Source organism: Stenotrophomonas sp. 01N47 (assembly GCF_056399165.1).
Genome location: NZ_JBFTQU010000005.1, coordinates 172,339 through 227,379, shown reverse-complemented (window position 1 = coordinate 227,379; position 55,041 = coordinate 172,339). Strand labels below are relative to the sequence as shown.

The window sequence follows — 55,041 nt, the reverse complement described above, 5'->3', positions numbered from 1 at the left end:
CGATTTCCTGGCCGTTGGCGGTAAAGCGGGCGGCGACGGTGCCGCCGGGGTGGCGGTCGCCGGTGGTGTCCTCGGCCCACCAGGCGGCGATACCTTCGGGGGTGGCCAGGGCCTGGTAGACCTGGGCCGATGGGGCGTTGATGCCGACTCTGTGTGCGATATCCACCATGACTGCGGCTCCACGGTGGGCGGCGGGGTGCCGTCCCTGGGGCCACAATAGGCAGGTAAATGCCTGCATGTCAACTCCACCGCCGTGGAGCCTTGGCCGGTGGATGCGGCGCCATGGATTTTCGCCGTGGTAGTGCCGGCCGCTGGCCGGCAACCAGGGTGGGGTTGGGTGATTGCAGCTGCCGGCCAGCGGCCGGCACTACCGGTTAGCGGCGCGCAATGGACTTTTGGCCGTGGTGATGCCTGGTGCGCGGCGGCATTCTGGGCGGAGCCGGGTGATTGCAGCCGTTCGGGTTCGTTGAATGAAAGGAGTACTACGCGTGAGTGATGCTGGAAAAGAGGCGCTGACGATTCGTCGCGCCAGCGTGGCCGATGCGACTGCGGTGCTGGAGCTGTTCGATGAAGTGATTGCGTGGTTCGTGGCCATCGGCAATCCACAGCAGTGGGGTACCGAGGCGTGGTCGTCCATTCCGCGGCGCATTACCCAGGTGACCGATGCCTGCGCACTGCCCGGTGCGTGGGTGGCGGAGACCGCGCAGGGCAAGGTGCGTGCGTTCCTGGCGTTGGGCGAGGCCATGCCCTATGTGCCTGCGGCGATCGAGCCGGAGCTGTATGTACGCGTGTTGATTGCTTCGCGCGATGCGCGGGTGCGTGGCATCGGCCGGCGTTTGATGGCATTTGCCGACGAGCAGGCACGCGCAGCGGGATTGGATTACCTGCGCGTGGATTGCTATGGCGGTGGCAGTGGCGAGCTGGTGCGCTTCTACGAATCGTGCGGTTACGAACGGCTGTCGAGCTTCAACGTGGATGGCTGGCCGGGGCAGGTATTGGGCCGTCGCCTGTGAGCTGACGGCGTCTCAGTTCTCTGCGTCCTGCAGTGCTGCATGCAGTTTGTCGGTGATCTGCTGCAGTGCGGCCAGGTCATCGGCTGAGAGATGGTCGAGGAAATTCCGGCGGACGCTGGCGACGTGTACCGGCCGTGCTGCGCTCAGCTGGGTGCGGCCTTCTGCAGTCATGCGGATCACCACCACGTTGTCACTGTCGGTGTCGCGCTCGATCAGGCCACGGCCGGCCATGCGGGTGAGCTGGTGCGAGAGCCGGGTCTTGTCCCATTCCAGGTAGTCCAGCAGTTCGCGCTGGCGGCGGCAGCGGTCCTTGGCCTTGCTCAGTTCCATCAGCACGACAAAGTCGGCACTGGAAAGCCCGGTGCTGCGGGTGATGTCGTGGACGATGCGGCCGGAAGTGATCTCGGCCATGCGCCGGAAGCCGCGCCAGGCGGCCCACTGGTCGGGAGTGATGGTGGGTGAGGTCATGCGCTCACGTTGCCCGCGATTGGTTGACGTGTCAACTCGAACATTCTACGGTTGATATATCAACCGACCAACAGGCCGCCTCATGCCGCACCCTCCACGTATTGCCATCATCGGCGCGGGCCCCGCCGGCCTGACCGCTGCGCTCACCCTGCATCGTGGCGGCCATCGCGTGAGCGTGTACGAGGGCGAGTCGTCCGGGCAGCAGCGCACCCAGGGCGGCACGCTGGACCTGCACGAGGATTCCGGCCAGGTGGCGTTGCAGCGCGCCGGTCTGCTGGAGGCGTTCCGGGCGGTGGCGCGCCATGAAGGCCAGGAGGAGCGGATGGGTGATCCGTGGTCCGGGGCGATTACCGCAGGTGGGTTCGGGCCGAAGGGAAGCATGGACAAGCCGGAGATCGACCGTGGCGACCTGCGCCAGCTGCTGCTGGATGCGTTGCCGGCCGACGCGGTGCAGTGGGGCCATTGCTTGAGCGAGGTGGAACCTGCAGATGCCGGCCGCCACAGCCTGAGCTTCGCCAATGGCGTGCAGGCCGAGGCGGACATCGTGATTGGTGCCGATGGTGCGTGGTCGAAAGTCCGCGCTGCGTTGAGTGCGTGCCAGCCGCTGCCGACCGGCATTACGTTCTTTGAAGGATGGATCGCGCAGCCTGCGGCGGATATCGCGGGCATGGTGGGGCAGGGCAGCCTGTTCTGCTTTGGCGGCGAGGAAGGGCTGTTCGTTCAGCGCAACAGCGGCGATCGATTCTGCGTGTATGCGGCGCTGAAGCGGCCTTCTGATTGGCTTGATGCGCAGATCGCGCAACAAGGCATGCGCGCGCTGGTGACAGGCAGCTACACCGGCTGGGCACCGAACCTGCGGCGGCTGCTGGAGGCGTGCACCGACTTCGTGCGGCGGCCGATCTACAGCCTGCCGGCGGATTTCCGTTGGACACCGCGCAACGGCGTGACGCTGATCGGCGATGCTGCCCATCTGATGCCGCCGGTGGGCGTGGGCGTGAACCTGGCGATGCTGGACGCGTCGGATGTGGCGATGGCATTGTGCGCGCAGCCGGATGCAGTGAGTGCCATTCGCCACGCCGAGTCTATTGTGCGTGAGCGCGCCAGCGCGCTGATGCCGGACGCCATTGACGGGTTCCAGCGCTGGTTCACTACCGAGGCGACGGCTGACGGCGGTTGAGGCCGCTTGCAACGCGGGGACGGGAAGCACCTGCGTCACTGCGTCGCAGCCTCTCTGCAGGATGCGGTACATCGGTTCAGCGCTAGAGTGGGCTCACCCCATCCAGGAAGGAGACGCGCATGTACTACAGCAGTGGCAACTACGAGGCCTTCGCGCGCCCGCGCTAGCCGGCGGGCTTGGACAACAAGACGGCCTGGTTCGTGGGTTCGGGCCTCGCTTCGCTGGCCGGTGCGGCGTTCCTGGTGCGCGATGGGCGCATGCCCGGCGAGCGCATCACCATCCTGGAACAGCAGCAGATTGCCGGTGGCGCGCTGGATGGCCTGAAGGTGCCGGAGAAGGGTTTCGTGATCCGCGGCGGCCGCGAGATGGAAGACCATTTCGAGTGCCTGTGGGATCTGTTCCGTTCGATTCCGTCGCTGGAAATCGACGATGCCAGTGTGTTGGACGAGTTCTACTGGTTGAACAAGGACGACCCGAACTATTCGCTGCAGCGTGCCACCGTCAACCGGGGCGAGGACGCGCATACCGATGGCCTGTTCACCCTGAGCGAGCAGGCGCAGAAGGACATCATCGCGCTGTTCCTGGCCACCCGGCAGGAGATGGAGAACAAGCGCATCAACGAGGTGCTGGGCCGCGATTTCCTCGACAGCAATTTCTGGCTGTACTGGCGCACGATGTTCGCGTTCGAGGAATGGCACTCGGCGCTGGAGATGAAGCTGTACCTGCATCGCTTCATCCACCATATCGGCGGGCTGCCGGACTTCTCTGCGCTGAAGTTCACCAAGTACAACCAGTACGAATCGCTGGTGCTGCCGCTGGTGAAGTGGCTGCAGGAGCGCGGTGTGCAGTTCCAGTACGGCACCGAGGTGACCGACGTGGACTTCGCGCTGCAGGAAGGGCGCAAGCAGGCCACGCGCATCCACTGGACGCGGGATGGCGAGGCCGGCGGCATGGATCTGGGTGCGGACGATCTGCTGTTCATGACGATCGGCTCGCTCACCGAGAATTCCGACAACGGCGACCACCACACCGCTGCGCGCTTGAATGAAGGCCCGGCACCGGCGTGGGACCTGTGGCGGCGCATCGCGGCCAAGGATGCGGCGTTCGGGCGCCCGGATGTGTTCGGCGCGCATATTCCGGAAACCAAGTGGGAATCGGCAACGGTGACCACGCTGGACGCGCGTATTCCGGCGTACATCGAGAAGATCGCCAAGCGCGATCCGTTCAGTGGCAAGGTGGTGACCGGCGGCATCGTGAGCGTGCGCGATTCGCGCTGGCTGATGAGCTGGACAGTGAACCGCCAGCCGCACTTCAAGAACCAGCCGAAGGACCAGATCGTGGTGTGGGTGTATTCGCTGTTCGTGGATACGCCGGGCGATTACGTGAACAAGCCGATGCAGGACTGCACGGGCGAGGAGATCACCCGCGAATGGCTGTACCACCTGGGTGTGCCGGTGGAGGAGATCGACGCGCTGGCGGCGACCGGGGCGAAGACGGTGCCGGTGATGATGCCGTACATCACCGCGTTCTTCATGCCGCGCCAGGCCGGTGATCGCCCGGACGTGGTGCCGGAGGGCGCGGTGAACTTCGCTTTCATCGGCCAGTTCGCCGAATCGAAGCAGCGCGACTGCATCTTCACCACCGAGTATTCGGTGCGCACGCCGATGGAAGCGGTGTACACGCTGCTGGGCATCGAGCGCGGCGTGCCGGAGGTGTTCAATTCCACCTACGACGTGCGCACGCTGCTGGCAGCGACCGGGCGTCTTCGCGATGGCAAGGAACTGGACATCCCGGGGCCGGCGTTCCTGCGCAACCTGCTGATGAACAAGCTGGACAAGACCCAGATTGGCGGGCTGCTGCGCGAGTTCGGGCTGGTGCAGGACGACTGAGGGAGCGGGGCGCAGGTAGCGCCGCGTTGTCGGTGGAGCGGCTGAGGTTCTCCCAGGCATCGATGCGTTCTGTCATGGCAGCCAGCTTGCCGCGTACCAGGTGCAGGGCGTCGCTGCCCAACAGCAGATGGGTGGGTGGGTTGGGAGTGTCGATCACCTGCAGCATGGCTTGCGCGGCCTTGATCGGGTCGCCCAGCTGATGGCCGCTCTTTTCCTCGCGTGCGCTGCGGATCGGGTCGAACAGCGCGTCGTAGTCGCCGATGCTGCGCGAGGCCCGCACCATCGAACGGCCGGCCCAATCGGTGCGGAACGAGCCCGGTGCGATCGCGGTCACGTGGATGCCGAACGGCGCCACTTCCTTGCCCAGCACCTCGCTGATGCCTTCCAGCGCAAACTTGCTGCCGCAGTACCAGGCGATGCCCGGCAAGGTGATGAAGCCGCCCATGGAGGTGATGTTGAGGATGTGGCCGCGGCGGCGCGCGCGCATGTGCGGCAGCACGGCTTTGATCAGCGCGGCGGGACCGAACACGTTCACTTCGAACTGATGGCGCAGTTCGTCCAGCGTGGATTCTTCGAGGATGCCTTCGTGGCCGTAGCCGGCGTTGTTGACCAGCACGTCGATGGCGCCGATGTCGGCTTCGACGGTGGCCACCAGTGCATCGATGGCTGCGGCGTCGGTGACGTCCAGCAGGCGGCCGAAGGCGCGACCGGGTGCGAGGGCTGCAAATTGCTGGCGGGCCGATTCGCTGCGCACGGTGCCGACCACGCGATGGCCGGCCAGCAGGGCCTGCTGGGCCAGGGCCCGGCCGAAGCCGCTGCTGACGCCGGTGATGAGGAGGAGGCGGGATTCGGTCATGGCTGAGGGCTCGTGGCTGGGGAGTTGCACGTTAGTGATTGAGTGCGCGGCCGCCCAGGCCTAAGCTTCGGGCTTTCTTGCCTATTCCTCTGGGGCGCCCGATGCGGTCGGCCGATGATCCGCTGCAACATCCCGCACAGGCGCGCATGGTCGGCCTGCTGCAGGCGCTGGCCGTGGACGAGGGCTACACGCTGACGGCAGTGCCCGGGGTGCGGCTGCTGCGCTCCAACCGGCCACTGGCGCGCACGCCGGTGCTGTACGACCCGGGCATCGTGATCGTCTGCCAGGGCGTGAAGCGTGGCTATCTGGGCGGGAAGGTCTACCAGTACGACGCGCAGCACTACCTGGCGGTGTCGGTGCCGGTGCCCTTCACCATGGAAACCGAGGCCACGGCCGAGGCGCCGCTGCTGGCGATCTACCTGCATCTGGATCTGCAGCTGGCCGCAGATCTGCTGATAGAACTGGGCGAGCGCACTGCCAGCACCGAAGCGCCGGCAAGAAGCATGATGTCCAGTCCGATGCAGCCTGCGATGCAGGCCACGGTGCTGCGATTGCTGGAAGCGCTGGCCGATCCATTGGAGGCCGACGTGCTGGGGCCCTCACTGGTGCGCGAGCTGTATTTCCGGGTGCTGACCGGCGCACAGGGTGGGGCGCTGCGCGAGGCGCTGGCGATGCGCGGGCGCTTCGGCCGCATCGGCAAGGTGCTGCGGCATATCCACGCGGCCTATTCGACGGCGCTGGATGTGGATGCGCTGGCAGCGCAGGCGGAGATGAGCGTGGCCACGTTCCATGATCACTTCCGCAGCATTACCGGTACTTCGCCGATGCAGTATGTGAAGTCCACGCGGCTGCACCAGGCGCGGCTGTTGATGCTGCGGCAGGGCATGACGGCCGAGGCGGCGTCGTTGGCGGTGGGGTACGCCAGCCCGTCGCAGTTCAATCGGGAATTCAAGCGCTTGTTCGGGTTGCCGCCGGCGGCCGAGGTGGCGCGCATGCGGCGAAGTTTTGCGCTGCCGCCGGCGCCGGCCGATGCGCTGTATGTGTCTTCGCACTGACCGCTGCGCTCGCCGGGCATGGCCCGGCGCTACCAGGGAAGCCCGTGTCAGGTAGCGCCGGGCCATGCCCGGCGAGCGCAGCGGAGGGTGGTTGACAAGGAGTCTACCTACTAGTAGGTTTGCATCCATGAAAGAGTCACTGTCCCCCAAGGCCCACGAGATCCTGGCCCACGCCCGTTCGCTGCTGGAAGCTGGTGGCTACAACGGTTTCAGCTATGCCGACGTGTCCGCGCGGGTGAACATCAGCAAGGCCAGCATCCACCACCATTTCCCCAGCAAGGCGGATCTGGTGCGGACGGTGGTGGAGCTGTACCGGGCAGAGGCACGGGAAGGCCTGGGGCTGCTGGACCGGCAGCTGGGCGATCCTTTGTTGGCGCTCAACGCCTACGTGGATTACTGGTCCAGCTGCATTGCCGGTGGCACCTCGTCGTTCTGCATCTGCGCGATGCTGGCGGCCGAAGCGCCGATGATCCCCGACGAGATTGCCGATGAAGTGCGCGGGCATTTCGAGGATCTGAGCGGCTGGCTGACGATCACGCTGGAAAAGGGTGCGGCGCAGGGGCGGCTGAGGCTGCAGGGCACGCCTGCGGATGAGGCCAAGGCGTTCATGGCCTCGGTGCACGGCGCGATGCTGGCCGCGCGTGGGTTTGGTGATGCGGCGACGTTCGCGGCGCTCGCACGGTTGTCGATTGCCCGGCTGGTGCCGGCGGTCTGAATGTTTCGACGAAGGCCTGCGTGGAGCGAGCCTTCTTTCTTTTTGTCCATGAAGCCTACCTACTAGTAGGTTAAAAACTCCAGCAGAGGTCGCCATGAGTCATCCGCTTTCTTCCTTGGGCATCGTGCACACCGCGATCAGCCTGGTTCCCATCGCTGCCGGCCTGTTCGGTTTCATCCGGTATCGGGCCATTGATCCGGCTACGCGCGCCGGCAAGCTCTATCTGCTGGGGTTGGTGCTGTCGGTGGTGACCTCGTTCACCGTCTCCAGCACCGGGGGCCTCAATCCTGGCCACGCGTTTGGTGTGGTGATTCTGCTGATTGCGTTCGGTGGGGTGTTGGCGGCTCGGTTGCGGTTCCTTGGGCGATTGGCACCCTATCTGTCCACGTTCGCGCTGTCTTTCAGCTTCCTGCTGTCGCTGGTGCCAGGCGTGAATGAAACGCTGACACGCTTGCCGGTGGCGCACCCGATTGCGCCTGCACCGTTGGCGCCGGTGATCCTGCAGACGTTGCTGGGGTGCGCGGTGGTGTTTGCGGTTGGATTCGTGGCGCAGTGCTGGCGGATACATGCGGGCAACGCACGCGCACGCGTCTGACGCTGCAAGGGACAGTCCGGATGATCAGTCCGCCAGCGGCGCTGGTGCGTCTTCGCCGTAAGTGGCGTAGGCGCTGCCACACGTCGCGTGTGCCGCCGCATTGGCAGGCAGGCCGGTGGCCTTGATGCCACGCCGGGAATTGCCCGCGAGCACTTCCACGTAACGCTCTGCTGCCATCGTGCCGTCGGGCAGAACATAGAGCAGCACGCGCTGCAGGGTGGATTGGCCATCCAGTGGCTGTGGCTGGCGGAATGCAGGGACCTGCACGCGTGCGCGATGCCATACCTGCGGTGCGGCGGCAGTCTGCCAGCGAACCTGCAACGGCTGGTCGAGATTCAGCAGCGCGACGCCGGTGGTGTGGTTGGACGCCGTGCACGCCGCGGGGGGCGCAGGAATGGGCGCGATGGCGTCGTCGCCGATGTCCAGCGTCGCGCCATTGATTTCCAGGCGCACGATCGGCGCGGCGCCGTAGTTGTGCGTCTTGAACTGCACCAGCCCTTCCACGCGGCTGCGCTCGAGCTCGTATTCGGTAGCGCCGGCCAGACGCGCCAGCGCGGGGGCAACCTCGACGTGGTCGGCATAGTGGTAGTAGAGGTGCACGATGCCTGGCCCCCCCGATGTGCCCCACACGCGGGTGAGGGCTGTGGTATCCGGATAGGACTGGCGACGCAGGGGCAGGGTGCTTGCAGTGCCTTCGGAAGGCGCGCCATAGCGGTAGCGCTCGATCCCGGGCTTCAGTCGTGCGTTGTCGTAGGGGAAAGCGCTGTCTGCATCGGACTGCGCGTTCGGGTAGCGGTGGAAGGCAACGAAGCGCTGGGGGGTGTCGCCTTGCATGGGCAGGTCCGGTCCCGCGCCGGAGTAGGTGGAGGCATAGGGTGAGGTGTCCAGCCACAGTGCATGGCCACTGAGGTTGATGTGCGTTTCTGCGATGGCCGCACGTGAGCCACCCGTGGCGGTATCCAAGCGCCCGCGCAGCGAATCACCCAGCGGATAGATGAGCAGGGCGAGGACAGTGGGCACGAACATCAGGGCATGCACCCGGCCCGGCACGTGCCCGCGCTCGCGCACCATGTAGCGGCCCCAGGCCAGCAGGAGCAGCACCAGCAGCGGCACCCCAATCCACAGCGCGAGGGTGATCAACGCCACCACGCCCCAGCCGAGATTCGGGGTGCAGACCGCGATCAGGCCGAGCGCGGCGAGAAGGCTGGCCAGGACCAGCGAGACGCCGATACCGAAGCGGTAGTTCCTGTACGGGGTAGCAGTCATCACCGTTCCATCGGCAGGCCAGGGCGTGCCTGCATCTTGCCGGTTGGGTGGCTGTGTGGAAAGACGGAGGTGCTGTCAGCAGCCCACCAGCCGGTCGGCGCTGAGGCCACTGCGGTGCTGGTTGCGGTATTCGATGGGGCTGGCGTCGACCATGCCGCGGAAGTGCCGGCGGAACGATTCCTGCGATCCGAACCCCGCCTGTTCGGCCACCCATTGCAGCGGACGGTCGGTGGTTTCCAGCAGTTCGCGTGCGTAGGCCACGCGTTCGCGGATGAGCCAATCGATGGGCGACAGGCCGGTGGCTTCCAGGAACTGCCGCTGCAGGGTGCGCTGGCTGAGTGCGGCCTGTTCGGCCAGGCTGCTCAACGAATGCGGCTCGCGCAGGTTGCGGCGCATCCATTCCATCAGTTTCGCCAGCCGCGTGGGCTCGCCCAGCGGGATCGCGCGGCTGACCCGCTGGCTGCGTTCGGCATCACGCCAGGGTGCCAGCACCAGCCGTTCGGCCACCAGATTGGCCACGCGTGCGCCGTAATCCTTGCGCACCATGTGCAGCATCATGTCCATGCCGGTAGCCGAGCCGGCCGAGGTGATGATGCTGCCGGCGTCCACGTACAGCACATCGTCGCGCACGTGGATACGTGGGAACTCGCGGGCGAGTGTGTCGGTGAGCCGCCAGTGGGTGGTGGCCTGGCGACCATCGAGCAGGCCAGCCCAGGCGAGCACGAATGCACCGGAGCAGATGGACGTGATGCGTGCGCCGCGCGCGTGGGCGCGGGTGAGGGCATCAAGCAACGCCTGCGGTGGGCGCTCGCTGGGTTCGCGCCAACCGGGAATGACGATGATGTCGGCGTCGTCGACGGCGCTCAGATCGTAGGGCAGCTGCACCTGTGCGCTGCCGAGCATGCGCAGTGCACCGGGCTCGCCAGCGCAGAGCTGGGTGCGGTACCAGGCCACGCCCAGTTCAGGGCGGATGGGCGCGAACAGGCCGACCGCGCAGCCGAATTCGAACAGGCCCTGGCCGTGGCAGGCCACGATGGCGACGGTGGGCGCGGTCGGATCGGCAGGCAGGGTGGGCATGGCTTGATGCTACCGACGCAGGCACGTGCCGCTGAGTGGCGCGCGGGCATGAGGTGATGCCCGCAGGGTATATGGAGGCCTGGGTCAGATCCTTTCCGCAGGAAGGGCTCTGACCCTGCGGATTCGCGTGTATGGGGTCAGAGCCCTTTCCTTTGGAAAGGGATCCGACCCGGTGTGTGCAGGCTGCGTAAGGTCATTACCAGCAGTCATGTGGCTGGCGCGATGTGACGGTCACATGACGCGATATCCGCTGTTGCGTGTTGGGCGTGGGCTCTTGAATGGAGGCGTGTCTCCGGCCCACCCCCACGAGCCCCCATGCCTGCTGCCCACATTCCTGCGCTGTCCACGCTCTCCCTTCTGATTGCGGCCGCCCTGGCCGCTGCCCCGGCGTATGCGGCTGAGGCCGATGCACCGTCGGCGACCACCGCCACCTCCGCCAACCTTGCCGCGTCCACGCTGGATGCGGTGGTGGTGACCGGTTCACGCACCAGCACGCGCACGGTGAAGAACAGCTCGACACCGATCGACGTGATCTCCGCCGAGGACCTGGCCGCGACCGGCCAGGCCAACCTGCTGGAAGCGCTGCAGCGCAGCCTGCCATCGCTGAGCCAGATCGGCGGTTACCAGAGCGACCAGGAAAGCCTGATCCGCGGTTACCAGCTGCGCAACCTGTCGCCGGGTTACACGCTGGTGCTGGTGAACGGCAAGCGCCGCAACGCCAGCGCGTATGTCAGTGGCGCCAACGGTGGCGGCTACCCCGGCCATGCCTGGGCCGATCTGGCGCTGATTCCGGTGTCGGCCATCGACCATGTGGAGGTGCTGCGTGATGGTGCTTCGGCCATCTACGGTTCGGACGCGATCACCGGAGTGATCAACGTGATCCTGAAATCGCAGGCGCACGGTGGCGATGTGTCGGTGGAGAGCGGGCAGAGCACCGATGGCGACGGCAGCCGCACCAGCGTGCGCGCCAACATCGGCCTGCCGTGGGGTGAGGACGGCTTCATCAACCTGTCCGGCGAGAGCACGCGCCAGCACCATGCGATCCGCACGCGGCGCTACATCGACGGCTACCTGAGTTATCCCGCCGTGGATGGCAACGGCAACCTGGTGGCGCTGCGTCCAAACAACCGCTTGCCGGCTGGAGCGACGCCGAACCCGGCCGAGGCCGGGCGCGATGCCGAGGCCAACATCATTCTCAGCTCGCCGTCGTATGCGCTGAAGGCCTTCGCGGTGAACGTGGGCCATGGCTTGGGCGAGAACGCCCAGTTCTACGCCAATGCGACCGCCAGCGACCGCACCGCGCAGGCGATCCAGAACTTCCGCCTGCCGGCAACGATCTTCACCACCTACAAGGCACCGGGCGTGCTGAGCGTGTTTCCCGATGGCTTCCTGCCAGTGCTGGAAACCAAGGAGAAGCAGTACACCGGCACGGCCGGGGTGAAGGGCCAGGTTGCGGGGTGGGACTACGACTTCAGCCTGACCGGCAACCGCAACACGGTGCGCACCTACACCCGCAATTCGGTGAACTACTCGCTGCCGTACCCGGGCTCGCCGACCGACTTCTATGACGGCAAGCTGGATTACCAGCAGGGCATCGCCAACCTTGATCTGCGTCGCGGCTTCGAGGTGGCGGCCTTCGCATCGCCACTGGAAGTGAGTGCCGGTGCCGAGTACCAGCACGAACAGTACGAACGCGGGGCAGGGCAGTGGGAGTCGTACACTGGCTTTGGTGCGGCTGCCTTTGTTGGCTACTCCACTGCCGATGCGGTGAAGGCCACCCGCAACAGCAAGGCGGTGTACGCCGGTGCAGCGACCAACATCACCTCGCGCTGGTACCTGGATGCCGCCGCGCGCTGGGAAGACCACTCGGACTTCGGCACGGTGTCGACCGGTCGGTTGACCACGCGCTTCGACTTCACCGATGCGCTGGGCGTACGTGCCACGGTCAGCAATGGCTTCCACGCGCCGAGCCTGGGCGCGCAGTTCTACCAGGCCACCGGCAGCTGCCCGTGCGGTACCACGCTGGTGGCGCAGGTCGCTTCTCCGGCAGCAGTGGCGCTGGGCGCTACGCCACTGAAGCCGGAGAAGGCCACCAACTACAGCCTCGGCGTGACCTGGGACCCGAGCCCGGCATTCCACCTGGCGGTGGATGCGTACCAGATCGACATCCGTGGCCAGCTGGGCCAGTCCAGCCAGATCGGCTACAACGCGCAGGACCCGGCGCGGGTGACCGACAACAGTGGCACCGTGCTGACCGCCGCGCAGAAGAACACCATCGACGCGCTGCTGGGCACGGCCGGCATCAGCATCCTGCCCGGTGATGCGTTCTATGCCAGCTACTTCACCAACGTGGGCGACACCCGCACGCGCGGTGTGGAGCTGACCCTGGAAGCGAACCAGGAAACACAGTGGGGCAAGCTGCGCTGGACCTACGCGGCCAACGTGGGCCGCACCACCATCCAGAAGGTGAGCGCGATTCCGCAGGCACTGCAGGGGTTGCCGAACATCAACCTGCTGACCAAATCCAGTGAGTACGCGCTGCGCTTCCGCACGCCGTCGTACACGCAGGTGGCGGGGCTGGGTTGGCAGAACGGGCGCTGGCGTTCGAACGTGGACTTCACTTACTACGGCCCGATCAAGCGCCTGAACAACGGCGTGGAGTACAAGCAGCCGCCGGTGCTGGTGACCAACCTGTCCGGTGGCGTCGAGCTGGGTGCCGGTTGGAGTGCGGCGCTGGGCATCAACAACGTGTTCGACAAGCGCACCCGCAAGGTGCCTGCGTACGCACGCAGCGCCACCGATGTGGCCAGCATCGAGACCACCTGGGACAGCGGTGATGTGCTGAGCAACGTCGGGACGTTCTGGTACGGGCGTGTCAATTACCGGTTCTGAGGTTCATGTGAAACGTCGCCGGGCATGGCCCGGCGCTACCGAGGAGGGGGTCATGTCTTCTGCATTGAATGTGGTTGCGTTGATTGGTTCGCCGACGGCGTCGGCCAACTCGCGCACGTTGCTGCTGGTGCGGCATCTGCTGGAAGAACTGCGCGAGCGGGTCAACATCAGCGTGGAGCTGGTCGAGCTGGCACCGATCGCGCGCTCGCTGGGGCAGGCGCTGCAGCGTAGTGAAGTGGAGCCGCAGGTGGAGCGCGCGCTGGCCACGATAGAATCGGCGCAGCTGCTGGTGGCGGCCACGCCGGTGTATCGCGGGTCCTATCCGGGCCTGTTCAAGCACCTGATCGACTTCATCGGGCTGGACGCTCTGGTGGATACGCCAGTGCTGCTGGCGGCTACCGGTGGCAGTGAGCGCCACGCGTTGGTGATCGATCATCAGCTGCGTCCACTCTTCAGCTTCCTGCAGGCGCATACGTTGCCGATCGGGGTGTATGCCACGCCGGCCGACTTCGACGGCGACCAGATCAACAGTGCTGCACTGCAGGCGCGTATCCAACTGGCTGCCGAGCGTGCAGCGGGGCACGTGGCGCCACTGGCGGCGGCGCTGCCGGCGCCGCTGCGCAGGATCGCCTAGGACGTGGCGGTGCAGCTGCGGCACCTGGCGTTCCTCACGCCGGGAAGCTATCTGCCGGAACAACCGCGCGCAGGCCTGGACGCGACGTTGGCGCTGATCGCGTTTGCCGAACAGCTGGGCTATGACGGCGCGTGGGTACGCCATCGCCACCTGGAGCCAGGCATCAGTTCGGCAGCGGTGTTCCTGGCGGCGGCCAGCCAGCACACAACGCGCGTCGAACTGGGCAGTGCGGTGATCCAGCTGGGCTATGAAACACCATTCCGCCTGGCTGAGGATCTGTCGTTGCTGGACGCGCTGGCCGGTGGCCGGCTGCAGGTAGGTGTCAGTACCGGCGCGCCGCCACACGGCGGGCTGGTAGGGCCCTTGCTGTACGACAGCGACCCTGCGCGCATCGACTTTTCCCATGGCCGGGTGGCGCGGTTGCTGGAAGCGCTGCGGGGTGAGCCGTTGGGTGACGCGGATGCCGAGGTTGGCAATGCCGCCACGCGCTATCGTCCGCGACTGCAGCCACACGCGCCGGGGCTGGTGGACCGGGTCTGGTATGGCGCTGGCTCTCTGCAGTCGGCGCGTTCGGCGGGTGAGCAGGGGCTGCATCTGCTGCTGGGCAACGTCAACCGTGCCGAGCTGAGTGATGACTTCTTTGGCGCGCAGTTGCAGCACCTGCAGGCCTATCGTGCGGCATTGCCGGTGGGCAGCGCACGCCGCGTGGCGGTGGGGCGGGTGCTGGTGCCCACCGAGGGTGTGGATGCGGCCGCGCGGCAGCGGATCGAGGCCTTCAGTGCCCAGCGGCATGCGCGCACCCTGGCCCCGCAAGGGCCGCGACGCACGATGTTCGCACCCGACGTGGTCGGCAGCACGGCGCAGATCATCGCGCGGTTGCAGGCCGATCCGCTGCTGCGGCAGGTGGACGAGCTTCGCGTGGAGCTGCCCTATGAGCTGCCCGAGCAGGACTACCGGCGCATCCTCACCACGGTGATCGAGGACATCGCGCCGGCACTGGGCTGGCGCGCACCTGCGCAAGCGGCGTGATGCAGCCCGTGCCCATAACGGCCGGCAGTCTGCTTATTGCCAACCTGCATCTGCATGGCCGGATCCGACCGTGGATTGTCGAGTTCCGGCGCTGGCATCGGGCCGTCCTTCTCTAGCATCGATATCGAAGCGGCAGTGCATTGCCGGCCCCAACGAGGACGATCCCGTGGCTGTAGACGCAACCCACAAACCCATCCTGTTCCTGCTGGACCGCGAGTTCGAGGACGGCCAGCTGCCCGGCCAACGCTTCTTCTGCCGGCACAGCCTGCTGCTGGAAGGTGCGCTGTCGAGCATCGATGGCCTGGACGCACAGCTGGATGTGCGCCGCATCGGCTTCAGCCGGCCGCGCCGCGAGGTGATCGCCGAGATCGGCGAGCAGGACCAGTCGCTGCCGAAGCTGGTGCTGCCACAGGGCGTGGTCAATGAGCACGCCAGTGGCGAGTACCAGCAACGCCAGTACATCTCCGGTGCCGAGCCGATCCTGGCGGCACTGAATGGCCTGCTCGGCATTCCCGTGGCCCATCCCTGAGCGAGGACGTGACGATGAGCTACCTCACCAGCGTGTTGGACAAGAGCCCGGTGGCCGACGGCAGCACGCCGGAACAGGCGCTGCGCAACAGCCTGCAACTGGCGCAGCGCGCCGAGCAGCTGGGCTATCACCGTTACTGGTTTGCCGAGCACCACGCGGCGCCGACGCTGGCCAGCCCGGCACCGGAAGTGCTGGCGGCGTGGGTGCTGGCGCAGACCCGGCGCATCCGCATCGGCAGTGGCGGGGTGATGCTGCGCCACTACGCACCGTACAAGGTGGCCGAGAACTTCAATCTGCTGGCCGCACTGGCGCCAGGACGCGTGGATCTGGGCGTGGGCAAGGCACCGGGCGGTCTGCCGGCATCGACTGCCGCACTGGCCGCGGGTCGCCCGGCATTCGCCGATTTCGACCAGCAGCTGCGTGACCTGGAAGGCTATCTGTCCGATGCGCAGGCTGATGCGCAGGCGCGGCCGATTCCGCAGACGGCGCCGGAGCGCTTCCTGCTGGGCGCAAGCCCGCAGAGCGCGCGGCAGGCGGCCGAACTGGGCTGGCGCTTCGTGTATGCCGCGCACTTCGACGGCGACCCGAAGCACATCGAGGCCGCCTTCGAGGCGTATCGCGCGGTGTCCGCGCACGCCCCGTTGCTGGCAACGGTGGCCTTCGCCGCGCCCACCAGCGAGGCTGCTGCGCGCCATATCGGCGCGTTGCGGGTCTACAAGCTGCACCTCGGCCCCGGACAAACGGTGAACCTGCCCAGCCCCGAGGCCGCTGCCGAGTACGCACGGCAGGTGGGTGTCACTGATTTCCGCGTCGAAGAAACACGCCCCAGCGTGCTCTCTGGCGACGCGCAGCACGTACGCAGCGAGCTGGATGCGCTGCACCGGCGCTTCGGCGTGGGTGAATTCATCCTCGACGCGCCGGTGGCCGACCTCGACGCACGCCTGACGTCCCTTGAACTGCTGTCGCCCGCACCCCGCGCGGCGGTGGCCTGACTGCTGGAGCGACCCCATGAGCACGACCCCGCGTCCCATCCCCTTCGGCATCATGCTGCAGGGCCCCGGCAGCCACATGCATGCCTGGAAGCATCCGTCCAACGCGCCCGATGCGAGCGTCAACCTGGGCTATTACATCGACATCGCGCGTACCGCCGAGGATAACGGCATTGCCTTTGGCTTCGTTGCCGATGGGCTGTACATCAACGAGAAGTCGATTCCGCATTTCCTCAACCGCTTCGAACCGATCTCGCTGCTGTCGGCGCTGGCGACGGCAACCAAGAAGATCGGCCTGGCCGGCACGCTTTCCACCTCGTACAGCGATCCGTTCACCGTAGCCCGCCAGTTCGCCTCGCTGGACCTGCTCAGCGGTGGCCGCGCCGGTTGGAACGTGGTGACTTCGCCGCTGGAAGGTTCGGGCCGCAACTACGGCCGCCCGCATCCGGAACACGCACTGCGTTACCAGATTGCCGATGAGTACCTTGAAGTGGTGCAGGGCCTGTGGGATTCGTGGGACGACGATGCATTCGTGCGCGACCGCGACAGCGGCACGTTCTTCGCACCGGAGAAGTTCCGGCGCCTCGACCACAAGGGCCGCTTCTTCCAGGTGGAGGGGCCGCTCAACATCCAGCGCTCGCCGCAGGGGCAGCCGGTGATCTTCCAGGCCGGTTCGTCCGACGATGGCATTGCGCTGGCCGGCAAGTACGCCGATGCGGTGTTCACCCACGCGCCATCGCTGGAGGAGACCCGTGCGTTCACCCAGAAGGTGAAGAACTCGGCGATCGCTCATGGCCGCAGTGCCGGTGACGTCAAGATCTTCCCGGGCATCGGCCCGATCGTCGGACGTACGGCGGAAGAAGCCGAAGCCAAGTACCAGGCGATTGCCGCGCTGGCCGGGCTGGACGATGCATTGGCGTATCTCGGCCGCTTCTTCGACCACCACGACTTCAGCCAGTACGACCCGGATGCGCCGTTCCCGGAGCTGGGCGATATCGGTGCAAATTCCTTCCGCTCCACCACCGACCGCATCAAGCAGGACGCGCGCGAGCAGGGCCTGAGCCTGCGCCAGGTGGCACTGGAGGCGGTCAGCCCGCGGCCGAACTTCATTGGCACGCCGGAGCATGTGGCCGAAGAACTGATCCGCTGGTTCGACGCTGGCGCCAGCGATGGCTTCATCCTCGGCTTCGCCGCGCAGCGCGAAGGCCTGGATGATTTCGTGACCCTGGTGCTGCCGCTGCTGGAAGCGCGCGGCTACCACCGCAGTGTGCTGGAAGGAGAGACCCTGCGCGACCACCTGGGCCTGCCACGCAAGGCGAGCCGTTATGCGACCGACGCCGAGCCGGCGCGGAAGGTGGGATAAGGCGATGAGCGGAGACACTTCGGTAGCGCCGGGCCATGCCCAGCGGAATTCGCCGACAACGGGCGTACTGCCCGAGATCGCGGCACGTGTCGACGACGCCATCGCGATCCGCCATGACCTGCACCAGCACCCGGAACTGGCCTTCGAAGAACACCGCACCAGTGCCCGCGTGGCCGAACTGCTGCAGCAATGGGGCTACGCGGTCAGCACCGGCATCGGTGGCACCGGCGTGGTCGGTACGCTGCAGCGCGGGCAGGGCAGTCGCCGGTTGGGCCTGCGCGCCGACATCGATGCGCTGCCGATCCATGAAGAATCCGGGCTGGCCTATGCCAGCCAGCGCGAAGGCCTGATGCACGCCTGCGGCCACGATGGCCACACCGCCATCCTGCTCTCGGCTGCCCACTACCTTGCGCACCACGGGCGTTTCGATGGGACGTTGCAGCTGGTGTTCCAGCCGGCCGAGGAAACCGGCTCGGGCGCTTCGAAGATGATCGCCGATGGCCTGTTCGAACGCTTCCCGGTCGATGCCATCTATGGCCTGCACAACTGGCCGGGCGTGCCGGTGGGGCACTTCGGCTTCGTCGACGGACCGGCGATGGCATCGGTGGACTGGGCGCGTCTGCGGGTGATCGGCAAGGGCGGCCACGGCGCCGAGCCGCAGGGCAGCGTCGATCCGATCCTGGCTGCCGCGCACATCATCACCGCGCTGCAGAGCGTGGTGTCGCGCAATGTCGATCCGCGGCAGATGGGCGTGGTCACCGTCGGCTCGATCCACGGTGGGCAGGCGGCCAATGTCATCCCCGATGTGGTGGAGCTGAAGCTGACCGTGCGCGCGTACCTGCCGGAGGTGCGCGATACGCTGCGCCGACGGGTGACCGACATTGCCGAGCAGACCGCCGCTGCCTTCGGTGCGCGTGCCGAGATCGAATTCCCGCGCGGCTTCCCCAGCGTGATCAACCACCCCGAGCAGACGGCCTACGTCCGCGAGGTGGCGGTACAGGGGTTCGGTGCAGGGCAGGTGGTGGAGGCCTTCGCACCGCGTACCGCCAGCGAGGACTTCGCCTTCCTGCTGCAGGCGCGGCCGGGCAGTTTCGTGTTCGTCGGCAACGGTGACAGCGCGCCGCTGCACAGCCCGCGCTATGTGTTCAACGACGCGGCCATCGCCCCGGCGGCCAGCCTGTGGGCGCGTCTGGCCGAGCACTATCTGGTGGAGGACGTGGCATGAGCGTGCGGTACGACAACGATCGGTTCCTGTACACCTCGGTGGACGACCCGCTGGCGCGTCCGTTGTTCGACGGCCTGGAGCAGGAGTACGACAACCGCTATGCGGACGTGCGCCGGCGTATCGGTGGCAGTGCCCGCGAGGAACTGCAGCGCTATCCGGCCGAAGCCTTCGCTGCCCCGGTCGGTGCGTTCGTGCTGCTGCTGCGCGACGGCGTGGCGATTTCCGGTGGCGCGTTCATGCCGCATCGCGATGAGGACACCGCTGAGTTCAAACGCATCTGGACGCTGCCTGGCCTGCGTCGGCAGGGCATCGCCCGGCGCGTGCTGCAGGAACTGGAAGACCAGGCTGCGCGTCAGGGCTATCGGCGCGTGTTCCTGACCACCGGCTTCCGCCAGCCCGAGGCGGTCGGCCTGTATCTCAGCCACGGCTACACCGCGTTGTTCGATCTGGATGCGGACCCGGAAACCATCGCGCATCTGCCGTTCGAGAAACATCTGGTGCCACAGTCACAGGCGGGCGACGCAGCTACCCTCGCACTGCATGGAGCGGCGGCATGAGTACGCCTTCCACTGCCATCGAGGGCATTGTCCGCCAGCCGGCTACGGCGCTGAAGATCGTGCCGGCGCGGCATCCGTTGCAGGTGATCGGCACGGTGTTGGCACTCGCGCTGATCCTGATCGGCCTGCAGTCGGTGCTGGGCAATCCGCGCTGGGGCTGGGGCACGTTCGCCGAGTGGTTCTTTGCCCGGCCGGTACTGGAAGGGTTGGGGCGAACGCTGCTGCTGACCGCACTCGGTACCGGCCTCGGCTTCGCGCTGGGCACCTTGCTGGCCTTGGCCCGGGTCTCCGGTTCACCGCTGTTGTCGGCGGTGTCGTGGGGCTACGTGTGGCTGTTCCGTTCGATTCCGCTGCTGGTGTTGTTGCTGCTGCTGAACAACCTGGGTTACCTGTACAGCACCATCGAACTGGGCGTTCCCTTCACCGGCATCAGCCTGTTCTCGTACCCGACCACGCAGCTGATCGGCGTGTTCACTGCCGCCGTGCTCGGCCTCACCTTGAACCAGGCGGCGTTCTCGGCCGAGGTGATCCGTGGTGGCATTCTGTCGGTCGACCACGGCCAGTACGAGGCGGCCGCAGCGTTGGGCCTGCCGCGTGGGCGCCAGGTGCGCCGCATCATCCTGCCGCAGGCGATGCGTTCGATCCTGCCCGCAGCGTTCAATGATGTGATCGGCCTGGCCAAGAGCACGTCGGTGGTCTACGTGCTGGCGTTGCCGGAGCTGTTCTACACCGTGCAGGTGATCTACCGGCGCAACCTGGAGGTGGTGCCGCTGCTGATGGTGGCTACCGTCTGGTACCTGGTGATCCTGACGGTGCTGTCGCTGCTGCAACGGCGGGTGGAGCAGCGCTTTGCCCGCGGCCAGCTGCAGCACGAGCGCAACGTGTCGCGGGTATCGTCTGCGGCACCGCGGCCGGCGGCGACCGCTGCACGCGTGCCCAGCCGTGCGGCATTTGCCGTGCCGATCGAGGCCGGAACGGGCGCGGCTGTGTCCCTGCAGGGAGTGGGCAAGGCCTTCGGCGAGCAGGCGGTGCTTGATGACGTGCATCTGGAACTGAGGGCCGGCAGCGTGACGGTGCTGATTGGTCCGTCCGGTGCGGGCAAGTCCACGCTGCTGCGGCTGATCAATCATCTTGAACGCGCTGACAGCGGCTTCGTCACCGTGGGCGGCCAGCTGATCGGTTACCGCCGCGACGGCGACACCCTGTACGAGCTGCCGGAAGGCGAGATCCGCCGTCGCCGCGCGGAAGTCGGCATGGTGTTCCAGGGCTTCAACCTGTTCCCGCACATGACCGCACTGGAGAACATCATTGAAGCGCCGATCGCGGTGCGCGGCATTTCGCGCGCCCAGGCCGAGCAGCAGGCACGCACCCTGCTGGAGCGGGTGGGGCTGGCCGACAAGGCCGATGCTTTCCCGCGCCAGCTGTCTGGAGGCCAGCAGCAGCGTGTGGCCATCGCCCGGGCGCTGGCCCTGCAGCCGAAGGTACTGCTGTTCGACGAGCCGACCTCCGCGTTGGACCCGGAGCTGGTGTCGGAGGTGCTGAGCGTGATCGAGGAACTGGCCAGTTCCGGCACCACGCTGGTGATCGTCACCCACGAACTGGGCTTCGCCCGCCGCGTGGCCGACCACGTGGTGATGATGGACCAGGGCCGGGTGATCGAGCAGGGCACGCCAGACGCGCTGTTTGAACATCCGCGCCAGCAACGCACCGCCGATTTCCTGGCCAAGACCCTGTAACCCCTTTCGAGAAGCGCCATGAGCCCAGCATCGCAGCGACGTCCCGCCCGCAGCACCCTGTTGATCGTCGTTGTGCTGGTCATCGGCATTGCCGGCATCGTCTATTCGCGCGTGCGCCAGGGCCCCGACGGCGTGCCCGTTGCGGCGACCTCGCTGGCGGCCAGCAACGCGCAGATACTGAAGGGCACGCCCGATCCGAAGGCGCAGGCGCTGATTCCGGCCGGCTATCGCTTCGTCACCCCGGGCGCGTTCACCATCGCCACCCATCCCGGCCAGCTGCCGTTGGCCGACTACGGTGCCGACAGCAAGGAAGTGGTGGGCGTGGAGCCGGACATCGCAAGATTGATCGCCGATGGCCTGGGCCTGAAGCTGGTGGTGGTGCCGGTGGCCTGGGCCGACTGGCCGCTGGGGCTGGAATCGGGCAAGTACGATGCGGTGCTGTCGAACGTGACGGTCACTGAAGAACGCAAGAAGAAGTTCGATTTCTCCAGCTATCGTTTCGACCTGCTGGGCATCTATACCCGCACCGATGGACCGATCCAGAAGATCGCCACACCGGCCGACGTTGCAGGGCTGAAAGTGGTGGTGGGGGCCAGCACCAACCAGGACCAGATCCTGCGCCAATGGGACAAGCAGAACATCGCCGCAGGCCTGAAACCGGTGGAGTACCAGTACTTCGATGATGCGGTGATCGGGCGGTTGGCAGTGATCACCGGCCGCGCCGACGTGTCGTTCGAGCCGAATGCCACCGGCGCCTATTCGGCGCATGATGGCAAGGTGCGCCGGGTCGGCCTGTTCCCGGGTGGCTGGCCGGACGCAGCGGCGATTTCGGTGACCACCCGCAAGGGCAGTGGCCTGGCCGATGCGGTGACCCAGGCATTGAACACCCAGATCAGCAGCGGTACCTACGCGAAGGTGCTGGCGCGCTGGAACGTAGCCGAGGAAGCGGTGCCGCAGTCGCAGACCAATCCGCCGGGGGTGCCGGGGTTCTGAAGCAGGCGTGCCAACCAACGGTTGGCACCCACCGGAATGCGAGGCGGGGCATGCCGACCAAGGTCGGCATCTACCGGAGGGCAGCCACCGGAATGCGAGGCGGGGCATGCCGACCAAGGTCGGCCTCTACCGGGGTCAGGGCTGCCAATCGATGTGTTCCAGGCGGGCGCCTCCATTGCCGTGAAAGAAACTGATCGCGGCGAAGCACGCCTCGATGCCGATGCACCACGCCAGGGGATAGCCATCCACCTGGCCATTGTCGAGGCGGAAGTAGGCGTTGCCGGCGCGGTGTTCGTTTCCACAGGAATGGAAGCCGTCGTCGCCGGGCTCGCGCAGGTACATCAGCCATGCATGCTCCGCATTGCGCAGCATGCACAGCGATGGGCCGTCGGGCACCGATGCCCACAGCTCGAACTGGGGCATGGATGCGGCCAGCGCCAGTGCGCTGGCCAGCTGATCGTCGGTAGCGGCGGCGACAGGGCTGCCATCGAGTAGAAGTTCGATCACTTCGGTTCCTGCATCGGCATTACTGCCAACGTGCCTCCAGGGTGCGGAACGGGCCATCGAGCAGCACGCCGTCCTTGTCGAAGTTCCGTACCGATCGCCCATCCACGCGTACGTCCTTGGGCAGGGTACGGCTGGGCCACCATACGCGTACCGGCGTGCCCTTGCGCAGCCCCTTGCCGAGCGACACGGTCAGGTTGCCGTCGCGCTGCCGCGCCTGCATCTGCAGTGTGCCATAGGCGGTGGGCAGGCGGTCCACGGCCAGGCCCTCGCCAGCGACCCACGAAGGGGGCGTACCCGGCAGCAGCGACAACGCGTCGTCGTCCTCGCGCATCAGCATGCCGAACAGGGTGCGGCCGTATTCGGCGCCGATCCAGGTGTGCGGCATGTCGCCCAGGTAGCGCGGGAAGCGCAACCGCGAGTGCACGACCTCGGCCAGCACCTGCCATTCCAGCGGCCTGCGATCGTGCAGCAGGCCCTGCAGCAGTTCGTCGGCCGCTTCGGGCTGGCCCAGGTGCACGTAGCTCAGCACGTTGCGGATTTCATACGGCGTGTAGGCATACAGCGCACCGGGCTGGTTGCGCTTGCGCACATCGTCCAGGTAGCGGGCGAAGGTGGTGCGCAAGGCCTCGGCGGGCAGCACCCTCTGCGCACCGGTGGGGTCCAGCGCGATCGATACACCGGTTGGATCGCCATCGCCGAGGTCGGCCGATGACGGAATGAAGTCGATACCCTTCCATGCCATCGTTGCGCGGATCGAGGCATGCAGTGCGTCATACAGCGCCTTGTACTGTTCGCGCGCCCACGTGGCGGTTTCGTGGTCGCCCAGCGATTCGGCCAGCCACGCGCCGTCATGCCAACCCTTCAGGCCCCAGTAGTCGTCCCAGTAGCTGTGGGTGGGTGAGGGATAGCCCTCGTGGCTGATCGACGGCGCAAGGATGCCGGCGAAGCGCTCCGGCGATGGCTGGTCGGCCATGTAGCCCGGCACCAGCGTGCGTTCGCGCAGTTCCTGCAGGAAGCGCAGCGCGGCCTTCACCTTGGGCAGGTAGGCACGCACGCTTTCCGGCCCGCCATCGAGCCGGGCGACGTCGGCAACGAGTGTGACGTACTGGCCCTGGCTGTCGTACTCGATGTCCGAGCCGAAGCCGGTATTGACGCTGCCATCGTCGTTGAGGATGGGCGACACCAGGCCATTGCCGTGCACGCCGTGTTCGCTGTACCAGGCCAGGTAGTCGCGTGCCACTTTGGCTTCGCCCATGCGCAGCAGCACGGCCGAGGTGGCCATGCCATCGCGGATGAAGGAGCGGTTGTAGTTGCGCGGGCCGGGCTGCATGGCCGGGCCGGTCTGGTTGATCAGCATGTAGGCGGCCTGTGCGCGCAGCATGTCCACCAGTGAAGGGTCGGGCAGGCGCAGGCCGACCTGGCCCAGCCGCGCCTGCCAATCGGCGGAGGCGCGGCTGGCCAGCGTGTCGAACGCCTTGTCGCCGTCGCGCGGCAGCGACGCGAGGTTGAGGGCCGGCGCTTCCGGCAGCACGCCATTGGCATCGGCAGTGGCGGTACCGAGCGGGAAGGCCATCACCACCGCGTCGCTGGCACCAGGGGCCAGGGTGACGCGGTAGCTCAACGCCGCCGCTGCCAGGCCTGCGGCATCGCTGGACTGCTGTGCGGCAGGCAGTTGTCCGCTGGCGATGGCCGTGGTGATCTCGGTGTCGCCTTCGTTGCCGAAGGGGGCGGTGCCAGCGGCATCCACGGCGCTGAGGGACTGCAGCAGCGTGCGGCCATTGACGCGCACGCTGTTGCCTTCGACGGCCACCTGGCGGATCGGCGACAGGCCACCGTTCTGCCACGGCGGATTCATCTGCATCGGTCGCACTGCGAGGGTCAGCGTGCCTTCGATGGCCGAACTGCCGGTGTTGCGCAGGCGATGGCGCACGAAGGTGACCGGTTGCCCGTCGCGCTCGATGGCAAAGGCTTCGCTGCGCAGTTCCAGCCCGGGCTGCGGTGACCACGTGGCAGACGGCATCGGCTTCCAGCCATCGCGCAGTGCGTGCTGCACCGGTTGTTCGGCGGCACCGGTCGCGCGGCCATCGGCACTGCGCCAGATCGGCTGCACCAGCGGTGCGCCCTTGTAGGCTTCGATGTTGCCGTATTCGTCGAAGATCGATTTCTGCCGGCCCGCATGCACGCCGACCGCGGTCCAGTAGGTCTGCTGCATGTGCAGCGAGGCCGGGAACAACGCGCGCTGCGCGCCACTGGCGGCGATCTGGTAGCGCTTCATCGGCGTCATCACCGCCTTCGGGCCGAGCAGGCGGATGCGTTTGACCTGGGGGGCATCGCCTTCCACGGTCAGCCGCAATGCCTTGATGTCCAGTGGCGCGTCGGCCGCCAGCCAGCTCTGCTGCCGGGTCGCCGCCTGCGCGTCGCGCGCCAGTTCGTGCCAGCGGCCCTGTGCGTCCTGCGCCTGCAGGCGTGCAGCGCCGTGCACGTTGGCCCAGTCCACTGCCAGCCCGGTGCTGGGCTGGGTGCGGGGCAGGGTGATATCGAGCGTGTGGATGCCGCCTTTGCCTGCGGGGATGGCAACCGTGCCGCCGCCCTGCCACAGCGCAGCGGACTGGGGGGCGTCCAGCCCGGTCACCCGTGCGCTGAGCGTGGTGTCGAGCGGCTCCATCTCGAAGATGGATACGCCCCAGTCGGAGGTGCGCTGCGGGCTGGCCAGACGCAGGTAGCGGGCCTGTCGCGGCGCGAAGTACAGGGTCTCGATGCCGCCCAGCGAATCGCCCATGACGTAGGCGCTCTGCCACTGCTTGCCGTCGAGCGAGGTCTGCAGCGAATAGCCCTCGGGGTTGGAGACATCCCAGGTGAGGCGTGCACCGGCCAGCATCGCAGGCTTGCCGAGATCGACCTGGAACCAGTGGCCGGGACTGAACGCGCCGCCGGTCACCGTCTTCGGATCGTTGTCGATCAGGTGGCTGATCGCCATCGCCGGAACCTGCTGCGACGACGCGCTGGCCTGCCATTGCGCGCGCGGTGGCAGGTTCTGTGCGGTGGCGGTGGCGGCCAGTGAGAGGCCGAGCAGCAGGGCCGCGGCAAGGCGCCGGTTCGGCAGGCAGGGAGCGGTCCAGCGGTCAGCGCACAACGTCATTGCGAAGGCCTCACATCGGCAGGGCCCGGGAACGGGCGGGCCTACGCTAGCAAGGGATGTAACCGGTTACATGACGCGTCGCAATATTTCCCGGGCGCGTCCTGGCGCGACGTTTCATGAATGCGCACAGATACGCTCGCGCAGCCAGCGATGTGCCGGATCGCGATGCACGCGTTCGTGCCAGAGCATCACCATCTCGAACCCTGGCACATCAATGGGCGCCGCAACCGCCTTCAAGGCCGGGTCCTGCGCGACCAGGCGCGAGGGCATCATCGCCACCAGGTCCGTGCGCAGCAGCACGCTGCGCAGGAACAGGAAGTGCGGCACCGACAGCACCACGTTGCGACGCGCGCCCACATGCGCCAACGCGCTGTCGGTGCCGCCATGGAAACCGCCGCCATCCGGTGACACGATCACATGGTCCAGCGCGCAGAACTGCTTGAGCGTCGGCCGCCGCTTCAGTCGTGGATGATCGCGACGCCCGGCCAGTACGTAGCGTTCCTGGAACAGCGGGCGATGGTGCAGCGAGGGAGGCGCGTCGGAGGTGATGTGGAGGGCGAGATCGATCTCGCCGCGTTCGCTCTGCGCCACCATCTGCGCCGGCGCCAGGCTGACCACGGCCAGGCGCGTGCCGGGTGCGCGCACGCGCAGGTCGGCCAATGCCGGCAGGACGATCGTGGTTTCACCGAAGTCCGACGCCATGATCCGCCAGGTCTGCGTGGCCTGGGCCGGATCGAACGCCTGCACCGGTGCGACCGCACGCTGCAGTGCAGTCAGTGCTTCGGCCAATGGTTCGCGCAGCGCATCGGCACGGGCGGTGGCACGCATGCCGCGTGGCCCCGGCAGCAGCAGCGGATCATCGAACAGGTGGCGCAGGCGCGCCAGCTGCACGCTGACCGTGGGCTGGGCTAGATGCAGGCGTTCGGCCGCGCGGGTGACGTTCTGCTCTTCCAGCAAGGCCTGCAGGGTTACCAGCAGGTTGAGGTCGATGCGACGCAGGGTATTGTCCATGGCAATGCCGAGGATTGCAGGAATTCATTTCAACTATAGCGTGGCGGCACCCAACATGGCCGGCATTCCCTCCCTGGTACCACCATGAACGTTCTGCTTGTCTACGCCCACCCCGAACCCACCTCGCTCAATGGCACCCTGAAGGCCTTCACGGTTGAGCACCTGCAGCGCGCCGGCCACACCGTGCAGGTGTCCGACCTGCATGCCATGCAATGGAAGGCGCAGATCGATGCCGACGATCATCCTGGGCGGGATCCTTCGGTGCCGTTCCACGCGTCACTGGATTCGCGCGACGCCTTCAGGACGGGCCGGCAGAGCGCCGACATCGCCGCCGAGCAGGAAAAACTGCGCTGGGCCGATGCGGTCATCCTGCAGTTCCCGCTGTGGTGGTTCTCGATGCCGGCCATCCTGAAGGGTTGGGTGGATCGCGTGTATGCCTATGGTTTTGCCTATGGCGTGGGCGAACATTCCGACCGGCATTGGGGCGACCGCTACGGCGAGGGCGCGATGTCCGGCAAGCGCGCGATGCTGGTGGTAACGACCGGTGGCTGGGAGTCGCATTACGGTCCGCGCGGCATCAATGGGCCGATTGACGATGTGCTGTTCCCGATCCAGCACGGCATCCTGTTCTATCCCGGCTTTGACGTGCTGCCCGCGCATGTGATCTACCGCAGCAGCCGTATCGATGAGGCGTCGTTGCCTGGCGTGCTGGAGGGACTGGGCGCGCGGCTGGATGGGCTGGCAAGCGATCCGGTGATTGCCTACCGGCGGCAGAACGGCGGTGATTATCTGATCCCTGCACTGAGCCTGCGGCCTGAGTTGGCAGAGGGTGAGGCAGGGTTGGGAGTTCACCTCGAACTGTGAGTGGCGCATTCGCCTCTGGAAACGCGACGGAGATTCTGTAGGTTCGGCAGTCTGGCGGCGCTCGCGGTAGCCGCCCTTGCTGACTCAGGGAGACGCAGGTCCTTTGAAGACGGAATTCAACTTCACCCTGAGATACCGCCTGCCCGATACCCTCGGGTGATCTTGGTGTCCTCGAACGGCACCTGCTCGATGCTGGATGTGGAGATGCACTGCAGGGCGTAGGGAGCCCGGCAAGGTTGGCGCTTGAATTCTGCCGTCAGGCGCCCAGCGCCCGGGAGGCCGTACTTTCCGCGCTTGCAGATGTACGACAAGCCGTACCCGATGCAGAGCTGATCGAAGTCAGTCCCGATCTGGTTGGGCTGACGGATGTCGCTGGTCTGCTGGGCATGTCACGGCAGAACATGCGCAAGTTGCTGCTCGCGCACCCGCAGACGTTTCCGGCACCGGTGCACGAAGGCAGCGCGTCGATCTGGCATCTGGCCGATATTCTTTCGTGGATGCAGGCGCGCGGCAGCCAGAAGGTCAGCAGCGAGCTGGCGGAGCTCGCTGCTGCGGCGCTGCAGATCAATGTGGCGAAGGAGCAGGAACGGCTGGTTCAGCATCCCGGCTGAGGGTCGCTGCGCGACAGGCCGTTACAGTTGCACACGCTCCCACCAGCGCGTACCAGCGGTCGGTGATTGCATGTCCAGTGCCTCGCCCATCATCGGCGTGGCCACCGGCACGTTCTTTGCGGCAGCCAATGCGCTGATGCGTTCGAACGGTTGCTGCCACTCGTGCAGGGCCAGGTCGAAGGTGCCGTTGTGGATCGGCAGCAGCCACTTGCCACGCAGGTCCAGGTGCGCCTGCAGGGTCTGTTCGGGCTGCATGTGCACGAACGCCCAGCGTTGATCGTAGGCACCGGTTTCGATCATCGTCAGGTCGAACGGGCCGTACTTCTCGCCAATGGCCTTGAAGCCATCGAAGTAGCCGGTGTCGCCGCTGAAGAAGATGCGGAAGTCGCCGTCCTGGATCACCCACGACGCCCACAGGCTGCGATCGCTGTCACCCAGGCCGCGGCCGGAGAAATGCTGGCCGGGGGTTGCGGTCAGGCGCAGGCCAGCGGCTTCGGTGGACTGCCACCAGTCCAGTTGTTCGACCTTGGCTGCATCCACGCCCCAGGCAATCAGCTGGTCGCCCACACCCAGCGGTGCGATGAAGCGCGCGGTCTTGCCGGCCAGCTTCATTACCGCCGCGTGGTCGAGGTGGTCGTAGTGGTTGTGCGAGAGGATGACGCCGGCGATCGGCGGCAGTTCGTCGATGCTGATCGGCGGCGCATGGAAGCGTGCCGGGCCCATCCACTGCACCGGTGAGGCGCGTTCGGAGAACACCGGATCGGTCAGCCAGTACTGCCCGCGCAGCTTCAGCAGGATCGTCGAATGCCCCAGGCGGAACAGGCTGCGGTCGGGCGCCGCATCCAGGGTGGTGCGGTCCAGCGCCTGCACCGGGATGGGGTGGTCGGGCACGGTGCCCTTGGGCTTGTTGAACAGGAAGGTCCACCAGATCTCCAGGCCATCACGCAGGCCCATTGCCGGTTTCGGCAGGGCATTGCGGAACCTGCCTTCGCGGTACTGCGGCGAATCGGGGAAGTCGGGGAGGGACCAGGATTTGCAGAAGGTATAAGCGGTCACGGTGAGGATTCCGAGCAGGAGGACAAGGAGCAGGCGCTTCATGGGTGACGTCCGCAGGGTACACTGCACAGTGTAGTTTCCGGATTTCAGAAAGTACACTGCTGGGTGTAAAATGGTGGCATCCGTTCAGCTGTCTGGTTCCGCCATGCCCCGTACTCCGCAACGCCTTACCGACCGCAAGCGCGAGGCCATCGTCCGCGCTGCGGTGGAAGAGTTCCGTTCGGCCGGCTACGAGGCGACCAGCATGGACCGCATCGCGGCGGTGGCTGGTGTCTCCAAGCGCACCGTCTACAACCACTTCCCGAGCAAGGAAGAACTGTTCGCGCTGATCCTGGAAGAGCTGTGGCAGAGCAGCGTGGCCAGCGTCGAGCTGCCGTACCGCGCCGACCAGCCGCTGGATGTGCAGCTGCTGCAGCTGCTGCGGCAGAAGCTGGACCTGCTGGGTGATGCCAACTTCATCGATCTGGCGCGGGTGGCGATGGCCGAGATCATCCATTCACCCGAGCGCGCGCAGGCGATCGTCTGCCGCATGGGCGAGAAGGAGAGCGGCGTCAGCGCGTGGATCCGTGCAGCCATTGCCGATGGGCGGCTGCGCGAGATCGATCCGGAATTCGCCGGCCATCAGCTGCAGGGCCTGGTGAAGAGCTTCGCGTTCTGGCCGCAGGTGACGATGGGCCAGGCGCCGCTGGCGCAGGCCGAACGCACGCGCGTGGCCGAGTCGGCCGTGGCGATGTTCCTGGGCTTCTACGCGGTGTAAGCCGGCGGCTGCACGTCAGCGCGCGCCCAGCTGCCTGAGATAGGCGCAGAACATATCCGCGACCGCATCGGCATAGACGCGCATCTCGGCGGCAGTGCGCGGTTCACTGGAGAATTCGCGACCGGTGGCACCCAGCGTGGTATCGATCAGATCCACCGCCAGCTGGCGCGTGCCCGCCGAGGCCTGCGGCAGCAGCTCGGCCATGAACACGAGCATCGCTTCGTCGGACTCGCTGCGTGCTTCCTGCGCCTCCGGCGCATCACGGTACAGCGGCGCGGCATCGTTCAACGCGCCACGGGTCTGCGCTTCTTCGCATTCCGACACGATGAAGGCATGCACCAACGTGCGCAGGCGCTGCAGGTGCGGTTGTTGTGTGTCCTGCAGGATGTCGCGCAGCATCGCGCCGGTCTGCTGCCACTCGTCGCGCTGCAGGCGGAACAGGATTGCTGCCTTGTTGGGAAAGTACTGATACAGCGAGCCGACGCTGACGCCGGCGCGTTCGGCCACCCGCGCGGTTGTGAACCGAGTGGCACCTTCGTGCTTCAAAACCTGAGCAGCGGCTTCCAGGATGGCTGCGACCAGGTCGTTCGATCGTGACTGGCGAGGCTGTTTTCTCGAGGAAATCTGCGGCGGACGACGTTCGGACATGAGGCTTTTCCAATGCGAATAGGCGGAACGGGGGATCGTCCGTATTCTTGATTGCGACGAATCATTCGCATTCTAACCCCGCCAACGAAAGGAACACCCGTCCATGTCCACCCTGATCTCCGCCCCGGTCGCGCCCCTGCTTGCGCGCCTGTTCACCGAAGCCGACAGCGCGCTCAGCCCCGCCTTGACCTCCGTTTCCCCCGAAGAGCGGCAGCGCCTGCTGGGCAGCCGCACCGAATACCGGCGCCTGTATGGCGAGCTGCTGAAGGACCTGTGGCTGCCGGTGTCGCCGGAAACCGGCCGCCTGCTGTACCTGCTGGCGCGCAGCAGTGGCGCGCGCAGCATCGTTGAGTTCGGTACGTCGTTCGGCATCTCCAGCATCCATCTGGCTGCGGCGTTGCGTGACAACGGCGGCGGCCGCCTGATCACCACCGAGTTCGAGCCGGAGAAGGCGCGCCGTGCCGCCGGCCACCTGCGTGAAGCGGGCCTGGACGATCTGGTGGAGATCCGCGTGGGCGATGCGCTGGAGACGCTGGCGGTGGACCTGCCCGATACGATCGATCTGGTGCTGCTCGATGGTGCCAAGGTGCTGTACGACGACGTGCTGGACCTGCTGCAGGAACGCCTGAGTCCGGGCGCACTGGTGGTGGCCGACAATGCCGACGACAGCCCGCGCTACCAGCAGCGCATGCGCTCGGGCAACACAGGCTATCTGTCGGTACCGTTCGCCGAGGATGTGGAACTGTCGATGCGTCTCGCCTGAAAGGCCCTCATGCCAGCTGCCGGAACTGTTCCGGCGGCAGGGCGTGTGCATACAGATAGCCCTGGCCCACATCCACTCCCAGCGCACGCAGCATCTGTTCCTGTGCCGAGGTCTCAGTGCCTTCGGCGACGACGACGGCACCGCAGCGGTGCGCCACTTCCACGATGAAGCGGACGATGGACTGCGACTTGGCATCGGACAGCGTGGCGATCAGCGCCCGCTCGATCTTGACCTCGGCCACCGACAGTTGTGACAGCAGGATCAGCGTCGAATAACCGGCGCCGAAGTCGTCCAATGACAGGCTCATGCCAGCGGCCAGCAGAACGACGACGTTGGCGTCGACAACGTCGCGCTCGACGATTTCGGTCCATTCGACAATCTCCAGCCGCAGCATCGCGCCGGGTATGCGTTGCTGCTCCAGCAAGGTGCACAGGCGCACGCCGAAGTCCGGTTGGCGCAGCGATTCGGCGGATACATTCACTGCGATCGTCAGCGTGTGCCCGTCATCCCTGCAGTGGCCAAGGAAGGCGGTGGCCGCCTGCAGCGTAGCCCATTCCAGTTCGGCCAGGCGTCCGCGACGGCGCAGCAGAGAAACCACCCGCATCGGTGCAATCAGGTGGCCATCGCCATCGCGCATGCGCAACAGTGCTTCGGCGCCGACCAGGTGGCGGTCATGCAGGCGGAACTTGGGCTGGTAGTACAGCGGTGCATCGGCGTGCTGCAGCCAGTGGTCCAGCGCGGTCTCGATCAATGCATCCACTTCACTGTCGCGCTGGATCGGATCGTCGAAGAACACCACGCCGGACTCGATCGCATTCAAGGCCAGGGTGACGGCGCGGAACGGGATGGAGCTGTCGTCCTGCGTGGGCGGTTGCAGCTCGACCACCGCGCAGCGGAATACCGGGCGGAAGCCCGGCCAGTCATCGCCGATCACCGTGGTCAAGCGGTCGGCCAATGCTGGCAGTTCGGTATCCGCGCGGAGATCGGCAAGGCTTGCGTCCAACAGCAGGATCGCCAGTGCGCTGTCACCGAACTGATAGACCTCCATCGTGCCGGTTGGCCTTGCATGCAGCAGGGTGCGATGCACGGCTTCGGCGTTGTGCCGGTTCCACAGGCCGCTGTCATTCAGCGGACCATAGCGCAGCAGCAGGTCCTGCAGGTTGCTCATCTCGGTCACGATCAGGCACGCATTGCCGCGATCTTCGCTGCTGCGCCAGTGACGTTGCAGGCGCTCGTCGAGGGCGCGCAGGTTGGGCAGGCCACTGACCGGATCGATGCGCATCCAGGCATGTTCGCGTTGGCGCTGGGCATCGATCTGCGCATCGTTGTAGATCAGTGCGAATACCGCCGCCAGCACCAGCAGCGATACCGGCAGGGCAAGCAGCCGCTGGGTGGCCAGTTCCAGCAGGGGTAGCTGCGCGCTGCCGATGATCGCCACGCCCAGCGCCAGTCCAAGCAGGGTCACCGCGATGCGCACCCCCCAGGCCTGCAGGATCAACTGCAGCGAGAGCTGGGTGAGCATGCGTGGATACATCCGCCCACGCAGCCAGATGCCTGCGAGCACCTGCAGGGCCGCTTCCAGGCCGGCGGGCAGGAAGTACTGCGTGCCGGAGAACTGGTAGCGCGCCAGCAGGCTGGCCAGCAGGCAGGTCACGCCGCCGCGCCAGCCGCCCAGCAGGCCGCTGATCAGCAGGATGTCGATGCCGAGGTTGAGCTTGACCACGCCCTGCGCGTAGCCGGCCACGAACCAGGAATTGAACAGGTAGATCAGGCCGAGAATCGCGCCGATGTAGACGCGGCGCCCCTCGATGGCATGGCCGCCGCGGCGGGTGGTGATCAGGAACACGCCGATCATGCCGATCACCGCAGTGGCCTGCAGCAGGTACAGCGGCAGGCTGGGCAGGGCGCTGTCCAGGATCCGGGTCGAAACCCTTGATAGCGCATCCATAGCCATAGCCGGTCCTGTGTGCGGCCAACTGCCAGTAGACGCAGAGTAAACCACGGCCGCGTGTGCGGCCAAACCGGGGCTGCCAGTGTGTGCTGAGCGCTAGTAACGCGGATCGGCGATCGCAGGCAGCACCAGCTCGCGGACGAAACTGGAGGACGACAGCTGCAGCAGGGCGCGCACCATCGCCACCACGTCGTGCACCGGCACGTACTCGCCATTGCCGCGTGCGGCGGCCTGATGCAGCGGCACCGACAGTGCATCGTCGGTATTGAGGTAGCCCAGCTGCAGCGTCGTCACGGCCAGCCGCTGCTGGCGGAAGCCCTCGCGCAGGGCATCGGCAATGCCGTTGAGCGCGAACTTGGACGCGCCGAAGGCCACCTCGGGGCGGCCACTGCGTGGCAGCGCCGAGGTCGAGCCGGTCAACACCAGTTGCGGGCGGCGCCCGCCGAGAACGCGGGGCAGCAGCTGCTTGAGCAGCAACAGGGTGGCGGTGATGTTGATGTCCACCAGCTGCGCCAGCGCGCTGTCACTTTCGTTGAGGAAATCGTAGTCGTCACTGAATGCGGTCTCCTCCCAGATGCCAAGGTTATGGATGAGGACATCGAGATCCGGCGGCGCCTGCGCCGCGATGCTGGCCGCCGCTCGTGCTGGCTCGCTCAGGTCTGCTTCAATCCAGTGCAGGTCGACGCCCTCGCCGCAGTCCAGCTGCGTCGGGCGTGTGCGCGATACGCCGATGACGGTATCGCCGGGCCGGCAGAGGCCTTCCACGAAGGCGCGGCCCAGGCCTTTGCTGGCGCCGATGACCATGAGTTTCATGCGATGTCCTTTGCTGTGAAGTGTGCGCTTCGGAGAGAATCCAGGTTGTGACCTGGCCGGGAGCGATGGAGATGGAAGCAGGATCGAGCGGTGGCGGTGTCATGCCCTTGCCGTCGAAGTGGTGCAGCGCTTTGCGCGATGCGGAGATCGAGATGCAGGGCATCGGCGTGTCGCGCGCTGATGTAGCGCGGGTGCGACGTCAGGGGTCGCCGGACGCGTTCCTGAAATCGGAAGTGATCGATGCCTTCAGCGAACTGGAGGGCGAAATCCTGCGTCTGCGTTGGCTGCGGGCACAGGGACAGCCGGTGCCTACGGTGTTGGATACGGCGGAGGAGGGCGGTCGGCGTTGGCTGCTGATGAGCGCGTTGCCCGGCCATGACCTCGCGTCCTCGCCGACGCTGGCACCCGACCAGGTGGTCGTGCTGCTGGCTGACGCGCTGCGCGCCCTGCATGCGCTGCCGGTTGCCGGTTGTCCGTTCGATCATCGCCTTGCATCGCGCTTGCCGGAGGTCGCTGCGCGCGTTGCCGCAGGGTTGATCGATGCGGATGATTTCGACGATGAGCGCCTGGGCCAGAGCGCCGAGCAGGTGCATGCCGAGCTGATCGCAACGTGTCCGGCGGATGAGGATCTGGTGGTAGCGCACGGCGATGCATGCCTGCCGAATCTGATGGCGGTCGACGGCCGCTTCAGCGGTTTCATCGATTGCGGCCGGCTGGGTGTGGCTGATCGTTGCCAGGACCTGGCGTTGGCCGCACGCAGCCTAGTCCACAACTATGACGACACCCGCTGGGTTGCGCCCTTGCTGGCCCGCTATGGCATCGGTGCCGATGAACGCCGACTCGCGTTCTACCGCCTGCTGGACGAGTTCTTCTAGGTGCATGCAGGGTCCGCAGTTGCAGCAGGGCGCGGCAGGATCGGTCCTCAACAGCGGTTGAGGTCAAGCGCGACGGCCTGAATGGTGACTGGCCGACGGCTTGGATTCGGCTTTTAAATGGACGAACGTTCGTTCATTGTTTACCGCATGAACCGCACCGACCGCAATGAGCAACGCGCCTCGCAGATCCTGCAGGCGGCCCTGCAGTGCTTTCTGTCCAAGGGCTTCCACCAGACCAGCATGCGCGACATCGCGCAGGCGGCCGGGGTGAGCCTGGGCAATCTCTACAACCACTTTCCCGGCAAGGAGGCGCTGATCCTGGCGACGGCCGAGGCCGAACAGGACGAACTGCAGCCGTTGCTGCAGCGGTTGGCGGGATGCAATGGCGAACGTGCGCAGGTGCAGGGGTTCCTGCGGGACTTCCACACCCTGTGCCGGCAGCCGGAATGGGCACTGTTGAGCGTGGAAGTGCTGGCCGAGAGCGCGCGCAATCCGGCGGTGGCGGCGGCATTCGCTGGCAACCGCGCGCAGTTGCAGCGCAGGCTGGCCGAGGCCCTGCAGGAGGTCGCACGTCGTGAGCGCCGCCGGCCCGTGCTGGCGCCCGCGCTGCAGGCGCAGGTGCTGCTGGATGCGATCGAGAGCGCTGCGCTGCGGCAGGGATTGGGTGAGGCGAGCGATGCCGATATCGACGTGCTTGATCCCTCTCTACTGGCAGCACTGCTCGGGGCGCGTGCGTGAGCACTGACGATCGGCGGCTGCATGGGCTGGACCTGGCGCGCTACCTCGCCCTGGCCGGCATGGTGCTGGTCAACTTCCGCCTGGCGATGGCCGTCGAGACCGACGGCGGCGGCTGGCTTGCTGGATTCTTCCACCTGCTGGAAGGCAAGGCTTCGGCGACCTTCGTGACGCTGGCCGGGGTGGGCCTGATGCTCGCCACACAGCGTCTGGCGTGGTGGCAGGCAAGCGTGCAGACCTGGCGGCGGGCCGTGTTCCTGGCCGTGCTCGGCCTGCTCAACCTGACCGTGTTTCCTGCCGATATCCTGCATTACTACGCGGTGTACTTCGCGCTGGCGGTGCTGTGGCTGCGCGCGTCGCCCCGTGTTCTGCTGGGCAGCATGGCGGCTCTGGCGATGGTCGCGTTCTGGGCCCTGCTGCGCTGGGACTACAGCCAGGGCTGGAACTGGCAGACGCTGGCTTACGAGGGGCTGTGGCACTGGCCGGGTGCGATGCGCAACCTGCTGTTCAATGGCTTCCATCCGGTGTTGCCGTGGCTGTGCTTTTTCCTTCTGGGCATGCTGCTGGCGCGGCTGCCGCTGTCGCAACCCCGGGTGCAGCGTGCCTTGCTGCTGCTCGGCCTGCTGCTGATGGGGGCCGGCCAGGTGTTGCAGCAGTGGGGCCACGGCACGGTGTGGCAGGTGTGGCTGGCGACGCAGCCGATGCCGCCCGGTCCGGCCTATCTGCTGACCGGCGCAGGCGCGGCGTGTGCACTGATCGCGGCATGCCTGTGGCTGGTGCGGCTGCGTCCTGGCGATTGGCTGGAACCGTTCACTGCGGCCGGACGGATGACGCTGAGCCTGTACGTGGCGCACATCCTGATCGGCATGGGTGTGCTGGAATCGCTTGGACTGCTTGATGGCAGTGCCAGCCTGTCGTGGGTGCTGATGGCCGCGTTGTTGTTCGTGATGCTGGCGACCTCGGCGGCCTGGTTGTGGTCGTGGCAGTTCGCGCGCGGTCCGTTGGAAGCGGTGATGCGACGCATCGCCGGCTAGCTATTTCGTCGCAGGAGACCCATGTTGTGACCAGTTTGCCTGTGCGGATGCAAGGCCATCTGCGATAGTAGGTGTCGTCACCAAAGCACGCCTGCATCCATGTCATTCGCTTCGGCGCAGCAGATCGTTGAAGTCCTGCAGCAGTCCTACGACATCAACGCGACGGCGGTGGTGCCGCGTCCGGTGGGCGCCGACGCCAATGCGTGCGTGTTCCGCATCGATGCCCGCCACGACCATTGGTGGTTGAAGTGCCGCAACTTCCAGGTGGCACCCGCGGTGTGGGACAGCCTGCATTGGCTGCGTGGCACCTTGGGCATCGACGAGATTGTTGCGCCGTGGCCGGCATTGACCGGCGGCGCATCGGTGCAGCGCTGGGGCCTGCAGTTCACGCTGTTCCCCTACATCGAAGGGCAGTCGGGCTTCGAGGCGCCGCTGAGCCGTGCGCAATGGCGCCAGCTGGGCGAAGTGCTGCGTCGCCTGCATGAGGCCGAGATTCCGCCGGCGTTGCGCCAGGCACTGCCGACGTTGCGGCTTGAAACCGCAGCGGTCGACACGGTGGGGACATGGTTGCGCGATCCCTCGACGCTGGCGCAGGCGCAGGATCGGTCCGGCAGTGCGTTCCTGGCGCTGTGGCAGCAGCAGCGGCCGCGCATCGCCGAACTTCACCAGCGTGCAGAAGCGCTGCATCGCCAATTGCAGGGTGAGGCACCGGCGCTGCGCCTGTGCCACACCGACCTGCACGCGGGCAACCTGCTGATGGGGCAGGACGATGCACTGCACCTGATCGACTGGGACGGACTGGCACTGGCCCCGCGCGAGCGCGACCTGATGTTTGTCGGCGCCGCGGTAGGTGGTCGCTGGGGGCGCGAGCATCCACTCGGCTTCGCCGAAGGCTATGGCAGCGACCTGGGCGATCCGCGCTGGATTGCGTGGTATCGGCACTGGCGCATCCTGCAGGACCTGATCGAATTCGAGCAGATGCTGCTGGGCCCCGGCGCGGCGCAGCGCTCGTTGCAGCAGCACCGGCAAGCGCTGCATTACCTGGGCGAGCAGTTCGCGCCGGGCAATGTGTTCGATGCGGCCGAGCGCGCGTATCGGGTGCTGTAGGGGTTACGGCCGGGCTGCGCCCGGCACCCGCGGTAGTGCCGGCCGCTGGCCGGCAACCTCAACAGCAACTGCTACAGCCGAAGCAACAGCAACAGCAAAAGCTGGCCTCCTGTGGGATGGCGGGGTGGGTCCGGTTGCGGGGGACGCCTTAAATCCCCAGACCGGCCCAGCCGCTGGCGGCTGTGCGTTCGGGCGCTTGCGAAGCAGTGCTTCGCAATCAAAGCGCCCTCACCCATGGAGGCTCGGTCGCGCCATCCATGGCGCTTACACCCCCGCAACCGGACGCGCCCCGCCTTCGACAGATCTCCGTAATCTGTCGGGATGACATGGCCTGCTCTTGGTGGGTGTCGACCTTGGTCGACACGGTAGATCCACGCCATGCGTGGATGCTCTTCGATCATTTGATCAATTGTCGAAATATTCGATTTCGATGGAAATTCATCCACGCATGGCGTGGATCTACCAGACACCGGGAAACTGTCAAAGGTGGGGCGGTGTCGGATGGCGGTTTGTCGGCGGCATGGATGCCGCGGCCAAGCCTACAAGGACGTACTTGCGGCGTCCCCGCCATCCGACACCGCCCCGCCATCCCACGGAACGCCCGCTGTTGCTTTTGCTGTTGAGGTTGCCGGCCAGCGGCCGGCACTACCACGGGATGCCGGGCGCAGCCCGGCCGGAACCCTTACTCTGCCGGCTTGGCCGCTGCGCTCGCGGCGACGCTCGCTGCACGCCGTGACAGCACCGCTTCGCGATGGGCGATGTAGGCGTTGGCGGCGAGGATGATGCCGGCGCCAATGATCGTCCAGCGATCCACCGTCTCTGCGAACAACAGCCAGCCACACAAGGTCACCAGCGGCAGTTGCAGGAAGCTGATCGGGGTCAACGCGGAGACTTCGCCCAGGCGCAGTGCGCGTGTCCACAGCAACTGGCCGATGGTGCCCAGCACGCCGGTGGCCAGCAGCCAGAGCCAGGCGATGCCGGTGGGCCAGACCCACACGAACAAGGCCGGTATCAGCGACAGCGGTACCCAGAACACGTAGGTGTAGAGCACCACGGTGTCGGCGCTGTCGATACGGGTGAGCTGCTTGATCTGGATCGCCACCAGCGAGCTGAGCACGGCGGCGGCCACGGCGATCAGGCTGCCGGACGTGAAGCCGGCTGTGCCCGGCCGCACGATCACCAGCACGCCGATGAAGCCGACCACCACCGCTGCCCAGCGCCGTACGCGTACCGTTTCGCCCAGCCACAGCACCGCCGCGATGGTGACGAACAACGGGGTGGAGTAGGACAGCGAAACGGCCTGTGCCAGGGGCAGGTGGCCCAACGCCCAGAACGCGCACAGCATCGAGCCCAGGCCGATCGCGCTGCGCAGGAAATAGCGCGGCAGCTGCTGGGTCTTCAACGGTGCATGGCCTGGGCGCAGCAGCATCGGCAGCAGGGCGAGCAGGCCGAAGGCATTGCGGAAGAACGCCACTTCCTGAGTCGGCACGTAGCGGGTGGCGTAGCGGATCGCCACCGCCATCAGTCCAAACGCCATGGTGCTGCCGAGCATCAGCAGCGCCGCCCGCAATGGGGTGGCGCTGGCGGGTAGGGCGGGTGTGCTCACCACTGTGCGCCGAGCAGGCGGGGCTCCGGTTCGATCGGCACGCCGAACTTCTCCAGTACCGAAGCGGAGATCCGCCGTGCCAGCGCCAGCAGTTCAGTGCCGGTGGCGTTGCCGTGGTTGACCAGCACCAGCGCGTGGCTGGGCGCAACGCCGGCATCACCTTCGCGGAAGCCCTTCCAGCCGCAGGATTCGATCATCCACGCGGCCGAGACCTTGCGGCGGTCGTCGCGGTCCGCCGGGAACACCGGCAGCTCGGGGAAGTGCTGCAGCAGCACCTCCACCTGTTCCAGCGGCAGCACCGGGTTCTTGAAGAAGCTGCCTGCGTTGCCCAGTACGTCGGGGTCGGGCAGCTTGCGGCGACGGATCGCGATTACTGCATTGGCCACGTCCACCGCGCTCGGCAGTTCCACGCCATGCGCCTGCAGTTCTTCGCGGATGCCGGCGTAGCCCATGCGCAGGTCGTGCAGGAGCGGCAGTTTCAGTTCAATGGCGGTGATCAGGTAGCGGTCCGGCTGCTGCTTGAACACGCTGTCGCGGTAGGCGAAGCCACACTGTTCGTTGTCCATCCGTACCCAGGCTTTTTCCTGGCAGTCCCAGGCCTCTACGGTCTGGATGAACTCGCCGACCTGCGCGCCATAGGCGCCGATGTTCTGGATCGGCGATGCGCCGGCGGTGCCGGGAATCAGGGCCAGGTTTTCCAGGCCGGACAGGCCTTCCTGCAGCGACCACATCACCAGCCCGTGCCAGGACACGCCGGCTCCAGCGCGGATCACGGCGTGGTCGGCACGGTGTTCGAGGAAACTGATTTCGCGGTTGCCGAACACCAGCACGGTGCCGGGCAGGTCTTCGGCGATCAGCACATTGCTGCCGCTGCCAAGCACCAGCAGCGGGCCATTGGCCACTTCCGGCAACGCCAGAACCTCCGGCAGCAGCGCGGCATCGTGCAGTTCCAGCAACTGCGCTGCGCTGGCCTGCACGTGGAACGTGTTCAGGGCCTGCAGTGGCGCGTTGTGGGTGAGGGTCCAGCGCAGCGGTGCTGCAGCGTTGTTGGTGTCGTCCATGGGCGTGCTCACAGGGGTGCCACCGCGCCGCGGCTGGGCGCCTCGCGTCGGCGACGGATCGCCTCCACGCACTCGGCGACCAATGCCGGGCCCTTGAAGATCAGGCCGCTGTAGCACTGCACCAGCGCCGCACCGGCAGCCATCTTGGCCACGGCGTCGGCACCGGACAGGATGCCGCCGGCACCGACCAGCGGCACTGATTCGGGCAGGCGTGCACGCAGGCGGCGCAGTACCAGGGTGGACTGTTCCAGCACCGGTGCACCGGACAGTCCGCCGGCTTCATTGGCCAGCGGATCGCCGGCAACCCGGCTGTGGTCGATGGTGGTGTTGGTGGCGATCACGCCGTCCACCTGCAGTTCGCCAAGTACGCGCGCGGCGGCGTCGATGTCGCGCTCGCTGAGGTCCGGGGCCACCTTCACCAGCATCGGCACGCGCCGGCCATGCTGCGCGGCCAGTGCTTCCTGGCGCTCACGCAGCTGGCTGACCAGCTGCCGCAGCGCGGTCTCTTCCTGCAGCTCGCGCAGGCCGGCCGTGTTGGGCGAGGAAATGTTGACGGTGATGTAGTCGGCCAGCGGGTACACCTTGTCCATGCAGGCGATGTAGTCATCGGCCGCCTGTTCGTTGGGGGTGTCCTTGTTCTTGCCGATGTTGATGCCGAGCAGGCCGCGCCGGTTGCGCGCGCGTTCGACGTTGCGCACCAGCGCATCCACGCCGGCGTTGTTGAAGCCCATGCGGTTGATGATCGCGTTGTGCGCCGGCAGCCGGAACAGGCGCGGCTTGGGGTTGCCGGCCTGCGGTCGCGGCGTGATCGTGCCGATCTCCACGAAGCCGAAGCCCAGCGCGAACAGTGCATCGATGTGCTCGCCATTCTTGTCCAGGCCGGCAGCAAGGCCGACCGGATTGGGGAACGTCAGCCCGAACACCGTGCTGGGCATCGGCGCGATGCGTGCGGCCACCAGCGGCGTGGTGCCGGTGCGATAGGCCAGGTCCAGAGCGGACAGGCCGAGGCCGTGGGCGCGTTCGGCGTCGAGCGAGAACAGGAAGGGGCGGGCAAGCGAATACATGCGTTGGTTTCAGTCCAGCGTGCCGAGGAAGGCTCGGGTTCGATATTCAAAAGCGACCTGGCCGTCGACCGCGTGGGCGGCGAACAGGTCCTGCAGCGCAGCCAGCATCGGCGCGTGGCGCGGATGGCCGGGCTGCGGCGCGTAGGAAGAAGACAGCAGGCGCCCGCGCAGGGCGTCCAGGTCCAGGTGCTGCACGTTCGGCAGCTGCACCATGCCGCGCAGGCCTGAGCCGAACCAGGCCTGCATGGTGGCGTCGTCCTGGTAGCGTTCGGCCACGGCGGTGTAGTCGGTGCCGTAGTCCAGCAGCAGTTGTTCGTAGCCGACCAGGAATGGGCTGGCATCGAGCAGGCGCGAATTCCAGTAGATCAGCGCCAGCCCGCCCGGGCGCAGGATGCGCTGCCACTCGGCGCGCACGGCCACGGTGTCGAACCAGTGGAAGGCCTGCGCGGCGCCGACCAGGTCCACGCTGGCCTCGGCCAGGCCGGTGGCCTCGGCGCGGCCATCGACGGCGGAAAACTGCGGATACTGCGGCGCCAGCCAGTGCTCGGCGGCCGCGCGCATCGCCGCGTTGGGTTCGACGGCGACCAGTGGATGGCCGGCGGCCAGGAACTGCCGGCTGGAGATGCCGGTGCCGGCGCCGATGTCAGCGACACGCGCGCTGGTTGCCACGGCCATGGAGCCATGCAGCCAGTCCATCAGGGCAGGCGGATAGTCCGGGCGGTAGCGGACATAGTCCGCGACGCGGCTGCTGAAGCGTTCAGTGCTGTCGGCGGAGGTCATCGTGCTTTCACCAGCGCAGTCCAGGTTTGGCGTCGGCGCCGGCGGCCACCATCGCGAAGATCAGGATGGCCACCAGGCCCACCGCAGCGAGGATGTTGAGCCAACCCATGATCAACCCGGCCAGGGCCATGCCATCGCCGTCCTGTTCGCCGGCGCGGCGGCGGATCTCGGCGCGGGCCAGGTGCCCGGTGATGATGGCAACAAGGGCGGCGACACCCGGCAGCACGGTCCAGCTGCAGATGCCCGCGATCAGGCTGACCACGGCCAGGGCGTTGCTCTGTCGGGGTGGCACGCTCATCGAGTCCTCCGTGGCAGTGCCGACATGATAGTGCGTCTGCCCCGGCAATCCCATGGTCCGGCCAATGCAATGCTGCCAGGCAAGGTTGGCAACCATCGGAGCCGGGAGCGGGGTGGCTTTGGTAGGCGTCGACCTTGGTCGACGAATGCGGCGCCAACCAAGGTTGGTAGCTGCCGAGGGATCGGCGCTAGCCCATCAGCACCTGGCCGCCATCGACATTGAGCACGTGGCCGGTGATCCAGCGCGCCAGCGGCGAACACAGGAACAGCGCGGCATCGGCGATCTCGCGCGGCTGCCCGAAGCGGCCGAACGGAATCTTCGCCAGGGTGCCGTGGTACAGGGCGGGATCTTCGACACGACGTCGATCCCAGAGGCCATCGGCAAATTCGATCGAGCCCGGTGCGATGGCGTTGACCCGGATCCGGTCCGGCGCCAGCGCCAGGGCCTGCGACGTCGTGTAGTGCGACAGGGCGGCCTTGGCTGCCGCATACGGTGCGCCGCCGGGACGCGGTTGCTGCGCGGCGATCGAGGACAGATTGAGGATGCAGGCGTCGGACGAGGCACGCAGCCACGGCAGCGCAAGGCGCGAGGCGCAGACCGCCGCCATCAGGTCGATCTGCAGGCTGGCAGCCCAGCCGTCTTCGTCATCGGCCATGCCGTAGCCGGTGGCGTTGTTGACCAGCACATCGATGCCGCCGAGCGCATCGGCAGCGGCCTGCAGCCAGGCGCCGATGCGGCCGAGGTCGCCCAGATCGGTGGCGAAGGTATGCAGCTGCGTGCCCTGGGCCTGCGCATCGGCCTGCAGGGCGTCAAGCCCCGCCTGCCCGCGGGCGCAGGCCGACACCTGCGCACCGGCGCGAGCGAAGGCCAGCGCCAGTTCGCGGCCGATGCCCTTGCTGCCACCGGCGATCAGCACCCGGCGGCCGGTGAAATCGATCACCGGCCGGCCGTCGCGCGGGGAGGCGCTCTCCGCCATCACAGGTCGAACTTGATGCCCTGGGCCAGCGGCAGCGAATCCGAATAGTTGATGGTGTTGGTCTGGCGGCGCATGTAGACCTTCCATGCATCCGAACCGGACTCGCGGCCACCGCCGGTGTCCTTCTCGCCACCGAAGGCGCCACCGATTTCCGCGCCCGAGGTGCCGATGTTGACGTTGGCGATGCCGCAATCCGAACCGGCCGCCGACAGGAAGCGCTCGGCAGTCTTCAGGTTGGTGGTGAAGATCGACGAGGACAGGCCCTGCGGCACGCCGTTCTGCATGTCGATGGCTTCGTCCAGCGTGCTGTACTTCATCACGTAAAGGATCGGCGCGAAGGTCTCGTGCTGCACCACTTCATCGCTGTTCTTCAGGCCGGTGACGATGGCCGGCAGCACGAAGTTGCCGGGGCGGTCGATGCGCGTGCCGCCGGTTTCGATGGTGCCGCCGCTGGCCTTGGCCTTTTCGATGGACGCCAGGAACTGCTGCACGGCACCGTCGCTGTTGAGCGGGCCCATCAGGTTGGCCGGGTCGGTCGGATCGCCGATCTTGCCTTCCACCTGCTTGTACGCCTTGACCAGCGTGGCCAGCACGTCGTCATGGATGGATTCGTGCACGATCAGGCGGCGGGTGGTGGTGCAGCGCTGGCCGGCGGTGCCGACAGCACCGAACACGATGCCGGGAATGGCCAGCTTCAGGTCGGCGGTTTCGTCGAGGATGATCGCGTTGTTGCCGCCCAGTTCCAGCAGGCAGCGGCCAAGGCGGTGGGCGACCTTCTCGGCGACCGTGCGGCCGACCTGGGTCGAGCCGGTGAAGCTGATCAGCGGCACGCGCTTGTCGGCCACCATTTTTTCCGACAGCGCGGTACCTGCGTCGTTGATCAGGAAGAACAGGTCCGGGAAACCTGCATCGCGCAGCGCTTCATTGCAGATGCGCATCGAGGCGATGGCGGTCAGCGGGGTCTTGTTGGACGGCTTCCACAGGCAGATGTCGCCGCAGATCGTGGCCAGGAACGAGTTCCATGCCCACACCGCCACCGGGAAGTTGAACGCGCTGATGATGCCGACCAAGCCGAGCGGCTGGTACTGCTCGTACATGCGGTGGCCGGGGCGCTCGGAATGCATGGTGTAGCCGTACAGCATGCGGCTCTGGCCCACGGCGAAGTCGGCGATGTCGATCATCTCCTGCACTTCACCGTCGCCTTCAGGCTTGCTCTTGCCCATTTCCAGCGCGACCAGCGAACCCAGCGCATCCTTGTGCTTGCGCAGCGCTTCGCCGCACAGGCGCACGGCTTCACCGCGACGCGGGGCCGGCGTGGTGCGCCAGACCTTGAAGGCTTCCTGGGCGCGCGCGATGACGGTTTCGTACTCGGCTTCGGTGGTGGCGCGGACCTGCGCGATCGGCTCGCCCGTGGTCGGATTGATCGGGGTGATCAGTTCACCGCCGGTAGCGCTCGACCACTCCCCGTTGCCCAGGTAGGTGCCAGCGTTGATCGCGTCCAGACCAAGGGACTTGAGCAGCTCGGAAGACATGCAGACTCCTGTGTTTCGTTACGTTGTGTTTGGTGCCGTCGCGGGCAGGTGGGGGCGCGACGAACTGAGCCGCCGATGGTAGCAGAGCGCCCGGACTGGCCATGGTGCGCCGCGCCAGTGGCTATGGTGTGGCAGATGAAAGCTTGGAGGGCAGGGCGGCTTGCCTGTAAACTTGGCGGCTGCATGGCCCCGTAGCTCAGCTGGATAGAGCGTCCCCCTCCTAAGGGGAAGGTCGCCCGTTCGAATCGGGCCGGGGTCACCATCCACGTCGGGTGCATCGGCTCGTGCCCGCCACAATGCCGGCGCCATGGATCACGTTCTGCAGCCCGTCCACCCTTCGCATTTCGCGGTCATCGCTGGCTGGCTCGACTCGCCAGGGGCGACCCTGCGCTGGGCCGGCCCCGGTGTGCCGTTTCCCTTGCCTGCCAACGTTTTTGCCGCTGCGCTGGCGTTGTCTGATCGCCCGGGCCGGGCACTGCTGGACGCCGACGGCACCTGCGTGGGCTTTGGCCAGTACTGGCAGACGGCCCCTGGCAGCACCCACCTTGGGCGCATCATCGTGTCGCCGCAGGCGCGCGGCCGTGGCCTGGGCCGGGTGCTGATGACCGCACTGTGCGCCGAAGCCACTCGCCGCACCGCTGCAGTGCAACTGACGTTGAAGGTCTATAGGGACAATCAGGTGGCCGTGGCGCTGTACCGCGACCTCGGCTTTGTCGCCAGCGAAGACGCATCCACGCCGGAGCTGCTGTTCATGGCTCGCCGTACAACCTGAGCGGGAAAGGGCAGGGCTCTGCACTCCCGCTGCACATCCTGTGCACGCGCTGCTGCAAGCGGACTCGGCAGTCTGGGGCTGTCCCCATCGATTGCCCAGGAGCGCCTCCATGAATACACCCGGCACCCCCAAGCCTTCCTGGCGCCAGCGCAACGTGCTGCTGACCGTTGCCGCCGTGCTGCTGGTGATCGTGCTGATCCTGCTCTTCGTGCCTTGGTAGCAGCGCGGCACGCCAAGCCATGCCTGGCGTCGCAGCGGTGACTCACGCCTGCCTGAGCAGCTCCACCAGCTGCCGCAGCCGGTAAGGCTTGGGCAGGAATTCCACCTGCTCGGGCAGCGGCGGCAACTGCGAGCGTGCGTAGCCGGAGGAAAGGATCATCCGCGCCTGCGGCTGGTCGCGCGCAACATGCTCGCTCAGCTCGATGCCCGACATGCCGTTGGGCATGCTGATGTCACTGAACACCACGTCGAAACGCGTATCGCCCTGCAGCAGCGCGACCGCTTCCTGCGCATCGGCCGTGGTAGCCACGTCGATGCCGAAGTCGCGCAGTGCCAGGCCGATCATTTCGCGCAGATCGGTCTGGTCCTCCACCATCAGTACGCGGATCGGATCATCGGTCATGGGTTGGGTTCCTCTGTGGCGGGTAGCAGCAGGCTGACCGTGGTGCCAACACCGGGCGTGGTGGACACGTCTACGAAGCCGCCGCTCTGGGTGGTGAATCCGAACACCTGGCTCAGGCCCAGGCCGCTGCCCTTGCCGATGTCCTTGGTGGTGAAGAAAGGCTCGGTCGCGCGTTCGGCGATGTCCGGGGCCATGCCGTGTCCCTCATCGCAGACGCTCAACGTCACATAGGTCCGTTGCCGGGATGTGTCGGCGTCGGGGTCCATGCGGTGCTCCAGCGCGGTGGCGATCAATACCCGGCCGCCACCCACCGTGGCGTCCGCAGCGTTGCCGACCAGGTTGGCGAGCGCGGTCTGCAGCTGCACGGTATCACTGAGTATGGCAGGCAGGCCCGCAGCCAGTGCGGTTTCCAGGGTGACGCCGGCAGGGCAGGTGGCCTGCAGGGCGGGCAACCAGTCGCGGATCCGCGCATTGATGTCCAGCGTTTCGCGGATCAGGGTCTGCCCGGTGCTGAAGGCCAGCAGCTGCCGGGTCAGCAGTGCGCCACGATCGCTGGCCGCCTGCGCGGTGGTGAGCAGGGCGTTGGCACGCTCGTCATCACCCATGCGTGCGGACAGCAGGTCCAGCGCGTTGACGATGGTGGTCAGCAGATTGTTGAATTCATGGGCAAGGCCGCGGCTGAGCTGGCCGACCGTCTCGAACTGCTGGGTCTGGCGCAGCGCCCGCTGCGCGTCGCGCAGGAGCCGTTGCGCCTGCCACTGTTCAGTGATGTCGCGGGTGATCTTGACGAAGCCTACGAGCTCGCTGTTCTCGACCACCGACTCGATGACCACGCTGGCACGGAACGGAGACCCGTCACGGCGCACCCGCCAGCCTTCGGCGGCATGGTGTCCGCTTTCCGCCGCCAGTCGCAGCAGGTGCTGCGGCTCGCCGGCATCGCGATCGGCTGGCAGGTAGAAGCGTCCAAAGTGGGTGCCGATGACTTCTTCCGACCGGTAGCCCTTGATGCGTTCGGCGCCGGGGTTCCAGCTGCAGACGATGCCATCGGGATCCAGCAGGTAAAGCGCATGGTCGCGCACGCTGTCGATCAGCAGTCGCAGCTGTCGGGAAGGGTCCGTCAGCACGGACGGCGTCGAAGCGGCAGCGACCACGATGAAATGCGTATTACCTATGTGAGGGACGAGAACGTAGGCAGTAGAGTGTGAAGAAGGTGTGCACGAAACGCCCGTGCCATTGGTCGTATGCGGCTGAATGCGACACGGAGTAACATCAGCCCCCTTTTCCAATATGGAACCGACCTTCATGCGTCCTGGTGCGACTACGCGTGACCGCTGGATCTGGATGACGTCGGCGGTGCTGGTGGCGGCCACGGCCGCGCTGGAACTGGTGGTGCCGCTGGGCTACGCCGTGTGGCTGGCCTATTTCATGGCCATCGGGGTCACTGTGTTCCAGCGCAGCGCCCGGGTGCCGTTCGTGGTTGCCGTCAGCGCCTGCGTGCTGCTGGCGGTGGGCTACAACGTTGCGCCGGCCAGCAACAACTCATCCTTCTCGTTCGTCAACCGGTCGATCGGTGGCGCGGCTTTCCTGATGATCGCGCTGATCGCATCGCGTGCCATCCAGGCGCGGCGCGAGGCGATGCGTGCGCTGTGGTTGCAGGAAGCGGAGAACGCGGTGGCGCTGGGCCTGCGCGGCGAGCTGGCACCGGAACAGATCGCCGAAGCCGCGGTGACGGCGCTGGCGACCCACCTGCGTGCGGACGTTGGAGCGCTCTATCGGCTGGATGGTGGCCGCCTGCAGCTGACCGGTGGACTGGCATTGCCGACCGGTATCCCGGCGACACTGGGCCTGCAGGAAGGAGTGGCAGGCCAGGTGGCCCGCGACCAGCTGACGCGCCACCTGCAGGGGGGCGAAGCGGCGCCGCTGGAACTTCAGACCAGCCTGGGACGTGTGCCTGTGCGCGAGCGCATCCTCGCCCCGGTCAGCAGTGACGGTGCCGTGGTTGGCGTGATCGAGCTCGGCCGCTCGGTCGTGGGCGATCAGCGTGCACTGGATGACGAACTGCTGGAGCGCTGCGCCGAAACGATCGGCATGGCACTGCGCACCTCGATGCTGCGCGGGCAGCTGATGGTGCTGCTGGAGGAGTCACAGCGCCAGGGCGAAGAGCTGCAGGCACAGCAGGAAGAACTGCGCGTGGCCAACGAGGAGCTGGAAGAGCAGAGCCGCAGCCTAATGCAGTCGCAGACGCATCTGGAACAGCAGCAGGCCGAGCTGGAACAGAGCAATGTGCAGCTGGAAGAACGCACCCACGAGCTGGAGGCGCAGAAGCAGGCGCTGCTGGTGGCGCAGGGGCAGCTGGTGCGCAACAGCAATGAACTGGCCGCCACCTCGCGCTACAAGTCCGAGTTCCTGGCCAACATGTCGCACGAGCTGCGCACGCCGCTGAACAGTTCGCTGATCCTGGCCAAGCTGCTGGCCGACAACAAGGACGGCTCGCTCAGCGACGAGCAGGTCAAGTACGCCCGCGCCATCCTGTCCTCCAACAACGACCTGCTGGCGCTGATCAATGACATCCTCGACCTGTCGCGCATCGAAGCAGGGCACGTCGAACTGGCCGATGAAGTGGTGGTGGTCGACAGCGTGCTGCAGCGGCTGCGTGAGACCTTCGAGCCGATGGCGCGGCAGAAGGGCCTGGCGCTGCAGATCGAGGCCGATGGCCTGGCCCCCAGCCAGCTGGTGGCCGACAACCAGCGCCTGCAGCAGATCCTGAAGAACCTGCTGGCCAATGCGGTCAAGTTCACCGAGCACGGCAAGGTGAGCCTGCACGTTCGCAGCGGTGGCAATGGCCGGATCCGATTCGAAGTGGCCGACAGCGGCATCGGCATCGCACGCGACCAGCTGCAGCTGATCTTCGAAGCGTTCCGCCAGGCCGATGGCAGCACCCGCCGCCGTTACGGTGGCACCGGCCTGGGCCTTTCGATCTCGCGTGACCTTGCGGTGCGCATGGGCGGTGACATCCAGGTGGACAGCGAGCCGGGCCGGGGCAGCTGTTTCATTCTGGAATTGCCACTGCAGGGCGCGCCGACAGCCGAGGCCGCGGCAGGCGCCGCAGCACCGGTGCCCGTGCAGCCGGTACCCGCGACCACCGCGGCACCAGCCCCCCTTGCCCAGCGGTCCAGTGCCGCGCCGGTGGCAGCGGTGGCCGATGACCGCGGCCGCCGCCGTCATGCGGGGCGCTTGATCCTGGCCGTGGAGGACGATGCGGTCTTCGCAGAAGCCCTGGTGACGCTTGCGCACGAACTTGATTTCGACTGCGTGGTGGCCACCACTGCTGAAGAGGCGCTGGCGCTGGCGGCGGACCTGCGTCCCAACGGCATCCTGCTGGACATCGGCCTGCCCGACGTCTCCGGCCTGACCGTGCTCGAACGACTCAAGCGCAATCCCGATACCCGGCACATTCCGGTGCATGTGGTCTCGGGCATGGACCGCGGCCAGGTGGCACGCGAACTGGGCGCGATCGGCTTTGCGATCAAACCGACCACGCGCGAGCGCCTGGTGGCTGCCATCGAACAGCTTGAACAGACCAGCCAGCGCGACGTGCGGCGCCTGCTGATCGTGGAGGACGACAACGATCTGCGCCGCAACCTGGAACTGCTGCTGGGCCGCGATCAGCTGCAGATCGCCGCTGTCGGTACGCTTGCCGCAGCGGTGGAGCAGCTGAGCACGGTCACCTTCGACTGCATGGTGATGGACCTGTCGCTGCCGGACGGCAGTGGCTACGACCTGCTCGAGCACATGGCAGGCAATGATGAGGTGGGCTTCCCGCCGGTCATCGTCTACACCGGCCGAGCCCTCAGCCGCGAAGAAGAGCAGCGCCTGCGCCGCTACTCCAAGAGCATCATCATCAAGGGTGCGCGCTCGCCCGAGCGCCTGCTCGACGAGGTGACGCTGTTCCTGCACAGCGTGGAGGCCAACCTGCCCAGCGACCAGCAGCGCCTGCTGCGCGAAGCGCGTCGCCGCGACACCGTGCTCGACGGACGCACCGTGCTGCTGGCCGAGGACGACGTGCGCAACATCTTCGCGCTGTCCAGCGTGCTGGAGCCGCTGGGGGTGACGCTGGAGATTGCCCGCAACGGCCAGGAGGCCGTCGACCGCCTTGCCCAGCGCGAGGTGGACCTGGTGCTGATGGACATCATGATGCCGGAGAAGGATGGCCTGCAGGCGATGCGCGAGATTCGCGCGCAGCGCCACCTGCAGGACCTGCCGATCATCGCGCTGACCGCCAAGGCCATGCCCGATGACCGTGAGCGCTGCCTGCAGGCCGGTGCCAACGACTACATCGCCAAGCCCATCGACGTGGACAAGCTGGTGTCGCTGTGCCGGGTCTGGTGCTCGCGGCAATGAACGAGCAGGCGCTGTTCGACCTGGAGCTGAAGGTACTGCTGGAAGCGCTGTACCAGCGCTACCACTACGACTTCCGCAGCTATGCGGTGTCCTCGCTGCGCCGTCGCGTCAGCCAGGCCATGCAGCGCTACGAGTGCGAGCGCCTGTCGGACCTGCAGCATCGGCTGCTGCACGAGCCGGAGCTGTTCGCCCAGGCGATGCAGTTCTTCACCGTGCAGGTCTCGGAGATGTTCCGTGACCCGGAGTATTTCCGGCAGATGCGCGAACAGGTGGTACCGGTGCTGCGCACCTATCCCTCGGTAAAGCTGTGGGTGGCCGGCTGCAGTACCGGCGAGGAAGTGTGGTCGCTGGCGATCCTGCTGCACGAGGAAGGCCTGCTTGAGCGCAGCATCGTCTACGCCACCGATATCAACCCCGCTGCACTGGCCACGGCTGAGGCCGGCGCCTATGGCATCGACCGCCTGGCCCAGTTCAGCCGGAATTATCTTGCCGCGGGCGGCACCGCTTCACTGTCGGACTATTACAGCACCGCCTACGACGGCGCGGTCTTCGACCGCCAGCTGCGCCGCAACGTGGTGTTCGCCGACCACAGCCTGGCCACCGACACGGTGTTTTCGGAGGTGCACCTGGTCTCGTGCCGCAACGTGCTGATCTATTTCAACCGTGACCTGCAGGATCGCGCGGTGGGCCTGTTCCGCGAAGCCCTGGTGCATCGCGGCTTCCTCGGCCTGGGCAGCAAGGAGTCGCTGCAGTTCGGCCGTCATCACGATGCGTTCGAAGCCTGTTCGCGGGAGCACCGCCTGTATCGGAAGGTGGCCTGATGGCGACGATGCCCCGCCCCGAAGTGGTGGTTATCGGCGCATCGGCCGGTGGCGTGGCCGCCCTGCAGATCGTGCTTGGCGCGTTGCCGGCCACCCTGCCGGTGCCGGTACTGGTGGTGCTGCACCTGCCGCGCGACCGTTCCAGCCGCATTGCCGATGTGTTGGCGCCGTACTGCGCTTTGACCCTGCGGGAAGCGGAGGACAAGCAGCCCCTGCAGGCCGGAACGGTGACGTTCGCACCGCCGGACTACCACCTGCTGGTGGAGGACACGCAGGCCATCGCACTATCGATGGACGAACCGGTGCTGTTCTCGCGGCCGGCCATTGATCCGCTGTTCGAATCGGCCGCAGCCGCGTTCGGCATGGGCGTGCTGGCGATCCTGCTGACCGGTGCCAGCAGCGATGGCAGCGATGGCGTGGCCGCGGTGCGCGCCGCTGGCGGCCAGGCGTGGTTGCAATGTCCCGAGGAGGCCGAGGCATCGATGATGCCGGCCTCTGCCCTGCAGCATGCCGGCGCCGACGCCGTGCTGCCCCTTGAACTGATGTGTCGTCGCCTGAAGGAGTTGTTTGCATGAACCTGCTGCCGCCGGACCCTGCCCAGTCGCAGGCGCCGGTCAACCTGCTGATCGTCGACGACGTGCCGCAGAACCTGGTGGCCATGCAGGCGCTGCTGCGCCGCGAGGGCGTCAACCTGTTGCTGGCGGACTCTGGCGCGCAGGCGCTGGAGCTGCTGCTGGAGCACGAGGTAGCGCTGGCGCTGCTGGACGTGCACATGCCGGAGATCGACGGTTTCATGCTGGCCGAGCTGATGCGCGGCTCGCAGCGCAGCCGGGATGTGCCGATCATCTTCCTGACCGCCTCGCCGGATGATCCGCTGCGGGTGTTCAAGGGCTACGAGACCGGCGCGGTGGATTTCCTGCACAAGCCGGTGGCGCCGCAAGTGATCCTCAGCAAGGTCAACGTGTTCATCGAGCTCTACCAGCAGCGGCAGCTGCTGAAGGCGCGCAACGAAGCGCTGGAGCGCGCGTTGAAGCTCAACGAGACCATGGCCGCGGTGCTCACCCACGACCTGCGCACGCCGCTGTCGGCCATCCTGCTGTGTGCCGACAAGCTGTCGCTGGAACTGCCGGACGACAATGCCGGTGCGCAGCAGACACTGAGCTACCTGGAAGCCAGCACGCTGCGGATGGCACGCATGGTCGAGCAGTTGCTGGACTTCTCGCGGATCCGCAGCGGTGGCCTGCGCCTGCAGACAGGTGCATGTGACCTGGCCGAGGTGACGCGTGCGGTGCTGGTGGAGGCCGGTGCCGGCCATCGAGCCGATCGTATCGCCCTGGATGTCCGTGGCGATGCGACCCTGCAGGGCGACATGGATCGCCTTGGTCAGATCGTCGCCAACCTGGTCGGCAATGCACTCACCCATGGCGCCGACGCGACGGTGCAGGTGCAGGTCGATGGTGGCGATGCACGTGTGGTCGCGCTGCGCGTACGCAATACCGGCCATGTCGATGAGGCGTTGCTGCCGCGCCTGTTCGAACCCTTCAAGGCCAGCTTCCATCAGAGCAACGGGCTCGGACTGGGGCTGTACATCGTTGACCAGTTCGTGCGTGCCCATGGTGGACGGTTGAGCGCGCGCAACGAGGCGGGGCACGTGGTGTTCGAGGCGCTGCTGCCTCGTCGTTCCGATTTGCGTAGTCCGGCGGTTTCCTGAATTCTTCAGCTGGCGCGTGAGCGAACTGAGACGGGCTCGTCCGCAACTGCTACCGTGGCACCATTCTTGCAAAGGAAGCTCCATGCCACTGCGTGCCATCGCCTATGTCAGCCAGGCCAAGCCGGATCTGTCCGCCGAGCGTCTGCAGACGCTGGTCGAGGATGCCGCGCGCTTCAACAAGATGGCAGGGGTGACCGGCGTGCTGCTGCATGACAGCGAGCGTTTCCTGCAGTACATCGAAGGTCCGCCTGATGGCATCGATTCGGTGTATGAGCGCATTCTGCAGGCCGGCAGCCATGTCGACATCGTCGAACTGGCGCGCGGCCGGGTAGGCCAGCGTCAGTTTCCGTACTGGGCGATGCGCGTGTTGCCGGTGGACGCCGCGCTGCTGCGTCAGCTTTCCGCAGGCGACTGGTCGGGATTCGCCCGCTCGGTGAACGGTGACAGCGTCGTGCTTACGGCGGTGGATCTGTTGGCCGAGGTCGTGCGGCCGGTGCTCAGCGCGGGCTGACCGCTAACGCTGCGGGGCGCAGTACGCCGCGTGCAATGCCTGCAGCACCCCCAGCGCCGGGCCTTCCAGCAGCCGATAGTGCAGTGCCTGTGCCTGCCGCCGCGTTGCCACCACATCCAGATTGCGCAGCACGGCCAGATGCTGTGACAGCGCCGATGCGCTCAGACCAGTCAGGGCCTGCAGTTCCGGCACCGGTGCTTCGCCTTCCACCAGGCGACACAACACACGCAACCGCGCCGGGTGTGCCAGCGATTTCAGCAGGGCGGCCGCCTGTGCGGCATGCGTGGCCATCGCGGCACTGTCGGTGGTGATGCTGGGCACGGCTTGACCCGGTAGTTCAGGAAAGTCTAATTTAGAGAAATCTAAATTGAAGGGCAAGCCGATGCGTGCGATGCAGAGGGGCAGGGCATGAACCTGCCATGGGCGGCAATTGCAGGCGGCGGCCTGATCGGTGCGTCGGCGGTGCTGCTGCTGGCCACGCTCGGTCGGGTGGCGGGCATCAGCGGTATCACCGCCGGCGCCGCGGCCGCACCGCGTGGTGATCGTGGTTGGCGCTGGGCCTTCCTGCTCGGACTGATGCTGGCTGCTGCGGCGGTGTTGCGCTGGCAGGCGGGCACGGGGCAACCACCAAGCGCCTTGCTGCGTGACGCACTGCCGGCCTGGCAATTGATCGGTGCCGGTGTGCTGGTGGGCTTCGGTACGCGGCTGGGCAATGGCTGCACCAGCGGCCACGGTGTCTGCGGCCTCGCCCGTGGTTCACGACGATCCCTGGTGGCGGTGCTGGTGTTCATGGCCTGCGCGATGCTCACCACGTTCCTGGTACGCCACGGCGGAGGCCTGGCATGAGCCGCAGCGTCTGGTTCGCAGGCACGGCCGGTGGCCTGTTCGGTGCCGGTCTCGCGCTGGCCGGCATGACCGACCCGCGTCGCGTGCTCGGTTTCCTCGATGTGGCTGGCG

At 66.7% G+C, this 55,041-nt stretch carries 53 protein-coding genes, 1 tRNA gene and 1 pseudogene (2 of these 55 cut by a window edge); 33 read left to right on the top strand and 22 right to left on the bottom strand.

What is annotated here, in order from left to right; all coding sequences use genetic code 11:
- Positions 1-169 carry the beginning of an SRPBCC family protein gene (locus tag AC1DKR_RS10825; protein WP_312108479.1) on the bottom strand. 287 nt of this gene lie to the left of the window's left edge, so the window shows 169 of its 456 coding nt (coding positions 1-169); its start codon is at positions 167-169; its stop codon lies beyond the left edge, outside the window.
- Between the two features lie 319 nt (positions 170-488).
- Here AC1DKR_RS10825 and AC1DKR_RS10820 point away from each other — a divergent pair, with 319 nt between their 5' ends.
- Positions 489-1,013, top strand: coding sequence for an N-acetyltransferase family protein (locus AC1DKR_RS10820; protein WP_478032809.1), 525 nt, complete (start codon positions 489-491; stop codon positions 1,011-1,013).
- Between the two features lie 12 nt (positions 1,014-1,025).
- Here AC1DKR_RS10820 and AC1DKR_RS10815 read toward each other — a convergent pair whose 3' ends face one another.
- Positions 1,026-1,481: a MarR family winged helix-turn-helix transcriptional regulator gene (locus AC1DKR_RS10815; RefSeq protein ID WP_265953277.1), complete on the bottom strand. Its 456-nt coding sequence runs from the start codon at positions 1,479-1,481 to the stop codon at positions 1,026-1,028.
- A gap of 82 nt (positions 1,482-1,563) precedes the next feature.
- Here AC1DKR_RS10815 and AC1DKR_RS10810 point away from each other — a divergent pair, with 82 nt between their 5' ends.
- Together AC1DKR_RS10810 and AC1DKR_RS10805 are read left to right on the top strand one after the other, a co-directional pair.
- The gene (locus tag AC1DKR_RS10810; RefSeq protein ID WP_478032807.1) at positions 1,564-2,658 is read left to right on the top strand and encodes an FAD-dependent oxidoreductase; all 1,095 of its coding nucleotides are present in this window, start codon (positions 1,564-1,566) and stop codon (positions 2,656-2,658) included.
- Between the two features lie 176 nt (positions 2,659-2,834).
- Positions 2,835-4,547, top strand: coding sequence for an oleate hydratase (locus tag AC1DKR_RS10805; protein ID WP_478032805.1), 1,713 nt, complete (start codon positions 2,835-2,837; stop codon positions 4,545-4,547).
- A 37-nt stretch (positions 4,548-4,584) separates the two neighbouring features.
- Here AC1DKR_RS10805 and AC1DKR_RS10800 read toward each other — a convergent pair.
- A pseudogene (locus tag AC1DKR_RS10800) lies at positions 4,585-5,403 on the bottom strand (oxidoreductase); the annotation flags it as partial.
- Positions 5,404-5,504: 101 nt separating this feature from the next.
- On the opposite strand from AC1DKR_RS10800, the gene AC1DKR_RS10795 reads away from it, so the two are divergent.
- The 3 genes from AC1DKR_RS10795 (at position 5,505) to AC1DKR_RS10785 (ending at position 7,768) form a co-directional block, all read left to right on the top strand.
- A complete protein-coding gene (locus AC1DKR_RS10795; protein WP_478032803.1) occupies positions 5,505-6,458 on the top strand; it encodes an AraC family transcriptional regulator in 954 nt (317 codons plus the stop codon).
- A 127-nt stretch (positions 6,459-6,585) separates the two neighbouring features.
- Positions 6,586-7,173, top strand: a complete 588-nt coding sequence (locus tag AC1DKR_RS10790; protein ID WP_478032801.1) for a TetR/AcrR family transcriptional regulator — start codon at positions 6,586-6,588, stop codon at positions 7,171-7,173.
- Between the two features lie 94 nt (positions 7,174-7,267).
- Complete coding sequence (locus AC1DKR_RS10785; protein WP_134832425.1) at positions 7,268-7,768, top strand: hypothetical protein; 501 nt, start codon at positions 7,268-7,270, stop codon at positions 7,766-7,768.
- 24 nt (positions 7,769-7,792) lie between these two features.
- Here the strand turns inward: AC1DKR_RS10785 and AC1DKR_RS10780 are convergent, their stop codons facing one another.
- Together AC1DKR_RS10780 and ftrA are read right to left on the bottom strand one after the other, a co-directional pair.
- Positions 7,793-9,034 carry a hypothetical protein gene (locus AC1DKR_RS10780; RefSeq protein WP_478032798.1) on the bottom strand — a complete coding sequence of 414 codons (1,242 nt, stop codon included), beginning with the start codon at positions 9,032-9,034 and terminating at the stop codon, positions 7,793-7,795.
- Between the two features lie 75 nt (positions 9,035-9,109).
- A complete protein-coding gene (ftrA, locus tag AC1DKR_RS10775; protein ID WP_312786136.1) occupies positions 9,110-10,111 on the bottom strand; it encodes a transcriptional regulator FtrA in 1,002 nt (333 codons plus the stop codon).
- Between the two features lie 315 nt (positions 10,112-10,426).
- On the opposite strand from ftrA, the gene AC1DKR_RS10770 reads away from it, so the two are divergent.
- The 10 genes from AC1DKR_RS10770 to AC1DKR_RS10725 all read left to right on the top strand — a co-directional run bounded on the left by AC1DKR_RS10770 (position 10,427) and on the right by AC1DKR_RS10725 (position 22,058).
- Positions 10,427-13,003 carry a TonB-dependent receptor plug domain-containing protein gene (locus AC1DKR_RS10770; protein WP_478032795.1) on the top strand — a complete coding sequence of 859 codons (2,577 nt, stop codon included), beginning with the start codon at positions 10,427-10,429 and terminating at the stop codon, positions 13,001-13,003.
- A gap of 52 nt (positions 13,004-13,055) precedes the next feature.
- A complete protein-coding gene (gene msuE, locus AC1DKR_RS10765) occupies positions 13,056-13,637 on the top strand; it encodes an FMN reductase (protein ID WP_478032793.1) in 582 nt (193 codons plus the stop codon).
- Positions 13,638-13,640: 3 nt separating this feature from the next.
- Positions 13,641-14,666, top strand: a complete 1,026-nt coding sequence (locus AC1DKR_RS10760) for an LLM class flavin-dependent oxidoreductase (RefSeq protein ID WP_478032790.1) — start codon at positions 13,641-13,643, stop codon at positions 14,664-14,666.
- Between the two features lie 166 nt (positions 14,667-14,832).
- Entirely contained in the window at positions 14,833-15,195 is a 363-nt protein-coding gene (locus AC1DKR_RS10755) for a DUF3088 family protein (protein ID WP_089240600.1), read from the top strand.
- A 14-nt stretch (positions 15,196-15,209) separates the two neighbouring features.
- Positions 15,210-16,187, top strand: coding sequence for an LLM class flavin-dependent oxidoreductase (locus tag AC1DKR_RS10750; protein WP_478032788.1), 978 nt, complete (start codon positions 15,210-15,212; stop codon positions 16,185-16,187).
- A 16-nt stretch (positions 16,188-16,203) separates the two neighbouring features.
- Positions 16,204-17,547, top strand: coding sequence for an LLM class flavin-dependent oxidoreductase (locus AC1DKR_RS10745; protein ID WP_447944997.1), 1,344 nt, complete (start codon positions 16,204-16,206; stop codon positions 17,545-17,547).
- 4 nt (positions 17,548-17,551) lie between these two features.
- Positions 17,552-18,772: a M20 aminoacylase family protein gene (locus tag AC1DKR_RS10740; protein WP_478032786.1), complete on the top strand. Its 1,221-nt coding sequence runs from the start codon at positions 17,552-17,554 to the stop codon at positions 18,770-18,772.
- The gene (locus AC1DKR_RS10735) at positions 18,769-19,329 is read left to right on the top strand and encodes a GNAT family N-acetyltransferase (protein ID WP_313249057.1); all 561 of its coding nucleotides are present in this window, start codon (positions 18,769-18,771) and stop codon (positions 19,327-19,329) included. Before AC1DKR_RS10740 ends, AC1DKR_RS10735 begins: the two co-directional genes overlap by 4 nt.
- A complete protein-coding gene (locus AC1DKR_RS10730) occupies positions 19,326-21,065 on the top strand; it encodes an amino acid ABC transporter permease/ATP-binding protein (protein WP_478032784.1) in 1,740 nt (579 codons plus the stop codon). Before AC1DKR_RS10735 ends, AC1DKR_RS10730 begins: the two co-directional genes overlap by 4 nt.
- 18 nt (positions 21,066-21,083) lie before the next feature.
- Positions 21,084-22,058: an ABC transporter substrate-binding protein gene (locus AC1DKR_RS10725; protein ID WP_478032782.1), complete on the top strand. Its 975-nt coding sequence runs from the start codon at positions 21,084-21,086 to the stop codon at positions 22,056-22,058.
- A 135-nt stretch (positions 22,059-22,193) separates the two neighbouring features.
- Here AC1DKR_RS10725 and AC1DKR_RS10720 read toward each other — a convergent pair whose 3' ends face one another.
- The 3 genes from AC1DKR_RS10720 to AC1DKR_RS10710 all read right to left on the bottom strand — a co-directional run bounded on the left by AC1DKR_RS10720 (position 22,194) and on the right by AC1DKR_RS10710 (position 26,715).
- Positions 22,194-22,565, bottom strand: a complete 372-nt coding sequence (locus AC1DKR_RS10720) for a hypothetical protein (protein WP_088100662.1) — start codon at positions 22,563-22,565, stop codon at positions 22,194-22,196.
- Positions 22,566-22,584: 19 nt separating this feature from the next.
- The gene (locus AC1DKR_RS10715; RefSeq protein WP_478032780.1) at positions 22,585-25,704 is read right to left on the bottom strand and encodes a discoidin domain-containing protein; all 3,120 of its coding nucleotides are present in this window, start codon (positions 25,702-25,704) and stop codon (positions 22,585-22,587) included.
- A 114-nt stretch (positions 25,705-25,818) separates the two neighbouring features.
- Positions 25,819-26,715, bottom strand: a complete 897-nt coding sequence (locus tag AC1DKR_RS10710) for a LysR family transcriptional regulator (protein ID WP_478032776.1) — start codon at positions 26,713-26,715, stop codon at positions 25,819-25,821.
- Positions 26,716-26,799: 84 nt separating this feature from the next.
- Between AC1DKR_RS10710 and AC1DKR_RS10705 the strand changes: the two genes are divergently transcribed.
- On the top strand, positions 26,800-27,579 hold the full coding sequence (locus tag AC1DKR_RS10705; RefSeq protein WP_088100665.1) for an NAD(P)H-dependent oxidoreductase: 780 nt from the start codon (positions 26,800-26,802) through the stop codon (positions 27,577-27,579).
- A gap of 236 nt (positions 27,580-27,815) precedes the next feature.
- On the top strand, positions 27,816-28,190 hold the full coding sequence (locus tag AC1DKR_RS10700; protein ID WP_478032773.1) for a helix-turn-helix transcriptional regulator: 375 nt from the start codon (positions 27,816-27,818) through the stop codon (positions 28,188-28,190).
- A gap of 21 nt (positions 28,191-28,211) precedes the next feature.
- Here AC1DKR_RS10700 and AC1DKR_RS10695 read toward each other — a convergent pair whose 3' ends face one another.
- Positions 28,212-29,288 carry an MBL fold metallo-hydrolase gene (locus AC1DKR_RS10695; RefSeq protein WP_478032770.1) on the bottom strand — a complete coding sequence of 359 codons (1,077 nt, stop codon included), beginning with the start codon at positions 29,286-29,288 and terminating at the stop codon, positions 28,212-28,214.
- Positions 29,289-29,391: 103 nt separating this feature from the next.
- On the opposite strand from AC1DKR_RS10695, the gene AC1DKR_RS10690 reads away from it, so the two are divergent.
- Positions 29,392-30,003, top strand: coding sequence for a TetR/AcrR family transcriptional regulator (locus tag AC1DKR_RS10690; RefSeq protein ID WP_313249042.1), 612 nt, complete (start codon positions 29,392-29,394; stop codon positions 30,001-30,003).
- A 15-nt stretch (positions 30,004-30,018) separates the two neighbouring features.
- On the opposite strand, the gene AC1DKR_RS10685 is transcribed toward AC1DKR_RS10690, so the two are convergent.
- Positions 30,019-30,651, bottom strand: coding sequence for a TetR/AcrR family transcriptional regulator (locus tag AC1DKR_RS10685; protein WP_478032766.1), 633 nt, complete (start codon positions 30,649-30,651; stop codon positions 30,019-30,021).
- 103 nt (positions 30,652-30,754) lie between these two features.
- Here AC1DKR_RS10685 and AC1DKR_RS10680 point away from each other — a divergent pair, with 103 nt between their 5' ends.
- On the top strand, positions 30,755-31,414 hold the full coding sequence (locus AC1DKR_RS10680) for an O-methyltransferase (RefSeq protein WP_363733073.1): 660 nt from the start codon (positions 30,755-30,757) through the stop codon (positions 31,412-31,414).
- Between the two features lie 7 nt (positions 31,415-31,421).
- Here AC1DKR_RS10680 and AC1DKR_RS10675 read toward each other — a convergent pair whose 3' ends face one another.
- Complete coding sequence (locus tag AC1DKR_RS10675) at positions 31,422-33,362, bottom strand: EAL domain-containing protein (protein WP_478033243.1); 1,941 nt, start codon at positions 33,360-33,362, stop codon at positions 31,422-31,424.
- A gap of 99 nt (positions 33,363-33,461) precedes the next feature.
- The gene (locus AC1DKR_RS10670) at positions 33,462-34,178 is read right to left on the bottom strand and encodes an SDR family NAD(P)-dependent oxidoreductase (protein ID WP_478032762.1); all 717 of its coding nucleotides are present in this window, start codon (positions 34,176-34,178) and stop codon (positions 33,462-33,464) included.
- A 101-nt stretch (positions 34,179-34,279) separates the two neighbouring features.
- Between AC1DKR_RS10670 and AC1DKR_RS10665 the strand changes: the two genes are divergently transcribed.
- The 4 genes from AC1DKR_RS10665 (at position 34,280) to AC1DKR_RS10650 (ending at position 37,929) form a co-directional block, all read left to right on the top strand.
- Positions 34,280-35,053, top strand: coding sequence for an APH(3')-II family aminoglycoside O-phosphotransferase (locus AC1DKR_RS10665; RefSeq protein ID WP_478033242.1), 774 nt, complete (start codon positions 34,280-34,282; stop codon positions 35,051-35,053).
- 147 nt (positions 35,054-35,200) lie between these two features.
- Entirely contained in the window at positions 35,201-35,791 is a 591-nt protein-coding gene (locus AC1DKR_RS10660; protein ID WP_346603202.1) for a TetR/AcrR family transcriptional regulator, read from the top strand.
- Positions 35,788-36,822, top strand: a complete 1,035-nt coding sequence (locus AC1DKR_RS10655) for a DUF418 domain-containing protein (RefSeq protein WP_478032758.1) — start codon at positions 35,788-35,790, stop codon at positions 36,820-36,822. The genes AC1DKR_RS10660 and AC1DKR_RS10655 overlap by 4 nt, the downstream gene beginning before the upstream one ends.
- Positions 36,823-36,921: 99 nt before the next feature.
- The gene (locus AC1DKR_RS10650) at positions 36,922-37,929 is read left to right on the top strand and encodes a phosphotransferase (RefSeq protein WP_478032754.1); all 1,008 of its coding nucleotides are present in this window, start codon (positions 36,922-36,924) and stop codon (positions 37,927-37,929) included.
- A 682-nt stretch (positions 37,930-38,611) separates the two neighbouring features.
- Here AC1DKR_RS10650 and AC1DKR_RS10645 read toward each other — a convergent pair.
- The 7 genes from AC1DKR_RS10645 to amaB form a co-directional block, all read right to left on the bottom strand.
- Complete coding sequence (locus AC1DKR_RS10645; protein ID WP_032976099.1) at positions 38,612-39,499, bottom strand: DMT family transporter; 888 nt, start codon at positions 39,497-39,499, stop codon at positions 38,612-38,614.
- Between the two features lie 32 nt (positions 39,500-39,531).
- Entirely contained in the window at positions 39,532-40,596 is a 1,065-nt protein-coding gene (gene murB / locus AC1DKR_RS10640; protein WP_478032752.1) for a UDP-N-acetylmuramate dehydrogenase, read from the bottom strand.
- An 8-nt stretch (positions 40,597-40,604) separates the two neighbouring features.
- On the bottom strand, positions 40,605-41,660 hold the full coding sequence (locus AC1DKR_RS10635) for a quinone-dependent dihydroorotate dehydrogenase (RefSeq protein ID WP_478032750.1): 1,056 nt from the start codon (positions 41,658-41,660) through the stop codon (positions 40,605-40,607).
- A 9-nt stretch (positions 41,661-41,669) separates the two neighbouring features.
- On the bottom strand, positions 41,670-42,440 hold the full coding sequence (locus AC1DKR_RS10630) for a class I SAM-dependent methyltransferase (RefSeq protein WP_442244776.1): 771 nt from the start codon (positions 42,438-42,440) through the stop codon (positions 41,670-41,672).
- Between the two features lie 7 nt (positions 42,441-42,447).
- Positions 42,448-42,738, bottom strand: coding sequence for a DUF4190 domain-containing protein (locus AC1DKR_RS10625; RefSeq protein ID WP_025874887.1), 291 nt, complete (start codon positions 42,736-42,738; stop codon positions 42,448-42,450).
- Between the two features lie 187 nt (positions 42,739-42,925).
- On the bottom strand, positions 42,926-43,714 hold the full coding sequence (locus AC1DKR_RS10620) for an SDR family NAD(P)-dependent oxidoreductase (RefSeq protein ID WP_478032748.1): 789 nt from the start codon (positions 43,712-43,714) through the stop codon (positions 42,926-42,928).
- Positions 43,714-45,246 carry an L-piperidine-6-carboxylate dehydrogenase gene (gene amaB / locus AC1DKR_RS10615; RefSeq protein ID WP_032976092.1) on the bottom strand — a complete coding sequence of 511 codons (1,533 nt, stop codon included), beginning with the start codon at positions 45,244-45,246 and terminating at the stop codon, positions 43,714-43,716. Before amaB ends, AC1DKR_RS10620 begins: the two co-directional genes overlap by 1 nt.
- Before the next feature lie 185 nt (positions 45,247-45,431).
- Between amaB and AC1DKR_RS10610 the strand changes: the two genes are divergently transcribed.
- Positions 45,432-45,508 (top strand) — tRNA-Arg (locus tag AC1DKR_RS10610).
- 45 nt (positions 45,509-45,553) lie between these two features.
- Positions 45,554-46,018 carry a GNAT family N-acetyltransferase gene (locus AC1DKR_RS10605; protein ID WP_312786624.1) on the top strand — a complete coding sequence of 155 codons (465 nt, stop codon included), beginning with the start codon at positions 45,554-45,556 and terminating at the stop codon, positions 46,016-46,018.
- Positions 46,019-46,280: 262 nt separating this feature from the next.
- On the opposite strand, the gene AC1DKR_RS10600 is transcribed toward AC1DKR_RS10605, so the two are convergent.
- A complete protein-coding gene (locus AC1DKR_RS10600) occupies positions 46,281-46,640 on the bottom strand; it encodes a response regulator (protein WP_025874874.1) in 360 nt (119 codons plus the stop codon).
- Positions 46,637-47,791, bottom strand: coding sequence for a two-component system sensor histidine kinase NtrB (locus AC1DKR_RS10595; RefSeq protein ID WP_428701572.1), 1,155 nt, complete (start codon positions 47,789-47,791; stop codon positions 46,637-46,639). The genes AC1DKR_RS10600 and AC1DKR_RS10595 overlap by 4 nt, the downstream gene beginning before the upstream one ends.
- A 151-nt stretch (positions 47,792-47,942) precedes the next feature.
- Between AC1DKR_RS10595 and AC1DKR_RS10590 the strand changes: the two genes are divergently transcribed.
- The 5 genes from AC1DKR_RS10590 (at position 47,943) to AC1DKR_RS10570 (ending at position 54,084) form a co-directional block, all read left to right on the top strand.
- The gene (locus AC1DKR_RS10590; protein WP_478032745.1) at positions 47,943-51,041 is read left to right on the top strand and encodes a response regulator; all 3,099 of its coding nucleotides are present in this window, start codon (positions 47,943-47,945) and stop codon (positions 51,039-51,041) included.
- Entirely contained in the window at positions 51,038-51,862 is an 825-nt protein-coding gene (locus tag AC1DKR_RS10585) for a CheR family methyltransferase (protein ID WP_032951761.1), read from the top strand. Before AC1DKR_RS10590 ends, AC1DKR_RS10585 begins: the two co-directional genes overlap by 4 nt.
- The gene (locus AC1DKR_RS10580; protein ID WP_312786775.1) at positions 51,862-52,437 is read left to right on the top strand and encodes a chemotaxis protein CheB; all 576 of its coding nucleotides are present in this window, start codon (positions 51,862-51,864) and stop codon (positions 52,435-52,437) included. The genes AC1DKR_RS10585 and AC1DKR_RS10580 overlap by 1 nt, the downstream gene beginning before the upstream one ends.
- Positions 52,434-53,573 carry a hybrid sensor histidine kinase/response regulator gene (locus AC1DKR_RS10575; RefSeq protein WP_478032743.1) on the top strand — a complete coding sequence of 380 codons (1,140 nt, stop codon included), beginning with the start codon at positions 52,434-52,436 and terminating at the stop codon, positions 53,571-53,573. Before AC1DKR_RS10580 ends, AC1DKR_RS10575 begins: the two co-directional genes overlap by 4 nt.
- Positions 53,574-53,655: 82 nt before the next feature.
- Positions 53,656-54,084, top strand: coding sequence for a BLUF domain-containing protein (locus AC1DKR_RS10570; protein ID WP_478032741.1), 429 nt, complete (start codon positions 53,656-53,658; stop codon positions 54,082-54,084).
- A gap of 3 nt (positions 54,085-54,087) precedes the next feature.
- Here AC1DKR_RS10570 and AC1DKR_RS10565 read toward each other — a convergent pair whose 3' ends face one another.
- The gene (locus tag AC1DKR_RS10565) at positions 54,088-54,375 is read right to left on the bottom strand and encodes a metalloregulator ArsR/SmtB family transcription factor (RefSeq protein WP_478033241.1); all 288 of its coding nucleotides are present in this window, start codon (positions 54,373-54,375) and stop codon (positions 54,088-54,090) included.
- Between the two features lie 117 nt (positions 54,376-54,492).
- On the opposite strand from AC1DKR_RS10565, the gene AC1DKR_RS10560 reads away from it, so the two are divergent.
- Positions 54,493-54,930 carry a YeeE/YedE family protein gene (locus AC1DKR_RS10560; protein WP_478032739.1) on the top strand — a complete coding sequence of 146 codons (438 nt, stop codon included), beginning with the start codon at positions 54,493-54,495 and terminating at the stop codon, positions 54,928-54,930.
- Positions 54,927-55,041 carry the 5' end (the start) of a DUF6691 family protein gene (locus AC1DKR_RS10555; protein ID WP_478032737.1) on the top strand. Its footprint extends 299 nt past the window's final position, so the window shows 115 of its 414 coding nt (coding positions 1-115); the start codon lies at positions 54,927-54,929; the stop codon falls past the right edge of the window. The genes AC1DKR_RS10560 and AC1DKR_RS10555 overlap by 4 nt, the downstream gene beginning before the upstream one ends.

What these genes read in the sequence shown, in the direction of transcription:
- ftrA (WP_312786136.1), bottom strand. Translation starts at nt 10,111, where the DNA reads ATGCCCACCCTGCCTGCCGATCCGACCGCGCCCACCGTCGCCATCGTG.
- AC1DKR_RS10630 (WP_442244776.1), bottom strand. Translation starts at nt 42,440, where the DNA reads ATGACCTCCGCCGACAGCACTGAACGCTTCAGCAGCCGCGTCGCGGAC.
- AC1DKR_RS10625 (WP_025874887.1), bottom strand. Translation starts at nt 42,738, where the DNA reads ATGAGCGTGCCACCCCGACAGAGCAACGCCCTGGCCGTGGTCAGCCTG.
- AC1DKR_RS10780 (WP_478032798.1), bottom strand. Translation starts at nt 9,034, where the DNA reads ATGACTGCTACCCCGTACAGGAACTACCGCTTCGGTATCGGCGTCTCG.
- AC1DKR_RS10650 (WP_478032754.1), top strand. Translation starts at nt 36,922, where the DNA reads ATGTCATTCGCTTCGGCGCAGCAGATCGTTGAAGTCCTGCAGCAGTCC.
- AC1DKR_RS10570 (WP_478032741.1), top strand. Translation starts at nt 53,656, where the DNA reads ATGCCACTGCGTGCCATCGCCTATGTCAGCCAGGCCAAGCCGGATCTG.
- murB (WP_478032752.1), bottom strand. Translation starts at nt 40,596, where the DNA reads ATGGACGACACCAACAACGCTGCAGCACCGCTGCGCTGGACCCTCACC.
- AC1DKR_RS10685 (WP_478032766.1), bottom strand. Translation starts at nt 30,651, where the DNA reads ATGTCCGAACGTCGTCCGCCGCAGATTTCCTCGAGAAAACAGCCTCGC.
- AC1DKR_RS10565 (WP_478033241.1), bottom strand. Translation starts at nt 54,375, where the DNA reads ATGGCCACGCATGCCGCACAGGCGGCCGCCCTGCTGAAATCGCTGGCA.
- AC1DKR_RS10750 (WP_478032788.1), top strand. Translation starts at nt 15,210, where the DNA reads ATGAGCTACCTCACCAGCGTGTTGGACAAGAGCCCGGTGGCCGACGGC.
- AC1DKR_RS10665 (WP_478033242.1), top strand. Translation starts at nt 34,280, where the DNA reads ATGCCCTTGCCGTCGAAGTGGTGCAGCGCTTTGCGCGATGCGGAGATC.
- AC1DKR_RS10695 (WP_478032770.1), bottom strand. Translation starts at nt 29,288, where the DNA reads ATGAAGCGCCTGCTCCTTGTCCTCCTGCTCGGAATCCTCACCGTGACC.
- AC1DKR_RS10795 (WP_478032803.1), top strand. Translation starts at nt 5,505, where the DNA reads ATGCGGTCGGCCGATGATCCGCTGCAACATCCCGCACAGGCGCGCATG.
- AC1DKR_RS10560 (WP_478032739.1), top strand. Translation starts at nt 54,493, where the DNA reads ATGAACCTGCCATGGGCGGCAATTGCAGGCGGCGGCCTGATCGGTGCG.
- AC1DKR_RS10690 (WP_313249042.1), top strand. Translation starts at nt 29,392, where the DNA reads ATGCCCCGTACTCCGCAACGCCTTACCGACCGCAAGCGCGAGGCCATC.
- AC1DKR_RS10620 (WP_478032748.1), bottom strand. Translation starts at nt 43,714, where the DNA reads ATGGCGGAGAGCGCCTCCCCGCGCGACGGCCGGCCGGTGATCGATTTC.
- AC1DKR_RS10605 (WP_312786624.1), top strand. Translation starts at nt 45,554, where the DNA reads ATGGATCACGTTCTGCAGCCCGTCCACCCTTCGCATTTCGCGGTCATC.
- AC1DKR_RS10790 (WP_478032801.1), top strand. Translation starts at nt 6,586, where the DNA reads ATGAAAGAGTCACTGTCCCCCAAGGCCCACGAGATCCTGGCCCACGCC.
- AC1DKR_RS10710 (WP_478032776.1), bottom strand. Translation starts at nt 26,715, where the DNA reads ATGGACAATACCCTGCGTCGCATCGACCTCAACCTGCTGGTAACCCTG.
- AC1DKR_RS10580 (WP_312786775.1), top strand. Translation starts at nt 51,862, where the DNA reads ATGGCGACGATGCCCCGCCCCGAAGTGGTGGTTATCGGCGCATCGGCC.
- AC1DKR_RS10575 (WP_478032743.1), top strand. Translation starts at nt 52,434, where the DNA reads ATGAACCTGCTGCCGCCGGACCCTGCCCAGTCGCAGGCGCCGGTCAAC.
- AC1DKR_RS10600 (WP_025874874.1), bottom strand. Translation starts at nt 46,640, where the DNA reads ATGACCGATGATCCGATCCGCGTACTGATGGTGGAGGACCAGACCGAT.
- msuE (WP_478032793.1), top strand. Translation starts at nt 13,056, where the DNA reads ATGTCTTCTGCATTGAATGTGGTTGCGTTGATTGGTTCGCCGACGGCG.
- AC1DKR_RS10730 (WP_478032784.1), top strand. Translation starts at nt 19,326, where the DNA reads ATGAGTACGCCTTCCACTGCCATCGAGGGCATTGTCCGCCAGCCGGCT.
- AC1DKR_RS10745 (WP_447944997.1), top strand. Translation starts at nt 16,204, where the DNA reads ATGAGCACGACCCCGCGTCCCATCCCCTTCGGCATCATGCTGCAGGGC.
- AC1DKR_RS10660 (WP_346603202.1), top strand. Translation starts at nt 35,201, where the DNA reads ATGAACCGCACCGACCGCAATGAGCAACGCGCCTCGCAGATCCTGCAG.
- AC1DKR_RS10815 (WP_265953277.1), bottom strand. Translation starts at nt 1,481, where the DNA reads ATGACCTCACCCACCATCACTCCCGACCAGTGGGCCGCCTGGCGCGGC.
- AC1DKR_RS10680 (WP_363733073.1), top strand. Translation starts at nt 30,755, where the DNA reads ATGTCCACCCTGATCTCCGCCCCGGTCGCGCCCCTGCTTGCGCGCCTG.
- AC1DKR_RS10670 (WP_478032762.1), bottom strand. Translation starts at nt 34,178, where the DNA reads ATGAAACTCATGGTCATCGGCGCCAGCAAAGGCCTGGGCCGCGCCTTC.
- AC1DKR_RS10635 (WP_478032750.1), bottom strand. Translation starts at nt 41,660, where the DNA reads ATGTATTCGCTTGCCCGCCCCTTCCTGTTCTCGCTCGACGCCGAACGC.
- AC1DKR_RS10785 (WP_134832425.1), top strand. Translation starts at nt 7,268, where the DNA reads ATGAGTCATCCGCTTTCTTCCTTGGGCATCGTGCACACCGCGATCAGC.
- AC1DKR_RS10705 (WP_088100665.1), top strand. Translation starts at nt 26,800, where the DNA reads ATGAACGTTCTGCTTGTCTACGCCCACCCCGAACCCACCTCGCTCAAT.
- AC1DKR_RS10725 (WP_478032782.1), top strand. Translation starts at nt 21,084, where the DNA reads ATGAGCCCAGCATCGCAGCGACGTCCCGCCCGCAGCACCCTGTTGATC.
- AC1DKR_RS10770 (WP_478032795.1), top strand. Translation starts at nt 10,427, where the DNA reads ATGCCTGCTGCCCACATTCCTGCGCTGTCCACGCTCTCCCTTCTGATT.
- AC1DKR_RS10735 (WP_313249057.1), top strand. Translation starts at nt 18,769, where the DNA reads ATGAGCGTGCGGTACGACAACGATCGGTTCCTGTACACCTCGGTGGAC.
- AC1DKR_RS10740 (WP_478032786.1), top strand. Translation starts at nt 17,552, where the DNA reads ATGAGCGGAGACACTTCGGTAGCGCCGGGCCATGCCCAGCGGAATTCG.
- AC1DKR_RS10590 (WP_478032745.1), top strand. Translation starts at nt 47,943, where the DNA reads ATGCGTCCTGGTGCGACTACGCGTGACCGCTGGATCTGGATGACGTCG.
- AC1DKR_RS10715 (WP_478032780.1), bottom strand. Translation starts at nt 25,704, where the DNA reads ATGACGTTGTGCGCTGACCGCTGGACCGCTCCCTGCCTGCCGAACCGG.
- AC1DKR_RS10585 (WP_032951761.1), top strand. Translation starts at nt 51,038, where the DNA reads ATGAACGAGCAGGCGCTGTTCGACCTGGAGCTGAAGGTACTGCTGGAA.
- AC1DKR_RS10810 (WP_478032807.1), top strand. Translation starts at nt 1,564, where the DNA reads ATGCCGCACCCTCCACGTATTGCCATCATCGGCGCGGGCCCCGCCGGC.
- amaB (WP_032976092.1), bottom strand. Translation starts at nt 45,246, where the DNA reads ATGTCTTCCGAGCTGCTCAAGTCCCTTGGTCTGGACGCGATCAACGCT.
- AC1DKR_RS10675 (WP_478033243.1), bottom strand. Translation starts at nt 33,362, where the DNA reads ATGGATGCGCTATCAAGGGTTTCGACCCGGATCCTGGACAGCGCCCTG.